At 69.1% G+C, this 57671-nt stretch carries 48 protein-coding genes and 1 pseudogene; 23 read left to right on the forward strand and 26 right to left on the reverse strand.

The features are described 5' to 3' along the window. A partial coding sequence (locus HMPREF0058_RS00820) for a diacylglycerol/lipid kinase family protein (RefSeq protein WP_006547744.1) occupies nt 1-877 on the forward strand: 877 nt, incomplete at its 5' end. 4 nt (nt 878-881) lie between these two features. Here HMPREF0058_RS00820 and pheA read toward each other — a convergent pair. Beyond that, nucleotides 882-1844, reverse strand: coding sequence for a prephenate dehydratase (pheA, locus tag HMPREF0058_RS00825; protein WP_034235274.1), 963 nt, complete (start codon nt 1842-1844; stop codon nt 882-884). A gap of 294 nt (nt 1845-2138) precedes the next feature. Here pheA and HMPREF0058_RS00830 point away from each other — a divergent pair, with 294 nt between their 5' ends. After that, a complete protein-coding gene (locus HMPREF0058_RS00830) occupies nt 2139-4478 on the forward strand; it encodes a hypothetical protein (protein WP_141560440.1) in 2340 nt (779 codons plus the stop codon). On the opposite strand, the gene HMPREF0058_RS00835 is transcribed toward HMPREF0058_RS00830, so the two are convergent. From HMPREF0058_RS00835 to HMPREF0058_RS00860, 6 genes are all read right to left on the reverse strand, one after another. Continuing rightward, nucleotides 4475-5359 carry a glycosyltransferase family 2 protein gene (locus HMPREF0058_RS00835; protein ID WP_006547747.1) on the reverse strand — a complete coding sequence of 295 codons (885 nt, stop codon included), beginning with the start codon at nt 5357-5359 and terminating at the stop codon, nt 4475-4477. The two genes, HMPREF0058_RS00830 and HMPREF0058_RS00835, sit on opposite strands and share 4 nt — an antisense overlap. Before the next feature lie 162 nt (nt 5360-5521). Beyond that, nucleotides 5522-6367, reverse strand: a complete 846-nt coding sequence (locus HMPREF0058_RS00840; RefSeq protein ID WP_006547748.1) for an MFS transporter — start codon at nt 6365-6367, stop codon at nt 5522-5524. Nucleotides 6368-6775: 408 nt separating this feature from the next. Continuing rightward, nucleotides 6776-7459, reverse strand: coding sequence for a sugar O-acetyltransferase (locus tag HMPREF0058_RS00845; protein ID WP_006547749.1), 684 nt, complete (start codon nt 7457-7459; stop codon nt 6776-6778). 955 nt (nt 7460-8414) lie between these two features. Continuing rightward, nucleotides 8415-9278: an SMP-30/gluconolactonase/LRE family protein gene (locus HMPREF0058_RS00850; RefSeq protein WP_006547750.1), complete on the reverse strand. Its 864-nt coding sequence runs from the start codon at nt 9276-9278 to the stop codon at nt 8415-8417. Between the two features lie 89 nt (nt 9279-9367). Beyond that, a complete protein-coding gene (locus HMPREF0058_RS00855; protein WP_006547751.1) occupies nt 9368-10237 on the reverse strand; it encodes a DUF5926 family protein in 870 nt (289 codons plus the stop codon). Nucleotides 10238-10302: 65 nt separating this feature from the next. Next, nucleotides 10303-10701 (reverse strand): RidA family protein, encoded by a 399-nt coding sequence (locus HMPREF0058_RS00860; RefSeq protein ID WP_006547752.1) that lies wholly within the window; start codon nt 10699-10701, stop codon nt 10303-10305. Between the two features lie 477 nt (nt 10702-11178). Between HMPREF0058_RS00860 and pgm the strand changes: the two genes are divergently transcribed. The 3 genes from pgm (at nt 11179) to HMPREF0058_RS00875 (ending at nt 14919) form a co-directional block, all read left to right on the forward strand. After that, on the forward strand, nt 11179-12858 hold the full coding sequence (gene pgm, locus HMPREF0058_RS00865) for a phosphoglucomutase (alpha-D-glucose-1,6-bisphosphate-dependent) (RefSeq protein WP_006547753.1): 1680 nt from the start codon (nt 11179-11181) through the stop codon (nt 12856-12858). 174 nt (nt 12859-13032) lie between these two features. Then, nucleotides 13033-13581 carry a hypothetical protein gene (locus HMPREF0058_RS00870; RefSeq protein WP_040319463.1) on the forward strand — a complete coding sequence of 183 codons (549 nt, stop codon included), beginning with the start codon at nt 13033-13035 and terminating at the stop codon, nt 13579-13581. A 234-nt stretch (nt 13582-13815) separates the two neighbouring features. Further along, on the forward strand, nt 13816-14919 hold the full coding sequence (locus tag HMPREF0058_RS00875; RefSeq protein WP_006547755.1) for a YwiC-like family protein: 1104 nt from the start codon (nt 13816-13818) through the stop codon (nt 14917-14919). Between the two features lie 50 nt (nt 14920-14969). Here HMPREF0058_RS00875 and hisC read toward each other — a convergent pair whose 3' ends face one another. The 4 genes from hisC to HMPREF0058_RS00895 all read right to left on the reverse strand — a co-directional run bounded on the left by hisC (nt 14970) and on the right by HMPREF0058_RS00895 (nt 19018). Beyond that, on the reverse strand, nt 14970-16091 hold the full coding sequence (hisC, locus tag HMPREF0058_RS00880) for a histidinol-phosphate transaminase (protein WP_006547756.1): 1122 nt from the start codon (nt 16089-16091) through the stop codon (nt 14970-14972). Between the two features lie 42 nt (nt 16092-16133). After that, on the reverse strand, nt 16134-17981 hold the full coding sequence (locus HMPREF0058_RS00885; RefSeq protein WP_141560441.1) for a hypothetical protein: 1848 nt from the start codon (nt 17979-17981) through the stop codon (nt 16134-16136). Then, nucleotides 17978-18202 carry a hypothetical protein gene (locus HMPREF0058_RS00890; RefSeq protein ID WP_006547758.1) on the reverse strand — a complete coding sequence of 75 codons (225 nt, stop codon included), beginning with the start codon at nt 18200-18202 and terminating at the stop codon, nt 17978-17980. Before HMPREF0058_RS00890 ends, HMPREF0058_RS00885 begins: the two co-directional genes overlap by 4 nt. A gap of 135 nt (nt 18203-18337) precedes the next feature. Beyond that, complete coding sequence (locus HMPREF0058_RS00895; protein WP_006547759.1) at nt 18338-19018, reverse strand: hypothetical protein; 681 nt, start codon at nt 19016-19018, stop codon at nt 18338-18340. Nucleotides 19019-19132: 114 nt separating this feature from the next. Here HMPREF0058_RS00895 and HMPREF0058_RS00900 point away from each other — a divergent pair, with 114 nt between their 5' ends. The 3 genes from HMPREF0058_RS00900 to purB all read left to right on the forward strand — a co-directional run bounded on the left by HMPREF0058_RS00900 (nt 19133) and on the right by purB (nt 22662). Further along, nucleotides 19133-19540, forward strand: coding sequence for a phage holin family protein (locus HMPREF0058_RS00900; protein ID WP_006547760.1), 408 nt, complete (start codon nt 19133-19135; stop codon nt 19538-19540). A 53-nt stretch (nt 19541-19593) separates the two neighbouring features. Beyond that, nucleotides 19594-20910: a C1 family peptidase gene (locus HMPREF0058_RS00905; RefSeq protein ID WP_024035783.1), complete on the forward strand. Its 1317-nt coding sequence runs from the start codon at nt 19594-19596 to the stop codon at nt 20908-20910. Between the two features lie 324 nt (nt 20911-21234). Beyond that, on the forward strand, nt 21235-22662 hold the full coding sequence (purB, locus tag HMPREF0058_RS00910; RefSeq protein WP_006547762.1) for an adenylosuccinate lyase: 1428 nt from the start codon (nt 21235-21237) through the stop codon (nt 22660-22662). 82 nt (nt 22663-22744) lie between these two features. Here the strand turns inward: purB and HMPREF0058_RS00915 are convergent, their stop codons facing one another. Further along, nucleotides 22745-23554 (reverse strand): hypothetical protein, encoded by an 810-nt coding sequence (locus tag HMPREF0058_RS00915; RefSeq protein WP_006547763.1) that lies wholly within the window; start codon nt 23552-23554, stop codon nt 22745-22747. A 139-nt stretch (nt 23555-23693) separates the two neighbouring features. Between HMPREF0058_RS00915 and HMPREF0058_RS00920 the strand changes: the two genes are divergently transcribed. The 4 genes from HMPREF0058_RS00920 to HMPREF0058_RS00935 all read left to right on the forward strand — a co-directional run bounded on the left by HMPREF0058_RS00920 (nt 23694) and on the right by HMPREF0058_RS00935 (nt 29900). Further along, nucleotides 23694-23975: a metal-sensitive transcriptional regulator gene (locus tag HMPREF0058_RS00920; RefSeq protein WP_006547764.1), complete on the forward strand. Its 282-nt coding sequence runs from the start codon at nt 23694-23696 to the stop codon at nt 23973-23975. 43 nt (nt 23976-24018) lie between these two features. After that, nucleotides 24019-24282 (forward strand): heavy-metal-associated domain-containing protein, encoded by a 264-nt coding sequence (locus tag HMPREF0058_RS00925; RefSeq protein WP_006547765.1) that lies wholly within the window; start codon nt 24019-24021, stop codon nt 24280-24282. Between the two features lie 168 nt (nt 24283-24450). Continuing rightward, nucleotides 24451-27036, forward strand: a complete 2586-nt coding sequence (locus HMPREF0058_RS00930) for a heavy metal translocating P-type ATPase (protein WP_006547766.1) — start codon at nt 24451-24453, stop codon at nt 27034-27036. A gap of 119 nt (nt 27037-27155) precedes the next feature. After that, nucleotides 27156-29900, forward strand: coding sequence for a lysylphosphatidylglycerol synthase transmembrane domain-containing protein (locus HMPREF0058_RS00935; RefSeq protein ID WP_006547767.1), 2745 nt, complete (start codon nt 27156-27158; stop codon nt 29898-29900). A gap of 474 nt (nt 29901-30374) precedes the next feature. Here HMPREF0058_RS00935 and HMPREF0058_RS00940 read toward each other — a convergent pair whose 3' ends face one another. Beyond that, entirely contained in the window at nt 30375-31304 is a 930-nt protein-coding gene (locus HMPREF0058_RS00940) for an inositol monophosphatase family protein (RefSeq protein ID WP_006547768.1), read from the reverse strand. Nucleotides 31305-31429: 125 nt separating this feature from the next. On the opposite strand from HMPREF0058_RS00940, the gene tdh reads away from it, so the two are divergent. Further along, nucleotides 31430-32500, forward strand: coding sequence for an L-threonine 3-dehydrogenase (gene tdh, locus HMPREF0058_RS00945; RefSeq protein ID WP_034236148.1), 1071 nt, complete (start codon nt 31430-31432; stop codon nt 32498-32500). A 12-nt stretch (nt 32501-32512) separates the two neighbouring features. Then, the gene (locus HMPREF0058_RS00950; RefSeq protein WP_006547770.1) at nt 32513-33712 is read left to right on the forward strand and encodes a glycine C-acetyltransferase; all 1200 of its coding nucleotides are present in this window, start codon (nt 32513-32515) and stop codon (nt 33710-33712) included. A 28-nt stretch (nt 33713-33740) separates the two neighbouring features. Here the strand turns inward: HMPREF0058_RS00950 and HMPREF0058_RS00955 are convergent, their stop codons facing one another. Further along, on the reverse strand, nt 33741-35126 hold the full coding sequence (locus tag HMPREF0058_RS00955) for an amino acid permease (RefSeq protein WP_034236152.1): 1386 nt from the start codon (nt 35124-35126) through the stop codon (nt 33741-33743). Between the two features lie 56 nt (nt 35127-35182). Here HMPREF0058_RS00955 and HMPREF0058_RS00960 point away from each other — a divergent pair, with 56 nt between their 5' ends. The 9 genes and pseudogenes from HMPREF0058_RS00960 to HMPREF0058_RS01000 all read left to right on the forward strand — a co-directional run bounded on the left by HMPREF0058_RS00960 (nt 35183) and on the right by HMPREF0058_RS01000 (nt 44154). Then, nucleotides 35183-36757 carry a DUF2079 domain-containing protein gene (locus HMPREF0058_RS00960; protein ID WP_050765625.1) on the forward strand — a complete coding sequence of 525 codons (1575 nt, stop codon included), beginning with the start codon at nt 35183-35185 and terminating at the stop codon, nt 36755-36757. Continuing rightward, the gene (locus tag HMPREF0058_RS00965) at nt 36705-37199 is read left to right on the forward strand and encodes a fluoride efflux transporter FluC (RefSeq protein ID WP_081449125.1); all 495 of its coding nucleotides are present in this window, start codon (nt 36705-36707) and stop codon (nt 37197-37199) included. Before HMPREF0058_RS00960 ends, HMPREF0058_RS00965 begins: the two co-directional genes overlap by 53 nt. Continuing rightward, nucleotides 37196-37645: a fluoride efflux transporter FluC gene (locus HMPREF0058_RS00970; protein ID WP_006547774.1), complete on the forward strand. Its 450-nt coding sequence runs from the start codon at nt 37196-37198 to the stop codon at nt 37643-37645. Before HMPREF0058_RS00965 ends, HMPREF0058_RS00970 begins: the two co-directional genes overlap by 4 nt. 170 nt (nt 37646-37815) lie before the next feature. Further along, a complete protein-coding gene (locus HMPREF0058_RS00975; protein WP_244902069.1) occupies nt 37816-38241 on the forward strand; it encodes a beta/alpha barrel domain-containing protein in 426 nt (141 codons plus the stop codon). Next, nucleotides 38238-38606, forward strand: a complete 369-nt coding sequence (locus tag HMPREF0058_RS13080; protein WP_006547776.1) for a carbohydrate kinase family protein — start codon at nt 38238-38240, stop codon at nt 38604-38606. Before HMPREF0058_RS00975 ends, HMPREF0058_RS13080 begins: the two co-directional genes overlap by 4 nt. 42 nt (nt 38607-38648) lie before the next feature. Beyond that, nucleotides 38649-39257 carry a PfkB family carbohydrate kinase gene (locus tag HMPREF0058_RS13085; RefSeq protein ID WP_006547777.1) on the forward strand — a complete coding sequence of 203 codons (609 nt, stop codon included), beginning with the start codon at nt 38649-38651 and terminating at the stop codon, nt 39255-39257. Between the two features lie 788 nt (nt 39258-40045). Further along, a complete protein-coding gene (locus tag HMPREF0058_RS00985) occupies nt 40046-41479 on the forward strand; it encodes an MFS transporter (RefSeq protein ID WP_006547778.1) in 1434 nt (477 codons plus the stop codon). Nucleotides 41480-41520: 41 nt separating this feature from the next. Next, complete coding sequence (locus HMPREF0058_RS00990; RefSeq protein WP_006547779.1) at nt 41521-42519, forward strand: nucleoside hydrolase; 999 nt, start codon at nt 41521-41523, stop codon at nt 42517-42519. Nucleotides 42520-42543: 24 nt separating this feature from the next. Further along, nucleotides 42544-44154: pseudogene (locus HMPREF0058_RS01000) on the forward strand (carboxylesterase/lipase family protein). Between the two features lie 434 nt (nt 44155-44588). On the opposite strand, the gene HMPREF0058_RS01005 reads toward HMPREF0058_RS01000, so the two are convergent. The 12 genes from HMPREF0058_RS01005 to HMPREF0058_RS01060 form a co-directional block, all read right to left on the reverse strand. Next, the gene (locus HMPREF0058_RS01005) at nt 44589-45524 is read right to left on the reverse strand and encodes a transketolase family protein (protein WP_006547782.1); all 936 of its coding nucleotides are present in this window, start codon (nt 45522-45524) and stop codon (nt 44589-44591) included. Continuing rightward, complete coding sequence (locus HMPREF0058_RS01010) at nt 45521-46399, reverse strand: transketolase (RefSeq protein WP_006547783.1); 879 nt, start codon at nt 46397-46399, stop codon at nt 45521-45523. The genes HMPREF0058_RS01005 and HMPREF0058_RS01010 overlap by 4 nt, the downstream gene beginning before the upstream one ends. A 25-nt stretch (nt 46400-46424) precedes the next feature. Next, complete coding sequence (locus HMPREF0058_RS01015; RefSeq protein ID WP_006547784.1) at nt 46425-47408, reverse strand: sugar phosphate isomerase/epimerase family protein; 984 nt, start codon at nt 47406-47408, stop codon at nt 46425-46427. Between the two features lie 133 nt (nt 47409-47541). Continuing rightward, nucleotides 47542-49002: an FGGY-family carbohydrate kinase gene (locus HMPREF0058_RS01020; protein ID WP_040319465.1), complete on the reverse strand. Its 1461-nt coding sequence runs from the start codon at nt 49000-49002 to the stop codon at nt 47542-47544. Between the two features lie 14 nt (nt 49003-49016). Beyond that, nucleotides 49017-49913, reverse strand: a complete 897-nt coding sequence (locus HMPREF0058_RS01025) for a carbohydrate ABC transporter permease (RefSeq protein ID WP_006547786.1) — start codon at nt 49911-49913, stop codon at nt 49017-49019. After that, nucleotides 49906-50832 (reverse strand): carbohydrate ABC transporter permease, encoded by a 927-nt coding sequence (locus HMPREF0058_RS01030; RefSeq protein ID WP_006547787.1) that lies wholly within the window; start codon nt 50830-50832, stop codon nt 49906-49908. Before HMPREF0058_RS01030 ends, HMPREF0058_RS01025 begins: the two co-directional genes overlap by 8 nt. A gap of 68 nt (nt 50833-50900) precedes the next feature. Further along, the gene (locus tag HMPREF0058_RS01035; protein WP_006547788.1) at nt 50901-52172 is read right to left on the reverse strand and encodes an ABC transporter substrate-binding protein; all 1272 of its coding nucleotides are present in this window, start codon (nt 52170-52172) and stop codon (nt 50901-50903) included. A gap of 129 nt (nt 52173-52301) precedes the next feature. Further along, entirely contained in the window at nt 52302-53309 is a 1008-nt protein-coding gene (locus HMPREF0058_RS01040; RefSeq protein ID WP_006547789.1) for a nucleoside hydrolase, read from the reverse strand. Between the two features lie 110 nt (nt 53310-53419). Beyond that, complete coding sequence (locus HMPREF0058_RS01045; protein ID WP_169305800.1) at nt 53420-54406, reverse strand: LacI family DNA-binding transcriptional regulator; 987 nt, start codon at nt 54404-54406, stop codon at nt 53420-53422. A 47-nt stretch (nt 54407-54453) separates the two neighbouring features. Further along, nucleotides 54454-55413, reverse strand: coding sequence for a sugar-binding transcriptional regulator (locus HMPREF0058_RS01050; RefSeq protein ID WP_006547791.1), 960 nt, complete (start codon nt 55411-55413; stop codon nt 54454-54456). 139 nt (nt 55414-55552) lie between these two features. After that, nucleotides 55553-56737, reverse strand: a complete 1185-nt coding sequence (locus tag HMPREF0058_RS01055) for an AI-2E family transporter (RefSeq protein WP_006547792.1) — start codon at nt 56735-56737, stop codon at nt 55553-55555. Nucleotides 56738-56824: 87 nt separating this feature from the next. After that, nucleotides 56825-57610, reverse strand: coding sequence for an ABC transporter permease (locus tag HMPREF0058_RS01060; RefSeq protein WP_006547793.1), 786 nt, complete (start codon nt 57608-57610; stop codon nt 56825-56827). Nucleotides 57611-57671 lie beyond the last annotated feature (61 nt).

The raw sequence follows: 57671 nt of genomic DNA on the forward strand, positions 1-57671 counted from the left end.
CGGCGGGGACGGCACCGTGCGCGCCGTGGCCGCCGGGCTGGCCGGTACCTCCACCGAGCTTGGGATCCTGCCGCTGGGCACCGCCAACCTCGCCGCCCGCAACCTGGGCCTGCCCGTGGGCGATCCGGAGGCGCTCATCACCACCGCAGTGACGGGAACTGCCCACCCCGTGGACCTCGCCTGGGTCTCCATCGACCCCGACGACCCCGTCTCCAGCAAGGACCGCCCCGCCCCCACACAGAGCTGGGCTCGCCCCACCCTCGGCTCGGAGCACGCCTGCCTCGTGGTCACCGGTATCGGTTTTGACGCAGGACTCGTCGCCTCGACCCGGCCCGGGCTCAAGGCCCGCATCAAGTGGGGCGCCTATGCCCTGGCCGCCTTCGAGAACCTCTGGTCCCCGCGCCTTGACATGCTGCTCAGCCTAGACGAGCGCAGCGGTCAGGAGGACTGTCCTGCCGGGCCTCGCGGTGGCCGCCGCCCCTCTCAGGTCCGGCGTCACCACGGCGTGAGCCGCGAGCGCCACCTGGAGCGCCTGACCGCACGCTGCCTGCTCATCAGCAATGGCGGTCGCCTTCCCGCGGGGATCACCCTGCTGCCGCAGGCCACGATGGACGACGGCCTCCTCGACGTCGCCGCTATCGACACCGTCGGCGGGCTGGCCGGCTGGACCTCGCTCGCCCGCCAGGTGCTGCCCCCCTTCGCCGCCCGCTACTCCGATCCTCGCCGTGCACTCGGGCGCGTGGTCCTGCGCCGGGGCCGCGACGTCGTCGTCCGACTGGCTCGCCCGGCGATGGTGGAGGTCGACGGCGAGCTCCTGCCTCCCACGCGCTGGGTCCGCGTGCGCCTGGAGCCCGGAGCCGTCCTCGTCCGCCGCTAGCCGCTCAGACGGTGCGTCCCTCCAGCACGTCCGCCACCCAGGCGCGCGCCACCACGAAGTCCTTGTCACTCGTGCCCGCCGGAACCACGATGGGACGGGCGTCCAGGCGGGGGTAGGAGCCCAGGAAGCGCACCTGCGGGCAGGTGCGGTGCAGGCCGATGAGGGCGGCCTGGACGCGCTCTTCACGAATGTGCCCCTCCACGTCGATGGAGAAGCGGTAGCGTCCGAGCGAGTCACCCACCGGACGAGACTCGATGCGCGAGAGGTTGATCCCACGCGCTGAGAACTGCTCCAGCATGTCCAGCAGCGCGCCGGAGCGGTTGTGGGGCAGCTGGACCTGGAGCGTCGTCTTGTCCGCACCGGTCGGCTCGCTCACCCGCCCGGGACGGGTGACCTTGACGAAGCGGGTGACCGCGCCCGGGTTGTCCGCCACCCCTCCGGCCAGCACCGTCAGCCCGTACTGCTCGGCGGCGAGCGGGTTGCACAGCACAGCCTGGTAGTCCAGGTTCCCCAGCCCCTGCGGCCCGGCTGCCGCCAGAGCCTTGGCCGGGGCCGAGGTCGAGGTCCCGGCCACGTACACGGCCTGCGGCAGGTGGGTGTGCACCCAGCCGCGGCACTGCGCCCAGGCGTGGGGATGGGTGGAGATGCCACGCACCTCCTCCAGCCGCGTCCCCTCCAGACCTGCCAGGACAAAGGTGATAGGCACAGCGACCTCAGCCGCGATGACCAAGGGGGACCCCGCCACGAGGTTGTCCAACGTCGCGTTAACCCCGCCCTCGACGCTGTTCTCAATGGGCACCACAGCCGCGTCCACCGTGCGGTCGCGCACGTGGTCCAGCGCGGTGGGCACGTCCTGGCACGGGTCCAGAGTGATCTGCTGCGGAGCCACCTGCCTCAGGGCCATCTCGCAGAAGGTGCCGGTGGGGCCCAGGAAGGACCAGGTCGCAGCGGTCGTCGAGGTCGTCATAGCGTGAAGGGTATCGAGCATGAGGCCCCAGGCCGTGACAGGTTTGCAGGGTGAGCAGCCCAGCAGCAGGTTCCTTCCCCCAGCACTGGGGCGGCGCCGTCGTCCACAAGCGTCCTTGACCCACCTGGCTGGTTCCGCACATCCCTCGCTTGAGGTGCTTAACAGTCGATCTCCACTATTGCCACAACCGAACCGACTGTTAGCGGCCTGAAGCGACGTTCCTGGTGAGCGCACGCGGAGACGGACCCGGCCGTGCTCCGGGCCTGGAGGTGGGGCGCCCCTATGCTGTCTGGCGTGAGTCCGCATCAGTCACCACGACAACGCTTTGCCCGCAGCGTGGTCTACGCGATCGTGCTCCTGACCGTCATCGGCATGGTGGTGGCGATGGCGGGGTCCGCCTTCGGCCAGGAACGCCGACGCACCCCCGTGGTGGTCCTGGCCACCACCGCCCTGAGCTGGGCCTCCGTCTCCCAGGGCGAGGACAAGGCCTCCCAGGACCTGCTGAGCCTGGCCGCCTCAGGTTCCCCGGCGAATCTCGTGCCCCGCACGGCAGGCACCTGCGAGGCGGACGCCTGGCTGTCGCTCGGGGCGGGTGCTCGCACGCGCGCCACCGAGCCCGGCTCACCGTGCTCATGGCCCTCCGGCTGGGACCAGGCGGCACACGCCTCCGGCGAGGCCGGATACGCCGCTGAGCCCGGGGCCCTGGCAGACGCCCTGTCCTCAGCCGGACTCACCACGGCCGCCGTCGGGCCCGGCGCCGAGCTCGCCCTGACGACCTCCTCCGGCCAGTCCCCGCACTCGGCCGGCTCCCTCACCGAGCTCGGTGAGCTGGCCGAACTCACCATCGTGGACGCCACCCGCCACGGCGCCGAGGCTGCCAGGCAGACCCTGGCGGAGGACCTGGAGTCCCTGGCCGCCTCAGGGGCTCAGGCTCGCGTCGTCGTCGTCTCCCTGACGGGGCCCGGATCTGGGCCTCAGGCACTCGTGCTGTCCTCCGGCTCGACCGGCCTGGACCGCGAGGACGGCGTCCTGACCAGCCCCTCCACCCACCAGGCCGGGCTCGTCCAGCTCACCGACCTCGCCCCCACGTTCCTGTCAGCCCTGGGCGTGGCCGTCCCCACCTCCATGAGTGGCCAGGCGCTGAGCCTGCCGGCCGGCGCCACGGATCTTGGGGCGCTGACGCGCTCGGAGGGCGCCGACGTGCCACAGACCGTCAGCCAGCTCACCGACGACGCCCTGCGCGCCAAGGCCTCGCAGATGACGACGCTACCCGCTGGGCTAACGATCATCGGCGCCGCGGCCGCCCTCGTCCTCGTCGCCGCCTGCACGCTGCGAGGGCCCGCTGGCCGCAAGCACCTGCACGGGGTCGGGGTGGCAGCCACCGTGGTCGGCGCCCTGCCGATGGGAGCCTGGATGGGCATGGCGGTCCCCTGGTGGCGAGTCGGCGCCGACGGCGACCAGCCCAGCTGGGTCGTGGTGCCGACGGCCATACTGACGATGGTCCTCACGGCGATGGTCGGCGTCGGCGTCCTGCACGGGCTAGGCAGCGTCGTCATCTCCGTACGGGACAGGCTCCTGACGGCTCGTCCGCGTCCCCCACGCGCCCCGCGCACGCCGCGAGAGCCAGGGCACGGCCCCGGTCCCCTGGGGGTCCACGGCCTACGCCTGCCTCCCTCTAGCCGCGTGCCCACCCCGCTGTTCTTCACCGCCTACGTCCTGACGGCCTGCGTGGCCGCGCTCATCCTCTCCGACTCCGCGGCGGGCGCGCGCCTGGGCTTCAACGGGATGCTGGGGATGGATGCCGTCGTCGCCGGGCGCTTTTACGGGATGTCAAACACGGCCTTCGCCTTGGCCGCGGCCGCCCTCGTCATCGCTGTGGCAGCGGGGGTCAGCCCCTTCGTCGAGGCTCAGCCCACCCACCGGCTGCGACGTACCGCGGCCTACCTCGGGGTCGGCGTGCCCGGCCTGATCGCCCTGGCGCTTGACGGACTGCCTCAGGCCGGCGCTGACGTAGGCGGTGCCATCGCGATGGCGGCGGCGCTGGCCGCACTGACGGCCGGACTCGTGGGAGGCCGCATCGGCTGGAAGCGGTGGATGACGATCGCCACCGGGGCTCTGACCGCCGCCGGGCTGTTCGGGCTGATCGACCGCTCCCTGGGCTCGCACACGCATATGGGCCAGTTCATCGGCCAGCTCCAGGACGGCACCGCCTCGACCACCATCCTGCGCAAGCTCACGGCTCTGGTGGTGCCCTTCTTCACCAGTCGGCTCGCTCTCCTGGCGCTGGTGGTCGGGGTGATCGCCCTGGTCGGCGCGGGGTGGTGGCTGAGGCGCGAGGTCACGGCGTGGAGGCTCGGCACCAGCGCCTACGCGAGCCTGGTGCGACCTGAGGAGCAGGAAGCCGACCAGAGGCCCACCGAGGACGGCGCCGGCCAGCACGAGGGGGCCGGAACCACGGCTGCCGGCGGGCTTCCACAGTGGCTGACTCCCGCGCTCAAGGGCCTGGGCACACTGGTAGTCGTCGAGGTGGTTGTCAACGACTCCGGCTTGTCCATGGCGTGCCTGTCCCTGGCCTGCGCGGCGCCGCTTCTCGTGGCGCTCGTGGCCACTCAGCTCCAGGCCCGGGTGCGTTAGGCCTCGGGACGCGCCGGGGCGACGCCGTCGGGCTCCCCGGCCTGCAGGTCACTGCCCTGGGCCTTGGGCCCGGGCCAGGCCCGGTAGGCGTGGAAGGGGGACTGGGAGCCGATGAGCTCCTCGTCCAGGGCCTTGACGGGGATCCGGCGGCGGCGCACCTTGCGCGCCGCGATCGCTCGCAGGACATCCTTGTACTGGGCGGCACGGTGCAGCATGCCGGCGCGGTCATTGCCGGTGACGCGGTGGGTGATGTCGCAGGGGACCTCGATGACGGTCAGCCCGGCCACCAGGACGTCGATGCTCAGACCCACCTCGACACCCCAGCCCTCAGCCAGCGGGGCGGCTGCCTCATAGGCCTCGCGGCTCAGGCACCGTTGACCGGACAGCGGAGCCACCGGGGCCCAACCGGTTGCGGCAGCGATCGCCGTACGGGCGGCGCGGACCACGCGACCGCGGCCGCCGGCACCAGCCTGCTTGGGCGGGACAGCGATCGACATGTCGGCGATGCCATCGATCACGGGGGCAACAAGGTCTGCGCAGCAGGCGGCAGAGTCACCCAGGTCGGCGTCGATGAAGAGCAGAAGGCGTGAGGGGCCATCGACGTAGTCACGCATCCCCACGATCGAGGCGCCGGTCTCCATCGCCGAGGCCTTGCCACGCGTGACTGAGTGACGCACCGTGACCGCACCGGCGGCTCGGGCGTGGTCCTGGGTTCCGTCCGTGGAACCGTCATCCACGACCACCACGAGGTCAACGCGCGGAATCGCCCGGCAGGCTCGCACGGTCGCCGCGATGCGCTCGGCCTCGTCCTTCGCGGGGATGACGACGGCGACCCTCTGCTCGGCACGCTGGTCTGGATGCGCCTGCTGAGGCATCGACATAGTCACGGCACAAGAGTAACGACATCGTCCCCCTCACGGCGCGATCACAGCACGGTGAGAGGGACGACGTCTGCTCGGCGTGAGCCCCGGCGTGAGAGCCAGCTAGTCCAGGACGCTGCCCGGCGCCCCGGCCTCCACTGCGACGGCCTCAGCCTCGCGCACCTAGACCCGGGTGCGCTCGCGCGCGGTGTCCTGGCTCGTCTCCGTCTCCAGCAAGCGGGTGACCGAGGCGTTGACGCCCAGCTCGACGTCGGCCCCGGCAGCCAGCAGCGCACCGCCCCGCTCAAGACCGAGGATGAGACCCACGAAGGCAAGGGTAAGCAGGACAACCTGCCCCCAGGACAGGGCGATCTTCTCCGTGGGGCGAGCCTGCTGGATCGAGCGGGCTCCGACCACGAAGGAGGCCAGGATGAGAGGCAGGGTGATGGCGAAAACCACTCGCCAGCTCGCCACCTCTCCGATGACGCCGCCCACGATCGGACCGACGGCCGGGGCCACGCCCAGAGTCAGGCCTCCGACTCCCATGAGCGCCCCAAACTTGGTGCGAGGTGCCTGGGTGAGGATGATCGTGAACATGAGCGGCGTGATGATGCCGGTGCCCACGCCCTGAAGAAGACGCCCTGCCAGCAGCACCGGGAAAGTGGGGGCGGCCAGGGCGATGACGGAGCCGGCCGCCACGGCGGCGACGGCCGCGAAGAACAGGGACCTGGCCGTGAAACGGCGCTGGAGGTAGCTCGACAGCGGCATGATGATCGCGACCACCAGGAGGTAGCCACTGGTGAGCCACTGCACCTGCGAGGTCCCCACCCCGAAGGCCTCCATGAGGGCCGGGAAGAGGACGGAGACGACGGTCTCTAGGAACAGGCCGAGGAAGGCCAGGACAGCCGTGGCAAAGATGGAGCCGGCCAGGGCCGGGCTGACTGTCTCAGCGTCGCGGGGGTCAGGCAGGACGAAGACATCCTGCGCTCCAGGCACGTCGCTGGCTGGGCGGGAGGAGGCGTGGGACACGCGGGGAACCTTTCAGTGACACACCGACCAGCGCTTGCCCGCGCGAGAGCGTCACACCCACCGCGCGTCATACGTCGGTGTGTGATCGCTGGACGTGACCGTAGCCGGAACATCCACAGCCTCGTAAGCGAGGACTTCTGCGGGATGGTCAATAGCGGTGCCGCCCAGGTCACTCGAGGACACCGCGAGGGGCGAGGGCGCGTCTGCCTATCGAGCGTCAGAGGACTTCTGTCCCGTCTGACCAATGCAAGAAACGACAGAAAAAGATGACAGTCCTCTGTGAACGCTCATTCACCTGACATCGCCTCAGCGATCAGAGAGGGTTGTGGAAAGGAGCCCGTCAATGACGCCGGGTTCCACCTTCCCGTCCCTGAGAGGTATCCCTACCGCCACCCGAGACACCATGTCTCACAGGCTGCGCGGCGGCTTGTAGGCAGTCTCCTCCCCCGGGGTGATGGTGCGGATGACGCGGGCTGGTAGACCGCCAACCACCGTCATTGGCGGCACGTTCGAGCTGACCACCGCGCCAGCCGCGATGACCGACCCGTAGCCGATGTGCACACCGGGCAGGATGGTGGTGTTCGCGCCCACCCATACATCGTCCTCGATGGTGACGACGGCAGAGAACTGCGCGCCCGTGCTGCGAAGCTCAGGGTCAATCGGGTGACCGGCCGTGGCTACCGTGACATGGGGACCGAAGAGGACACGTTTGCCAATATGGATAGCGGCGTCGTCGATCAGCGTGGTGCCGGTATTGAACCAGCACCCCTCCCCGATGGTGGTGTGGGAGCCGTACGCGCAATAGATCGGCGTCTCCAGCCAGGCTCCGTCCCCGAAGGAGGCGAAGAGCTCACGGGCAAGAGCCGCGCGCCCTTCAGGGTCGCGGATCGAGGTGGCGTTGTAACGCTCGACCAGCTCCTTGCCCCGATTACGTTCCTCCTCCAGGGCCTCCCGGCCGGGGCCGAAGTCCGTGTAGAGCTCGCCGGTGTCCAGCCTTCGCCGAGTCTCGGTCTCATTAAAGACGTAGGGGTTGTGGATCTCGTGTGCGGCGCCGGTCGCTGCGGTGGGGCCGACAGATGTGGTCTCGTCCATGAGGAGATCTTGCCAAAGAGCACCGACACAAACCCCGGATGCCACCAGGAGCCACCCACCGACGGACACGTCAGCAGGAACATGGAGGCATTTCCCAGGCTTTGGAGGGGTGTTCCTTCAGGGTGGGCGGGTTACATGGTCACTGCCGCCGGACGGAACGGGTCGCGAGGGTTGGGGAGCCTGATGACCGACCCGCCTCCGAGACAGCCACGGGTCTTAGGGAGCCCGAAGCCGTCGCTCCGGCGAGGGAGTGGTTCCCGGGCGGGGTTTGGGAAGCCCGCCGACAGGTCGGGCCACTCGTTGACGAAGGCCCTCGGGCCCGGGAGAGACAACCCGGGAACCGGGGGCTTCGTCATGCCCCGGATCCCGTAGGCCCCCGCGTCCCGCATGCCCCCGTACAGCCTTCACTCACCCCGCACGCCCCGTCGCTTTAGGCCGGTAACAGTCGGTTCGGTTGCGGCGGGCATGGGATCCGACTGTTGAGGGCCTAAGGCGATGGGGCGAGGGTGGATCCAGACTGTCGCTTTAGGCCGCGAACAGTCGATTCGGTTGTGGCAAGCGTGGGAGCCGACTGTTAAAGACCTAAAGCGACGGGGAAAGGAAGCCGACAACACCCCTCACAAAAGGCGTGTACCGCCGTCAGCCCCGGCCGCTTCGCGGTTCCTAGAGACTTTCCAGGCAACCACCCCGTGTTCCTTCAGGATGACCGGGTTATATACGAGTCACCGCCGGACGGAACGGGTCGCGAGGGTTGGGGAGCCTGACGACCGATCCGCCTCCGAGACAGCCACAGGTCTTAGGGAGCCCAAGGCAGTCGCTCCGGCGAAGGAGGACGCTCCCCCGGAGTTGGGATGCCGGGTGCGGAGCCCTCACGAGGCTTGGGCCCGTGGGTCCGGGAGAGACAACCCGGCCCACGGGCCAAGTCACGTCGTCAGACTCATCACAAGCCGTGAGCTCACCCCTTGAAGGCCAGCGGCTCCAGACCCTGTACTCCAGGCTCCACGGCGTAGACGCTGCCGGAGGCCGGCTCGACGTCGTCAGGCAGGTTCTCGCGCGAGGTCGTGATGTACAGCGTGCCCAGGTCGGGACCACCGAAGGTACAGGCCGTCACCTTCGACACCGGCACCTCGATCACCTCACTGAGTCGACCGTCCTCGTCAAAGCGCCACACAGCGCTGCCCCGGTGCATGGCGACCCACACCCCACCCTCAGCGTCCACGGTCAGCCCGTCCGGGTGCCCCTGCTCAGCCGGGATCTCCACGAAGGTGCGAGGCTCGACCAGCCCGGCCTCGGCGTCGTAGTCAAAGACGGTCACCCGCCCGGTGGGGGTGTCGATCCAGTAACCGCGCGAACCGTCCGGGCTGAAGCCCAGGCCGTTGGCGATCGTGGCTCCGCCCCAGGCAGGCACCGGCTCGCCGGCGCCGTCCCAGCGATAGACCGCGGCAGCCCCCTCCACGCGCTCGTAGGACATGGTCCCGATCCAGAAGCGCCCGTCAGGGTCGCATCCGCCCTCATTCGTGCGGATCGTCGGGTCGGAGTACAGCTCAACGGCCTGCGTCAGGTCGCTCAGGTCCTCGGCGCGCCCGACGGCGATCCCCCGCTCCGTGGCCACAACCGCGCCCCCGTCCACACGCGGGCGGATGACGCTGGCGACCTTCGAGGGCACGTCCAGACGGCGGTAACCGCCCTCGGCGGCCTCGTCCAGCTCGATGACGCTGCCGGCCAGCATGTCGACAAAGCGCAGCCGGCCCGTCGCCGGCCACCACACCGGTCCCTCGCCGTGGTAGGAGACCGAGTCCGTGATGCGCTGTGCCTTCATGGCTCCACCGTACCCGCAGGCAACGACGCCGTCGCGTGCGCACGATCAGCACACGCGACGGCGTCGCTCACGAGGTCCGGCGCCTCGGCTCAGAGGTTGACCTGGCGCGAGATGATGCCGGCCTTGGCCCGGCGAGCCGCCGCGTCCAGCGGCCCCTGGGCAGCCAGCGCCGCCTCCAGCCGCGCGGCCATCTCCTGCATCGGGGCGGTGAGCTCCTCAGCCTCGGTCCCCGGAACCAGCTCCCACACGGGGATGGCCAGGCCACAGGCACGGAAGGCGCCGATGAAGCGGGCCCCTTCCTCCAGGTCGGACTCGCGCGCGGCGTGCACGCGGGCGAAGGCGTTGAAGAACTCGTCCTCGTCCTCCCCACGCACCCAGCGCACGAACTCCTTGCCACCCATGCGGAACCAGTAGGCGTGCTCCACGCCCGGCACCGCCTTGGCCTGGGCGATCTCGCCCTTGGCCTCCTCCAGCTGGCGCTGGGCCTGCGGGTCCTTGGCGGCCTCGGCGTCGAGCCAGAAGTCGAAGGTCTCGCGCACGCTGACCTGCGGGGCGAAGTTCAGGTCCACGATGTCCTGCAGGCGCTCACCCGGCTCAGGCAACCCGTTGACGGCCAACCCGTGCCCCTCCTCCAGGTCCAGGGCCTCCAGGAGGGCAGCGGCCACGTCACGGCTGGCGTCACCCGAGTGAAGGGTCGTCTGCAGCGCCACCAGGACCTCGCCGTCGGCACGCTTGAGCGCCTGAGCGAGCTCGGGCAGGAGGGTGACCAGCTGGACCGTGCGTCCGCCGTGGGCCTCGTTGAGCTTCACGGTGGCGGTCGCCGCCGGGAGGATCTGCATCATGGCGACGAGGTCCTCTTCGCCGGGCAGCCCCTCGAAGGGACGGGCGACGTAAGCGATCTTCTGCTTCTTGGGCGTTGCGTCGGCGGCCTTGCGCGCCTGGCGCTTCTTCTTCGACATAGCGTCAGGGTAACGGTCTGGCCCGGCCTGTCCCGGCCGACGCGGCGGTCCCGGCCAACAGACGGTCAGGGACGCACGGCGACGGCCTCGATCTCCACCCCGGCGCCCTTGGGCAGGGCCGCCACCTGGAAGGCCGCGCGCGCCGGCAGCACCGGCCCGGTGAAGAAGCGGGAGTAGACCTCGTTGACCGGGACGAAGTCATTGATGTCAGCCAGCAGCACGGTGGTCTTGACGACGTGCTCGTAGCCCAGTCCCGCGGCCGCGAGGATCTCACCGACGCTGGTGAGCACGCGCTCGGCCTGAGCCTGGATGTCCCCGTCCACCAGCGTCCCGGTAGCGGGGTCGAGCGGGATCTGGCCGGAGACGTAGACGGTGGAGCCGGCGCCCTCACCAGTCGAGACAGCCTGGGAATACGGGCCGACGGCGGCCGGAGCCTTGGGCGTGGAGATGGCGGTTGCGGTCATGGGCAGTCCTTCCGACGGGCGGACACCAGCGCACCGCCCCACTACTGTGACAGCACCACGATAGGCGCGTGACCCAGGAGGACCGCCGTGCGACGCCCCGCCATCCCGTCACCTGAGACCCTCGCCAGACGCGCCGCCGCCAGCACCACCCCGGCAGACCGGCGGACCTCTCCCTGTTCCTGTCCGGCGCCCAGGAGCGTGAGGTGCTCGACGCCGTAGCTCAGCCCGAGCCGGCGACGGCCGGCTCACGCAGGCCGAGGTGTGGCTGGCCGAGCGGCCCAACCGTCTGGCAGCCTTCCTCGCCTTCGCCGCTGACCTTGTGTCCGCCGCTCCCTAAGGAGCCGCTGAGCGCCGCGGGTGGCTGTCAGGCCGAAGTACCCGGCCAGCCGGCGGTTTTCCTCCCTAGGCTGAGCCGCCGTCGTCCATCTTTCGGGACAATGAGCGGACAGCGCTGATCGGGCGTGCCACACTCGACGCATGCACCCACGAGCTGGACAACCTGCACGTCCCGAAGACCTGATCGACGTCGATGAGGTCGTCAACGCCTACTACGACCTCGTCCCGGACCCTGCTGTGCCTGAGCAGCGCGTGGTCTTCGGCACCTCCGGTCACCGCGGCTCCTCCCTGGACACCGCTTTCAACGAGGCCCACATCATCGCCACCACGGCCGCCATCGTGGAGTACCGCCGCACCCAGGGCACCGACGGCGTGCTCTACATCGGCCGAGACACCCACGCCCTGTCTGAGCCGGCCTGGCGCACCGCGATCGAGGTGCTCACCGGCGCGGGCGTGACCACCGCCGTCGACGCCCGCGGCGCCTACACACCCACTCCAGCCGTCTCGCACTCGATCCTGCTGGCTAACGGCGCCGGCACCGAGTCCGGCGTGCGCACCAGCGGCCCGGGCCTGGCCGACGGCATCGTCGTCACCCCGTCCCACAATCCCCCGCGCGACGGCGGCTTCAAGTACAACCCCCCGCACGGCGGGCCGGCCGACTCTGACGCGACCAGCTGGATCGCCGCCCGAGCCAATGAGCTGCTCGCTGACGGATGGGACCGCGTCAAGCGCGTGCCCATCGCCGAGGCACTGGACTCCAACTACGTCATCAAGCACGACTACCTGGAGTCCTACGTCGCGGACCTGGAGAACGTCATTGACGTTGAGGCGATCCGCGAGGCGGGCGTGCGTATCGGCGCCGACCCGCTGGGCGGGGCCTCGGTGGACTACTGGGGCGCGATCGCCGAGCGCTACGGCCTGGACCTCACGGTGGTCAACCCCACCGTGGACCCTGCCTGGAGCTTCATGACCCTGGACTGGGACGGCAAGATCCGTATGGACTGCTCCTCCCCCAACGCCATGGCCTCCCTGCGCGCCGTCATGACGCCGGACGCTGACGGCAAGACGCCTTACGACGTCGCCACCGGCAATGACGCGGACTCCGACCGCCACGGCATCGTCACCCCCGACGGCCTGATGAACCCCAACCACTACCTGGCCGTGGCGATCGAGTACCTCTTCACTCACCGTCCCCAGTGGCCTGCCACGGCGGCCGTGGGCAAGACCCTGGTCTCCTCCAGCCTCATTGACCGCGTCGTGGCCGCGATGGGACGCACGCTGGTCGAGGTGCCGGTGGGCTTCAAGCACTTCGTTCCCGGCCTCATCGACGGCTCGGTGGGCTTCGGTGGCGAGGAGAGCGCGGGAGCCTCCTTCCTGCGCAAGAACGGCACGGTGTGGTCCACGGACAAGGACGGCATCATCCTGGCGCTGCTGGCCAGCGAGATCATTGCCGTCACAGGCAAGACCCCCTCGCAGCTGCACGAGGAGCAGGTGGAGCGCTTCGGCGCCTCGGCCTACGCACGTATCGACGCCGCAGCCACCAAGGCTGAGAAGGCTAAGCTCGCTGCCCTGTCCCCCGAGGACGTTACGGCCACCGAGCTGGCCGGCGAGCCCATCGTGGACCGGCTGGTACGGGCGCCTGGCAATGACGCTCCGATCGGCGGTCTCAAGGTGACCACCGAGAACGCCTGGTTCGCGGCGCGTCCCTCTGGCACTGAGGACGTCTACAAGATCTACGCCGAGTCCTTCAAGGGGGCCGAGCACCTGGCTCAGGTCCAGGAGAAGGCCAAGAAGGTCGTGGCTGCGGCGCTGGCCGGCTGAGCCGGCGTAGGCCCTTCCCTCACTTGCGTCGTTTCAGGCCCTGAACAGTCGATTCCCATGCGCACAGCAGCGCAATCGACTGTTCAGGGCCTGAAACGACGCAGTTGACATTCCCCCCCCCCATCTAGGGCGTCAGAGATCATATTTCCCTGTTCTCTCACACCTGGAGATCCCATGAAGCGCACTGTCGCAGCCTCATTCGCTGCCATCGCCCTCGCCGCCTCCCTGACTGCCTGCGGCTCCGGCTCCGACTCGACCACAACCGCTGAGTCGACGGCGGCCGAGGCCACTGCCGTTGCCACCACCGAGCAGACGCAGGAGGCCACGGACACCGACCAGGCCGAGGGCACGCCCGTCCACGTGACCACCGTCGCCAGTGTCACGGCCCCCGAGGGCTTCACCGACGTCGGCGCCCAGAGCGGCGAGGGCGCGATCGGCTTCGTCAGCGCTGACGGCATGCGCACGATCGTCATCTCGGCCCAGACCAGCAGCGAGGACGTGGAGGCCGCCGTGGCCGCCCTGTTCGCCACCGGTGGCATGGTCGGCCAGACCCAGGTGCAAAGCGGCGCCACCACCGCCTTCGCCGAGACCGGCTCGGTCACGGTGGACGGCGAGACCGGAGCGAGCTACTCCAGCACCTCCTCTGACGAGAGCACCGGGATGTCCGCGGCCACCCGTGGCGCCTACGTCAGCCACAACGGCACGCTGGTCTTCATCGGTTAGACCGTCCTCAACCTCTCCGGCGCGGCCGAGGTGAGCGAGGCGGACTTCCAGACGCTCCTGAGCTCGATCACCTGGAAGTGACGCACCTCTGACCACTGGTCAGACCACCTGAGGGACACGTCCTGAACCTCAGCAGCATGACGAGGTGGGGAGCCGTGCGTGGCATGGCTCCCCACCTCGCTGTCTCGGCCCACGCTCACCGATGCCTGGCCCAGGCCCAGTTAGGGTAATTCCATGACTCAGCAGCGTCCTTCCCGGCCCCATGAGTACGACGGCGCCGCCAGCCCGGAGCCCGAGGAGATCGTGGCTGACGAGCAGCCCGCTGAGCAGGCCGAGGACGGACGCCGTCCCTCCCCCATTCCCTCCCACCAGTCCCGTCCCGGGCCGGAGGACGACATCATGCTGGCCACGGGCCGCCCGCGCGGAGCCGGTGAGCCCACCCCCGTGCGCGAGCGGGTCGAGGCCGCCAAGGAACGCCAGGAGCAGATCCGTCGCCAGCCCGGCCGCAAGGCCTGGATCCCCAACCAGCACGGCGCCTGGTCGATGCTGGTCCTACCGCCGCTGGTCGGCTGGGTGGTCGGCGGCGTGAGCTGGAAGAACCTTCTGCTCCTGCCTGCCTGGTGGAGCGCGTACCTGACCTACTGGGCGTGGTCGCAGTGGCTGCGGACCCGCTCGCCGCGCCGTCGCGCTCTCATCCTCGTCCCGCTTCTCGCCTACACGGCCGCCACTGCCATGCTCGGGCTCATCACCCTGGCCGCGGCTCCCTACCTGCTGCAGTTCGCGGTCCCCCTGGCGCCGCTGTTCGCCATCGCGTTGTGGGAGGTGTGGTCCGGGCGCGAGCGCTCGCTGCTGTCAGGACTGTCGACGACGGCGGCCGCCAGCATCATGGCCGCCGTCACCTACTCGCTGGCAGTGGGTGGCGCAGGCGGTTTCCTGGGCACCGGCGCCACCAGCTCGCCACTGCCTGGGTCCAGCCCCAACGGCGAACTCGTGGGGTGGTCATGGATGTGGGTCGTCACGGCACTGACGGCCGCCTACTTCTGCGGCACGGTTCCGTATATCAAGGCCATGATCCGCGAGCGATTCAACAACCGGCTGCTGGCTGGCACAGTGGCCTGGCACGCCGCAGTCGCGCTGCTCACGCTCGTAGGAGCGGGCACCGGATACCTGCCGTGGGCCCACGCGGCGCTGTGGGTGCTGCTTGCGGTGCGGTCCTTCGCCATGGTCCGCTGGCAGTGGAGCCTCGTGCGGCGCACGCACAAGGGCCTGCGGCCAGGCACGATGGGAGTCGTCGAACTGGCCTTCTGCCTCGCCTTCCTCATCACGATCGCGAGCTAAGGACCCTCAGCTCTCCCTGAGCGAGCGTGAGGGTTCTGTAGCACCGCCCGTTAGCCCCGCGGGCCGTCCCAGCTCCTGGCGGCTGCCAGAACCCGGTCGTTGTCCTCAGGCAAGCCGATGCTCACGCGCACGCCCTCACCAGCAAAGGGCCGCACCAGGATCCCCGCGGCCTTGAAGTGCTCGGCGAGCTGCGCCGTCGCCTCGGCAACCCCGAGCCAGAAGAAGTTGCCCTGCGCCTGGGGCACAACCCATCCATCCTCGCGCAGCGCCGCTACCACACGGTCACGCTCAGCGGCCACCAGGCCTGCTCGCCGGGCAGTCTCGGCCAGCGCCTTCGGCTCCAGGGCGGCGATCGCCGCAGCCTGCGCAGGCAGGTTGACGCCGAAAGGCGTGGCCACGCTGCGCACCGCGCTCGCGATGTCCGGCTGCGCCACGAGGTATCCCACGCGCATGCCAGCCAGTGCGTGCGCCTTGGAGAAGGTCCTGGAGACCACCAGGTTCGGGTAAGCCTCCAGCAGCTCCATCGCGTCGCCCACCGCCGGGTCGGTGACGAAGTCGAGATAGGCCTCGTCCACCAGCACCAGGACGCTGGCAGGCACGCCGTCAAGCAGGGCGCACAGCTCGCGACGCGTGAGCGCGGAACCTGTGGGGTTGTTCGGGGTACAGGCCATCACCACCCGGGTGCGCTTAGTCAGCGCCGCGATCATTGCGGGCACGTCATGGCGCCCGTCAGGCGTGAGCGCGACCTTGACCGCCCTCGCACCGGCGACGGCGATACAGATGGGGTAGGCCTCGAAAGAGCGCCACGGCAGGACGACGTCGTCCCCCTCGTCACACACGGTGTCCAGCAGGTGCTGGATGAGCGCCACCGAGCCGTTGCCAACGACCACCTGAGCCGGATCAACTGCGTACCGACCGGCCAGCGCCTCCACCAGGGCCTCCCCCGTCATCTCGGGGTAGCGGTTGACCGTGCTCGCGGCCGCGGTCAGCGCCTTCAGCACCGGCTCCTGGACGGGGTAGGGCAGCTCGTTGGAGGAGAGCTTGGCAACCTGCTGGCTTCCGGGGCGAGCTCCCGGAACGTATGCCGGAAGGGTGGCAACGGCCTGGCGGATGTGGACGGACGTCGTCATGCCCTGGGAGGCTGCGGGGCCGGCCGGCTGGGAAGCGCTCATGCGGGCATCCTCGCACCGACCAGCTCCGGCCCGCAGCGTCGGTCACCTACCGACCGCCGCTCCAGGCTGCTCCTGATCGGTCAGCCGCTCGACGTCGAAGACCACCTCGCTGGTCACCGCCCCCTCCTCCCCGGCGCCGGTGATACCGCGCAGCTGACGGGCCCAGTCCTCCAGCGCGGGGTCGGCAGGCATTCCCTCCAGCGCCTGGGCGTAGACGAGGGAGCCATGCGGGTAGCCCTCCAGGTTGGTGCCGGTCGTGTCGATCCGCAGCGTGAGGCGAGCCGGGCCCACGGGATTGGCCCGGGCGTCAAGGGCCGAGACGGCATCGGCACCGTTCTCGACGTGCAGGGTCCGCACCGTCTCAGGGACGGCAGCGCCGGCTACAGGCCCTCCCACGGTGAGCAGGGTGGTGACGGTGAAACGCTGCGCCACGGCCGGGTCAGCCGCCAGGTTCGAGGCCGTGATCGCGCCCTGGGAGTGCCCGTAGAGCGCCACCGGGTCCTCGGGCGCGACTCCGGCGGCCCGCATGGCGCTGACGACGGCGCTCTCCATATCCGTAGGCATGCGGGCCACCGCCTCCAGGTTGGTCAGCATGTCTTGGGGATTCGGCCCACCCATGCCCCAGTTCGTCGTCCCCGGCACGACGACGAGCCAGGATCGTGTGCCGTCAACATGGTCAGTGCGCACGAGTGAGATGACGCCTGTGGTCTGGTCAGAGTCGGACTGCTTCAGCCCGTCGGAGTAGCGCATGACGTCGCTGGGCGTCGCCAGGGGGCTCAGGCACCGCCCCTCGCTCCCCGACCAGGCGACAGCCAGGGGAGCCACGGCGGTCCCCAGCCCGAGCGGATCGCGCAGCGCCGCCGGCACGGTGAAGGGAGATCCGCCGTGGGGCGTCAGCCGCAGACCCGTGCGCTCGCCGAAGCGCCGTCGACCAGCCTCGGCCGAGCGCATCGCGAGGTAGGCCGTCACCCGCTGCATCGGGGTCAGGCTCGCGGCCGGCACGATCTGGCTACCCACCGCCAGATCCCGAGGGAGCCTGGCGGAGATGACCGGGTCCAGCCGGTCGGCAGCCTGGGACAGATATGCCTCCAGACGTGCAGCCTCCTGACTAGTACCCGCACGGACAGCCTGGGCCCCCAGGACGAGGATCGCCAGGAGATCGGTGCGCACCCACTGCGCCAGGTCCGCGTCCGACAGGACAATGAGGAGGTCAGCCAGGCCGTCCTTGACCGTTCCCTCCGGAGCCTCGTTGACCAGGTCCTGGAGCCCGTGGAACACGGTGTCATCCATGAGCTCACGCAGCCGCGGACTGGCTGCCAGCAACCGCGCCAGGCTCAGCGCCAGGCTCGTCCCGCCCCCGAGGGCCTGGACGAGCGAGACGTTGTGGAGGATCTGCACCGAGGTCTGCCAGCTCGTCGCGTTCCTGGCCTCCGCGTTCTGGTAGGCCTCGGCGCTCGCCAGCACGTCCGTGCTCAGCGTCTGGAGGAGCTCGGCGACCTGCGCCACCGATCCGGGGCCCGTGCGCAGCGCGTCCGCCGCCTGGATCGCCTGGGCGCGCTGCCACTCGGCCGCCATGGGGTCTGCCGCAAGGTCCCAGGGTGTCAGCTCATAGGCAAAGGGGTGGGAGCCAGCCTCAATCTGGGCGTGCGCCGCGCCCAGGTGCCTGGCGGCCTCGTCCAGCAGCCCGGCGCCACCCGAGAGCTGCGCGGCCAGGGTATCCAGGTCGTGTAGGTCCACGCGGAAGCCTCCCCCGAAGAGCACGGCGCGGACCTGGCCACCAGCCGGTAGGGACCAGCTCATCGCACGTGCCGCCGTGTCGTCGGGCAGCGGCGTTACGCCTGGTGCTGGATCGGCTTCCAGCCGCTGGCCCTGCACTTCTGCCGTGGTCATGACGCCACGCACTGGAGCAGGGGATCGTCGACGGCGGCCGCGGCGGTACGGGCCTGCTCCAGACGTGCAGACAGATCAGTCAGGAGCAGGCGCAGCTCATCCAGCCTCGTCTGGCAGGCCGTCGCGGCTGGACCGCTCCAGCTGGTGGGAACCGTCGTGGGCACGTGGGCGGCGGCGCTGGCAACAGCCTCCTGCGCCAGCACGAGTGAGAGAAGGTCCATGACCTGACGCTAGGCCGTACCGGCGCACGCCCGCTCGCCACCTGTGGACGGACACTCTCGGGGGTGTCACGGCACTCGCCTGTGGAGCCCGAGCGGGGTGGAACGGTGCGGCATCTCGTCTCCGAGCGCATGCGCTCAGGCGCACTCGCCCCGGTCCCTGCGTCGACCAGCCCTGATCGCTAGGAGCCCCAGGAGGTCCGTGACGATCGCCAGCGCCAGGACCCACCACCACGGATTGATCCACTGGGTGCTCAGCACCGCCAAGGTCAGGCAGACGACGGCGAGGAGGCCGGCGAGCTGAGCGGCCGGTGCCAGCCATCGCGGCGCCGTCGACGGCACCTCGCAGGCCAGGACCCCGGCCACGGCCGTGGTCATCGCGACTGCTGCCGCCAGCGCGCCCGCCTCCAGCGGGTGCTCGGAGCCTCTGAGCGCGCCCATCACCCACACCGCCAGGCCCAGGGCGCTGCACACCAGGTCCGCCACGAGCACGAGCATGGTGGTGTACGCCCCCGCCCGCAACGGGGCCGGCGAGTCAGCCTGCCCCAGCCGACGGCGGGCGCCGCCGCAACGCAACGCGTAGGCATATCCCACCAACGCCAGGAGGATGGCCTGCGGGAGTCCGAGCCCGAGCGGATCGGCGTCCCAGATGAGCGCGAGCAGGACGAGAGCCATCACCAGGTAGACCAGCTCGCCCAGGAGGACGGGACGTGCGCGTTCAGCCACCGGCACCAGGTCATTGATCCACTGGGGGACCTCGATCTCCTCACCTGCCGGAGCAGCCTGGGAAGAGCCGTCCTTGGGCGCGGGATCGTTCATGGGAGCAGTCTCGCACCTGCCCGGTGCGGCTGACGAGCAGCCTGCTAGGGGTGGCGCCGACGCCGTCGGCATGCTCCTCAGCGTTTCCCAAGGCGTCGATGGGACACTGCCCTCATGGAACTCGTGGCACGCACCCTGGGAAACGCAGCCGGCCTGTGGCTGGCGGTGGCAGTCGTCGGGGGCCTGAGCGTCCCGGGCTCCCCCTCCACCGGCATGGCCGTGGTCAACTTCCTCGTCGTCGCTCTGGTGCTCGCGCTGGTCAATTCCGTGGTCAAGCCGGTGGCGCGATTCGTCGCCTTCCCCCTCTACATCATCACCTTCGGGCTCTTCGCCCTGGTGGTGAACGGCCTCATGCTCGTCCTGACCTCCCACGTGACGGACTGGCTTGCACGTGTGGTCAGCTCTGGCGCGCCGCTGGGCCTGCACGTGGCCGGCTTCGGCTCGGCGGTCCTGGGCTCGGTCATCGTCTCGATCGCCTCGGCCATTATGGTGGGCCTGCTAGGCCCGCACGAGGAGCGCTGAGCCAGCGCCGACCACAACAGATTCGTGTCACAGGCCAGGTCTAACCTGGCTCCATGAGCACACCTGTCAGCCCCACTTGGGTCGCCGAGCGCAACGCTGCCTTCCGATCAGACCGTGCCGCCCGCGTGGTCGGCAACGCCGTCGCCACCACGGACGTCGAGAAGCTGAGCCTGGACCGCGAGATCCTGACCTCCATCGACTCCTCCGTCTCGGACCTCATCCCGGACGCCTCGATCACGGACCAGAAGCACTCCGGCCGCTGCTGGGCCTTCGCCGGGCTCAACGTGCTGCGCGCCGCGGTGATCAAGGAGCTGAACCTGGAGTCCTTCGAGTTCAGCCAGTCCTTCGTCTACTTCCATGACAAGTTGGAGAAGGCCAACACCTTCCTCACCCACGCCGTGGCTGACGCCCAGGCCGGTGCGGACCTCATGGACCGCTGTGTGACCGCTTCCTTTGAGGCCCCCATCGGGGACGGCGGTTACTGGCCCGAGCTGGCACGCCTGGTCGCGAAGTACGGTGCGGTGCCGCACTACGCCATGCCGGACTCCTTCTCCGCCACCTCCTCGGACGCGATGAACAGCTCCCTGGCCACCGTCCTGCGTCGCGGGGGACTGCGCCTGCGTGCGGCTGTGGCAGCCGGAGAGGACACCGAGCCCATCCATCAGGCCGTCATGGCTGACGTGCACCGGGTGCTGTCCATCCACCTGGGTACCCCGCCCGAGCGCTTTGTGTGGCAGTACCGGGACAAGGACAAGGCCTTCCACCGCGTCGGAGAGATGACGCCGCAGGAGTTCGGGGCCCGTTACGCGGCTGGCGTCATGGACTTCGTGGTCCTGGCCCATGACCCGCGCCCGGAGACCACGCTCCACCACCGCTACGGGATCGAGCGCACGGACCTCATGATCGGCCAGCCCACCCAGGAGCACGTCACCGCCACCCTGGAGGAGATCAAGGCCGCGTGCATCGCCGCGATCCAAGCGGGTACGCCGGTGTGGTTCGCCTGCGACGTCGCCAAGCAGCGAGACAAGGAGACTGGAACCTGGGACGCTGCCCTGCATGACTACGAGGGCCTGTACGGCGTCGACCTGACCATGACCAAGGCTGAGCGCCTGGTCAGCCGCGAGTCCATGCTCACCCACGCCATGTGCCTGACCGGCGTTGACCTGGTCGACGGCGCCCCTCGCCGTTGGCGCGTGGAGAACTCCTGGGGTGACAAGCTCGGGGAGAAGGGCTTCTGGACCATGAACGACTCCTGGTTTGACGAGTACGTCTACGAGGCCGTCGTCCCCACGGTCGGGCTGCCGGAGGAGATCACCACCGCGCTCACGGGCGAGGTGACTGTCCTGCCCCACTGGGACCCGATGCTCTGAGCCGCAGCCAGCACCCGGGCCGGCTGGCAGCACAGGACCCGGCTGCTGGCGGCGGCTGGCCGCTGGCACTCCCACCCACGCCACGGGGTGCGACCTGATGACCAGGTCGCACCCCGCCGTCGTTCACGAGGCAGTTCCTCATGCACAGTCATGAACACTCATGGACAGTCATCGACACTTCTCACCTGCAATGTGTAGATGATTGTCGATGATGAAGATCTCGCCTTGACATGAGCGTCCCACATGGCACGACGCAGGCTGTCACGTCACCTATGCGCGTCGGCCGTAGGGCCGATACAGCCCAGGCCTGGCACAATCAGCCCCATGGTCGACCTGTCCTCGCTCACCCCGCCCATTGCCCTCGGCCCGCTCGACGGCCGCTATCGCTCCGTGACCGCGCCACTGACCAACTACCTGTCCGAGGCTGCCCTCAACCGGGCGCGTCTGCAGGTTGAGGTCGAGTGGCTCATCCACCTCACCGAGGGCCACGTCCTTCCTGGCGCCCCGGTCCTGTCCGCAGCCGAGAAGGCCTACCTGCGCGACGTCGTCGCCTCCTTCGGTGCCGACGAGATCGCTGAGCTCGCCGAGATCGAGGCAGTCACCCGCCACGACGTTAAGGCCGTGGAGTACCTGCTCAAGCGCCGCCTGGACGCAGCGCCCGCCGCGCTGGGTGAGGACACCGTCCTGCCCACGGTCCACGAGATCGTCCACATCTTCTGCACCTCCGAGGACATCAACAACCTGTCCTACGCGCTGACGATCCGCGACGCCGTCCAGGACGTCTGGCTGCCGGCTGCCCGCGGACTCGTAGAGGACCTCACCGCGCTGGCTCATGACAATGCCGACGCCGCGATGCTCTCGCGCACCCACGGACAGGCTGCCACGCCCACCACGCTCGGCAAGGAGATGGCGGTCCTGGCCTGGCGCCTGTCCCGTCAGGTGCGTCGCGTCGAGGCCACCGAGTACCTGGGCAAGATCAACGGCGCCACGGGCACCTACGGAGCGCACGTGGTCTCCGTGCCTGGTGCGGACTGGGAGGCTGTCTCGCGCAGCTTCGTCGAGGGCCTGGGCCTGACCTGGAACCCCCTGACCACCCAGATCGAGTCCCACGACTGGCAGGCCGAGCTCTACTCCGACGTCGCCCGCTTCAACCGGATTGCCCACAACCTGGCCACCGACGTGTGGACCTACATCTCGCTGGGCTACTTCCACCAGCGGCTGAGCGCTCAGGGCTCCACGGGCTCGTCCACGATGCCGCACAAGGTCAACCCCATCCGCTTCGAGAACGGCGAGGCGAACCTGGAGATCTCCTGCTCGCTGCTGGACACCCTGGCCGCTACGCTGGTGACCTCACGCCTGCAGCGCGACCTCACCGACTCCACGACCCAGCGCAACATCGGCGTCGCCTTTGGCCACTCGCTGCTCGCACTGGACAACATCCGCCGCGGCCTGGCCGGGCTGGACGTGGACCGCTCCCGCCTGGCGGAGGACCTCGACGCCACCTGGGAGGTGCTGGGCGAGCCCGTCCAGCAGGCTATGCGCGCCGCCTCCGTGGCCGGGGCTACCGGCATGGCCGATCCCTACGAGCGCCTCAAGGAGCTCACGCGCGGCAAGAAGGTCACGCCTGAGGCCATGCGCGAGTTCATCGCCGGGCTCGGGATGCCGGCCGACGTCGAGGCTCGCCTTCTCGCTCTCACGCCCGCCTCCTACACGGGGCTGGCAGAGCAGCTGGTCTCCCACCTGGAGGGCTAGCCCGCTCCTCATCGGGCGTGTGCGCCTGCGACCGGGTGAAGGACTGATCGCTCTTCACCCGGTCGCAGGCGCACACTCGGCGCTAGATGCAGCCGCGCAGCACGATAAAACCGAGGATCACCAGCGCCCAGAACCAGTTGCGGAAGGCGCGCGCGTCCTTCTCCCGCTCCGCGGCCTCACGAGCCTCTTCCTCGGCAGCCTTGCGCGCTTCCTCGGCCTCACGCTGAGCACGGCGTGCCCTCCGCGCCGCGGCAGCCCGGACCTCCGCGGGGTCGTAACCAGGAGGCGTCGCGCTCCCAGCCCCGGGGGCGTAGCCACTGCCCGCCGTCGCCTTGAGCCGCCCCTGCTGCTGCCGACGTTGACGCCGCTGCTCCTCCACTTGCGCACGCCAGTAGGCGCGCTCCTGCTGCGACAGCTCCCCGGCGGGCCTCGTCCGCACAGCCGCGCCATCGCCCAACGCCGTCTGACGCGAGCTCGCACGCCCCGCAGCTGCGGCTGGCGCCCCAGGCTGCTGGCGAGCCGGCACCGCCGTCGTCCCCGCCAGCCTCCGACTCCTCGCACCACGACGCGACTGGCTCGCTGGCGCAGCCTCCCCGCGGGATCGGGGTGCACCTGGCATGAGGCCGTAGGACGACGTCGAGCCGCTCGCCTCCACCGCAGAAGGGGCGGCGCCAGGAGCGGCATCCAGGACCGAGGCGTCAAACATGAAGGGACCCGGCAGCGGGTCTCCCAGGACCGAGCCAAAGGGTGCGTCATCCACGGTGGGCAGCGAGGGCTCCCAGCCCAACGGCGCCCAGGACAGGGCCGCGTCCTGCTCGTCCGCCTGTCCGGCCACAAAAGTCGCTGAAGAAGCAGGGGTGGTCTCGGGCGCGGCCCCGCGCGTGGCAGCCATGGCCCCAGCATCCCACCCCTGCCGTGATCTCGCGAGCATCCCGCCCTCCAGATACCCCCTCGGAGTACTTGACACCCCTACCCCCTAGGGGTATGTTCGTGGTTGTCAGCAAGGAGCTCACCCACGTCGGAGGCAGACAGTGGCCGGATACACGGGCACCAAAGAGGACTACCTCAAGCGGCTGCGCCGCATCGAGGGGCAGGTCCGCGGCATCTCCCGCATGGTGGAGGAGGACACCTACTGCATCGACGTCCTCACGCAGATCTCGGCCGCTACCAAGGCCCTGCAGGCTGTCAGCCTCGGACTGCTGGAGGACCACATGAGCCACTGCGTCATCCACGCTGCCCAGTCCTCTGACAAGGAGGGGCAGGCCAAGATCCGTGAGGCCTCTGACGCCATCGCCCGCCTCGTGCGGTCCTGACACCCACAACCACCCCAGCAAGCACGCACCCAAGGAGCACATCATGTCCGCCTTCACCCCCACCGGCATCGACCGCACCACCACCCTCAAGCTCTCGGGCCTGACCTGCGGCCACTGCGTCGCCCACGTCACCGAGGAGCTGGAGGCCCTGGAGGGCGTCAAGAACGTCTCCGTCATCCTCAACAAGGGCGGACAGTCCGTGGCCACCGTCGTCTCCGACGTCGTTCTGGACGACGACGCCCTCAAGGAGGCCGTGGACGAGGCCGGCTCCTACACCGTCGACGCCATCGAGCGTGACGAGGCCTAAGACCTCACGCACCACCCAGGGGCCTGGCTACGCCACCTCACCTGGGCCAACTACCGGAGGCTCACCCCTCCCACCACCCGACACCTGACGGCGGCGGACACCCGTCCGCCGCCGTCAGCCTGCCCGCCGGGCACCTGCCGTACGCACCTGCAACCAGGACCTCATCACATGACTCAGCCACTGACCCCACTCGCCGAGACCACCACCGCCCCGCTCGGCACCGTCGACCTCGCCGTGGGCGGCATGACCTGCGCCTCCTGCGTTGCTCGGGTGGAGAAGAAGCTGGGCAAGCTCGACGGCGTCCAGGCCACGGTCAACCTCGCCACCGAGTCCGCTCACGTCGTCCTGACCAAGGAGGTCTCCGACGACGAGCTGGTCGCCGCCGTCGCCCGCGCCGGCTACACGGCCCAGGTCACCAGCCGCCAGGAGGCTGCCGAACCGACCTCGGTCACGGACGTCAGCCCCACCTCGCCTGCCGACGCCGACCTCCGCGCCTCCGCAGGCACCCCCACCACCACAGGCTTCTCCTCCAGCACTGCCCCGGCCTCGGCGTCTCCAGTCGCCCAGGCTCAGGCCGAGCCCTCCAGCGCAGCCTCGACCGCCACGGCGCCACGCATCGGCGCCTCGCAGATCGCTCGGGCCGCTGACCTGAAGAAGCGGCTCATCGTCAGCCTCGTGCTGTCAGTGCCCGTCATGGCCTTGTCCATGGCTCCTGCCCTCCAGTTCACCGGCTGGCAGTGGGCGGTTGCCGCCATGGCGCTGCCCGTGGCGACCTGGGGTGCCTGGCCCTTCCACAAAGCCGCCTTCCAGGCCCTTCGCCACGGCGCCTTCACCATGGACACCCTCGTCTCCCTCGGCGTCATCGCCGCTACTGGCTGGAGCCTGTGGGCCCTGATCTGGGGCGGCGCCGGAGAGCTGGGCATGAGGATGGAGATGGAGCTCCTGCCTCGCTCGGCCGGGCACATGGCACACATGTACTTCGAGTCCGCCGCCTGGGTCACCACCTTCCTGCTGCTGGGTCGGTGGGCTGAGGCCCGCGCCAAGTACCGCTCCGGCGACGCGCTGCGCTCATTGCTGGACCTGGGCGCCAAGGAGGTCACCCGCGTCACCCTGACCTCACCAGCAGGCTCCACCGACGCCGTCGACGTCCTGGACGACTCTGGCACCCCACGCCCGGACGCTGTGCGCAGCCAAGCCGCCATCGCCGTCGACGAGCTGCGCGCCGGGGACCTGTTCTCCGTGCGCCCGGGCGAGAAGATCGCGACCGACGGCGTCGTGATCGAGGGACGCTCGGCCGTGGACGCCTCCATGCTCACCGGCGAGTCCGTGCCCGTCGAGGTCGGCGTGGGCGATGAGGTCACCGGGGCCACCGTCAACACCTCCGGCGTGCTGCTCGTGCGAGCCACCCGCGTGGGTGAGGGCACCACGCTCGCGCGGATCGGTGCCATGGTGACCGCCGCCCAGGCCGGCAAGGCTCCGGTCCAGCGGCTGGCGGACAAGATCTCCGGTGTCTTCGTCCCGGTGGTCATCGCCCTGGCCCTGGGCACGGTGCTGACCTGGCTCGCCCTCGGCCACCCGCTGCAGCAGGCCTTCATGGCCGGGGTCTCCGTCCTCGTCATCGCTTGCCCCTGCGCCCTGGGCCTGGCCACGCCGACGGCGATCCTCGTGGGCTCAGGCCGCGCCGCCCAGCTGGGCGTGGTCCTCAAGGGCCCGGAGGTCCTGGAGTCCACCCGCACCCTGGACACGATCGTCCTGGACAAGACCGGCACCGTCACCCAGGGCCGCATGAGCCTGGACAACGAGGCGGATCTCGCCGCCCTGGCCGGCACCCCTGCCCAGGCCCTTGCCCTGGCCGGAGCGGTCGAGGCGGCCTCCGAGCACCCCGTGGCCGCGGCGATCGCCCGGTCGGCGACGGCGCAGCTGGGCTCCCTGCCCCCGGTCACCGACTTCTCCAACCACTCCGGCCGCGGCGTGACCGGCACCGTGACGCTGGAGGGAACCTCCTACGCCGTCGCCGTCGGCCGGCCGGCATGGCTCGCCGAGCAGGGGCTGGAGCTTCCCGCCCGGGCGAGCGACGCCGTCGCCTCCTTCCAGGACTCCGGGGCCACCGCCGTCGTCCTGCACGCCAGGCCGCTGGCACCTCAGGCCGAGGCCGACGGAGCGAGCCTCACCGCGCAGCCCGTCATGGCGGTCTTCGCCGTGCGCGACACGCTGCGCCCCTCCTCAGCCGAGGCCATCGCCCAGCTGCGCAACCTCGGCGTGCGACCGGTGCTGCTAACCGGGGACAACGCCCGGGCAGCCGCCCACGTGGCGGCGCAGGTCGGCATCCCGCAGGAGGACGTGCGCGCCGAGGTCCTGCCCGGGGACAAGCGCGACGTCGTCGCCCAGCTCCAGGCTGAGGGGCACAACGTGGCCATGGTCGGCGATGGCGTCAACGACGCCGCCGCCCTCGCCCAGGCTGGCACCCAGGGACTGGGCTTCGCGATGGGCACCGGCACGGACGTGGCGATCGAGGCCGCGGACGTCACGCTCGTTCGTGCGGACCTGCTGGCAGCCGTGGACGCGATCCGGGTGGCGCGTCGGACGCTGGAGATCATCAAGCAGAACCTGTTCTGGGCTTTTGCCTACAACGTCGCCGCGATCCCGCTGGCGGCCGCCGGGCTGCTCAACCCCATGATCGCCGGCGCCGCCATGGCCGCCTCCAGCGTCATCGTGGTGACCAACTCCCTGCGGCTGCGCCGGGCGGGGCGCTAGCAGCCAGCGGCCCAGCCAGCGCAGCGGGCACTGCTACCACGCACGGAGTACCCGTACCCGGCGCCATATCCTCCTGAAGGTCGATCTCGCGCCGGGTACCTGCCCGTAAAATCACGCCCATGACCGACGCCGTCCCCGGGCCTGACAGGCAGCCCGCAGACTCTGACGCCCCGGCGACCTCGCCGGTCGGCATCCCGCGCATCGGTATCGCCCCCGTGGCCGAGCCAGTACCCCCGCGTACCCCGGTCATCCGCTCACGCACCCTCCTAGTGGACTCCGCTCCTACCCGGCTGCGCCGCGCCGAGGACCTCCTGGACCTCAGCCTCAGCCTCCTAGGGGCGTTGAGCATGATCATCCTGGCGGCCTATGCCCACGAGACGACCACGGGCGTCACCCAGGACGTCCAGAACGCTCTGGCTGTGGTGCTCCGACAGATTCTCGTCTTCCCCCTCCAGGCCATTGAGGGCCTGGTGACCTTCCTCGTCCCACTGGCTGTCCTGCTCGAGCGCGTCCTGCGCCGCTCGTGGCGCAGCGCCGGCCAGGCCGCGGTGGGCGCGGTCGCCGGCTGGGGGGTCGGTCTGCTGGCCTACACCCTGCTGGAGACCTGGGGGCCGGACTCGGTCATCGCCGGTCTGACCGTCTCTGGCTCCGGATCGGCCCAGCTGGGCGTCTCCGCCACCTTCGCCGCGCTGGCCGGGCTGCTCACGGGTGCCGGTGAGCGCCGCTCGACCCCAGCCGCCCGCTACGGCTGGGTGGCGGTGTGGCTCGTCGTCGGCCTAGCAGTGCTGCGCAGCGCCTTGACCCTGCCTGGCGCGCTCCTGTCCGTGCTCCTGGGCCGGGCCATCGGTCTCGCCGTGCGCTACGCCTTTGGGGTCGATGACCGGCGTGCCCACGGCGTGGCGCTCGTGCGGGCCCTGCGGCGCGCCGGGGTCGACGCCGTGCGAGTGGTCCGCATGGACTCCGCTCCCCAGGCCTCGGCCTGGACCGTCACGACCGACGCCCCGCTGGGCTACACCGAGCAGGTGCGTGAGACCCCCTTGGCCGCTCCCGAGTCCCTTGAGGAGGAGCAGGCCGAAGACGAGGCACTCGAGCAGCTCACCCCACAGGCTCCCTCCCAGGAGGGCGGTGACGCCAACACGATCATGCCTGCCGACGACGTCGACCTGTCCGCCGTCATGGCCCAGGCACACTCCGCCGCGTTGAGCGAGGGCCGTCCCTCCATCCACCGCCTTTACGCGGTCTGGGACACCGCTGGGGTGCGCCGCGACGTCACGGTGCTCGACGCCGACCGACAGGTTGCCGGATTCCTCGCCACGGTCTGGGACCGGCTGCGAGTCAAGGGCTTGTCCCCCAGCCGCGACATGTCCGTGCGCCCAGCCGCAGAGCACGCGGCTCTCATGGCGCTGGAGGCCTCCCGGGCCGGCGTGCGCACCCCCGCACTCTTCGGCCTGGCCGAGGCGAGCGAGTCGATGCTGCTGGTAACCGAGCACGTCGTAGGCGCCCGCTCTTTTGACGAGGTCGACCCTTCCAGCCTGTCAGATTCGGTGCTGGAGCAGCTGTGGGACCAGGTGCGCCGCGGTCACGCCGCAGGCCTGGCTCACCGCGAGCTCGCCGCCTCCAGTGTTGTGCTCGACGCCGAGGACCAGATCTGGCTGCTGGACTGGGACTCTGGAGAGACGATCTCCAACGAGCTGTCCCGCCGCGTGGACCTCGCCCAGACCCTGGCACTCGTCGCGACGACGGTGGGGGTGGAGCGTGCTATCAGGACGGCCTCGCGCACGCTGTCCACGGAACAGCTCGCTTCCATCGCTCCCATGCTGCAACGGGTTGTCCTGCCCTCCTCCACACGCGAGGCGATGGGCCGGCGAGGCACCGTGCTCCAGGAGCTGCGCGACGCCCTGGTCGAGCTGACTCCCACCGCGCACGCTGAAGCCGCCAAGGTCACCCGCTTCTCCTGGCGGACCGTCATCATGGCCGTCATCGGCCTGGTGGCCCTGTGGACGCTGCTGGCCCGGATGAACTTCGAGCAGATCAGCCAGGCGGTGGCCGAGGCCAACGTCTGGTGGATCATCGGGGCACTCGTCTTCTCCCTGGCCACCTACCTGGGGGCAGGCCTGAGCCTGGTGGCCTTCTCCCCGGTGCGTCTGAGTGTGTGGCGCTCCACCGAGGTGCACCTGGCCTCCTCGGTGGTCTCCCTCGTGGCACCGGCCGGCGTGGGAGGTGCGGCGATCAACCTGCGTTTCCTTGCCCGCAAGGGCGTGCCGACCGCCACCGGCGTGGCCACGGTGGCACTGGTCCAGGTGGTCCAGTTCGTCGTCACCGTGGTCCTGCTCGTGGTGCTGGCAGCCACCACCGGTCAGTCCACCGGGCTCACGCTGCCCTCGGGCTGGGTCATGCTGGCCGCCGTGGTCCTGGTGGGGCTGGTCGCGGTCTCCTTGTTCATCCCGAAGGTGCGCACCTTCCTCTGGGCCAAGATCGAGCCGACCTACCGTCAGGTGTGGCCGCGGCTGGTCTGGGTACTGTCCAACCCTGGCCGCCTGGCGCTGGGCATCGGAGGCACGCTCCTGCTGAGCGTCAGCTACATCCTGGCCTTCGGGGCCAGCCTGTGGGCCTTCGGTTACACCCTGTCCTTCTCGGTCCTGGCCATCACCTATCTCGCTTCCAATACGGTCGGCTCCGTGGTTCCCTCTCCTGGCGGTATCGGCCCTGTTGAGATCGCACTGACCGCTGGACTGGTGACCGCCGGGGTGCCCAGCGGTGTGGCGCTGTCCACGGCGATCGTCTACCGCCTGGTCACCTTCTGGATCCCGATCCCGGTGGGTTGGCTGAGTCTGCAGCGCCTGCAGAAGAAGGGTGACCTCTAGGTCCTCCTCGGGAGAGAGTCGGCGCGTAGGGCCGGGCCCCCTGGCTTCCGACGTAGTGGTGCCGCGAAGTTGGCGGCAGGCGGCGTCACCGCAGTGTCACGGCACGGGCGCGCGGCAGTGTGGTGGCGCGGTGTCGCAGTGTCGTGGTGTGGCAGCTCGACGGCGTGCATGGGCAATGGTCGCTACCCTCCCGCCATCGCCGCTACTCCTTGGTGTCGCTCGCTACCCCGCAGCACGCGCTACCGGGTAGCGACCAACACCAAGGAGTAGCGACAGGCACAACGGGGTAGCGAAAGGCAGGAGACGGTAGCGACCGGCACCATGGGATAGCGGCGAAAGCGGAGGATGGCGCACACAAGCGTGGTCGACCAACACCACGAGATAGCGACACTCAGAACGAGGTAGCGGCAGGCGCTATGTGGTCGCCATCAACGCCGAGAACAAGCGCTGCCGGCGCGGACGACCCTCCGGCGCTCAACCTTCGATAAGGCGCCGCGCCATCGTGGCGTGCGCGCTCGCCGGCCCAGCCAGTACCGAGCCTGCCTCCCGCACGTCCAGACTCGCGCCGTCCATACGAGTGACAACGGCGCCAGCCTCCTGGCACAACAGCACTCCCGCCGCCACATCCCAGGTCTGCAGACGCGTATGCACCAGGCACCCCGCCCGCCCGGCCGCCACCTCGGCCAGCTCCAGCGCCGCCGCACCGTACACGCGCAGTCCCCGCGAGCTCTCGATGATCTCCGGCAGGTGTCGCAGGGCCGCCATGGCATGCAGATGAGCGATGACGACGCCGTCAGCCAGCTCGCTGTCCTCAACCACCATCGGTCGAGCTCCAGGCACAAGGTGAGCCACTACCGAGGCAGGCTCCGCCCCGTGGCTGACTGCGCCGTCGCCGGATGCCCCAGGCACTGCCGATTCACCGGACATGTGGGATGCACCGTCGTCGCTTCCCACCGAGGCAGCCGTCTCAGGCGGGCAGCAGCAAGCGTCGCCCTCCCGCAGCCCAAGCCGCCCCTCCCAGGCGCCACGTCCCGCGAGCGCCACGTAGAGCCGGTCGTCCACCGGGTCGGCGACGATGCCGAGCACCGGCCGTCCATCCTCAACCAGGGCAAGCGAGATCGCCCAGCCCCGGTGAACAGCCACGTAGTTGAGGGTGCCGTCGATGGGGTCGAGCACCCACACCCGCCCGGCCCAGGAGCCCGCCGCGTGCGCCTCCTCGCCCACGAACGCGTAGCCGGTGGGGGCGAGCATCTCCGCGATGAGCGCCTCGACCCCACGGTCAACCTGCGTGACGACGTCGTTGCGGTTGCGCTTGGTGTCAATCCGCAGGCTCTCGCCCGGGTCCAGTGCCAGGCGCGCCCCCGCACGCACCGCCTCAAGCCCCTGAGCCAACAGCTCGTCCATGATCGCTTCCTCTCACGTCGGTGAAGTGGCCTCGACCTCAGTAGCCTAGGACCTGGGCGCGCGCTACCCGCGCACCGCCCCACCACGGCGCGATGAGGCGCCCCGCACAGCATGAGGAGATCCCGATGCGCGCACTCCGCAAGCCGGCCCCCGGGCCGGGCCTTGAGCTCCAGGAGATCCCAGAGCCCAGTCCTGGGTTCCGTGAGGTCAAGATCCGCGTGCTGCGCACCGGGCTGTGCGGCACCGACCTCCATCTGGCCGGGTGGGACGAGTTCGCTGCCGCCCAGCTCAACCCGCCCATGACGCTGGGCCACGAGTTCTATGGGGAGATCGTTGAGATCGGTCGAGGAACCGCCACGGACGCCACCACCGCCGACGATGACACCGACTACCTCTCCATCGGCCAGCGCGTGAGCGTGGAGGGTCACATCACCTGCGGCCGGTGCCGCAACTGCCGGGCGGGACGCCGCCACCTGTGCATCCGTACCAACTCCATCGGCGTCAACCGCGACGGCGCCTTCGCCGATTACGTCGTGGTGCCGGCGCGCAACGTCTGGCCGCAGGCCGATGAGATCGACCCGGACCTAGGAGCGCTGTTCGATCCCTTCGGCAACGCCGTCCACACCGCCCTGCAGTTCCCGCTGGCCGCAGAGGACGTGCTGGTCACCGGCGCGGGCCCGATCGGCGTCATGTGCGCGGCGATCGCCCGCCACTGCGGGGCACGCAACGTCGTCATCACCGACCTGTCCGACTACCGGCTGTCCCTGGCGGCCAAGGTCGGGGCAGTCACGGTCAACACCGCCCAGCAGGACCTGCGCGAGGTCATGACGAGCCTGGGAATGACTGAGGGCTTCGACGTTGGCCTGGAGCTGTCCGGCGCTCCGGCCGCGACCCGCCAGATGATTGAGGTCTGCAACCACGGCGCGAAGATCGCGATGCTCGGACTTCCCAAGGCCGGCTACGAGGTGGACTGGAACCAGGTCATCACCCACATGCTCACCATCCAGGGCGTCTACGGTCGCGAGATGTATGACACCTGGTACAAGGGAAGCTTCATGCTGGGCTCCTCTCGCGAGCTGCGTGACCAGATCCGCGGCATCATCACCCACCGTTTCGCACCCGAGGAGTGGAGCCAGGCCTTTGAGGCCGCTCGCTCTGGGCAGTGCGGCAAGGTCATCATCAACTGGGAAGACTGACAGGAGCTGAGCGTGTTCACCTTCAAGGACGAGATCATCCAGGAGCTGGCCGGCATCGAGGAGGCTGGCCTGACCAAGCGCGAGCGCATCATCACCTCCGCCCAGGGCAGCGAGGTGGAGACCGAGTCCGGGCCGGCGCTGAACTTCTGCGCCAACAACTACCTGGGGCTGGCCGATGACTCGCGCGTGCGCGAGGCCGCCCAGGATGCCCTGGAGCAATGGGGATTCGGGATGAGCTCGGTGCGCTTCATCTGCGGCACCCAGTCCCCCCACCGCGAGCTGGAGCGCGAGCTGGCCGACTGGCTGGGCACGGACGATGCCATCCTCTTCTCCAGCTGCTTTGACGCCAACGGGGCCATCTTCGACGTGCTGCTGCGCGCCGGGGACGCGATCATCTCTGACGCCCTCAACCACGCCTCGATCATCGACGGCGTGCGCCTGTGCAAGGCCACGCGCTACCGCTACGCCAACGGGGACGTGGCAGACCTGCGCCGCCAGCTGGAGGCGGCCCGAGAGGCCGGGTCTGAGCGGATCATGATCGTGACCGACGGCGTGTTCTCCATGGACGGCTGCTACGCACCCCTGTCTGAGATCGTGGAGGCCGCCGAGGAGTTCGGCGCGCTGGTCATGGTGGACGACTCCCACGCCACCGGCTTCGTCGGCGCCACGGGTGCCGGCACGCCCGAGCTGCTGGGCGTGCAGGTGGACGTCCTGTCCGGCACCCTCGGCAAGGCACTGGGCGGGGCCAGCGGTGGCTATATCGCTGGGCCGCAGGAGATCGTTGACGTCCTGCGACAGCGCGCCCGGCCGTACCTGTTCTCCAACACGGTCGCGCCGGCCGTGGTGGGTGGCAGCCTGCGGGCGGTGCGCATCGCCCGGCACGCCGACGAGTCCCGAGCTGCGCTGGCCCGCAACGCCGAGCTCTTCCGCTCCCTGATGGCGCAGGCCGGCTTCGATCTCCTACCCGGCTCCCACGCGATCGTGCCCGTCATGTTCCCGGGAGAGGATGGTGCCCGCCTGGCGGCTCAGATCGCCGACCGGATGCTGGAGCTGGGCGTGTACGTCATCGCCTTCTCCTACCCGGTGGTGCCCAAGGGCAAGGCCCGGATCCGGGTCCAGCTCTCCGCCGCCCACAGCGAGGCAGACGTGCGCCGGTGCGTGGAGGCCTTTGTCCAGGCGCGCGCCGACATCGCGCAGCAGCTCTCCCGGTAGTAGCTCGCCCGGCAGCCCGCGCAGCAGCTCACTCGGTCCGGGCGCGCGCCAGGCGGCGTCCCCGCAGCCACCAGGCCGCGCCCAGGGCCACGAGCCACAACGGCGAGACCGCCACCGCCATCCGGGTGTCCTGCGCCAGCGTCAGCGTCCAGGTGACGAAGGCGAAGAACACCAGGCTGCCCCAGGCCGCCACCCGCCCGCCGGGCACCGTGAAGGCGCTGGCCGCGTGCCGCTCGGGGTAGATCCGGCGGTACCGCAGGTAGGAGACCACGATGACGCACCACACGAGGATGAACAGCACGCTCGCCACCGTGGTCACCAGGGTGAAGGCGTCCATGATGGAACCGGACAGGTAGAGCAGCGGGATCGCGCACAGCAGCCCGGCGCAGGTCACCAGCAGGGAGGCGCCCGGCACGCTGCGAGCTGTCAGCCTGCGGAAGACCGACGGCGCCTGGTCAGCCATCGCCAGGCCGAACAGCATCCGGGAGGTGGAGTAGATACCCGAGTTGGCGCTGGAGGCCGCGGCCGTGAGCACCACGAAGTTGACCACGCTGGCGGCCACCCCGAGCCCGGCCAGGGAGAACATGGCCACGAAGGGGCTGTCTTCCGGCGAGACCTCCCGCCAGGGGGTCACCGCCATGATGGCCGCGAGCGCGCCGAGGTAGAACAGGACGATCCGCAGCGGGATCGCGTTGATGGCCTTGGGCAAGGTGACGTGAGGGTCCTTGGCCTCGGCGGCGGCCGTACCGATCAGCTCAGTGCCCACGAAGGCGAAGACGGCGATCTGAAAGGCCCCGGCAAAGCCGTGGAAGCCGTGGGGGAACAGCCCGCCGTCGTTCCACAAGTTGGCCACATCAGCCCGGGCTCCGTTAGGCGCCTGGAATCCGATCGCCACCATGTAGATCCCCACCGCCACTAGGGCGATGATGGCCACGATCTTGATGATGGAGAACCAGAACTCAATCTCACCAAAGGCCTTGACCGTGGCCAGGTTGAGCCCGAGCAGCACGACGACGGCGACCACCGGCGGGATCCACAGCGGCAAGGTGGGCCACCAGAAGCGCACGTAGCCGGTAATGACCACCACCTCGGCCACCGCCGTCACCAGCCAGCAGAAGTAGTAGGTCCACCCGGTCATATACCCGGCCCAGGGCCCGATGAGGTCGTGGGCGACGTCCGCGAAGGAGCGGTACTCCAGGTTGGAGAGCATGACCTCGCCCAGTGCCCGCATCACGAGGAACAGCACGGCGCCGATGATGGCGTAGACCAGAAGCACCCCTGGGCCAGCCAGGGAGATCGTCTTGCCTGAGCCCATGAACAGGCCCGTGCCGATAGCCCCACCGATCGCGATGAGCTGGACGTGACGGTTCGTCAGGCGTCGCTGGAGCTGGGCCTCATCCTGCTGCTCATCCATGGCATCTCCTTGGGGCTGGGTCCCGGGCATTTTAGTCCCCCGCTAGGCTCTGACCGATGTGTGCATCTGCAACCCGCTTCCCTGCGCGTGGGCGCCACCTTCCGGCGGCTGCCGTGACAGTGGTCGGCGCAGCCGTCTTCATCGCGCTGTCCGTCGGGCAGTGGCGCTCCTACCGGGTCCCCAGCTGGGACCTGGCGATCTTCTCCCAGCTGGCCAAGGACTACGCCCATCTTCAGGCCCCGATCGTGCCGATCAAGGGCGAGGGCTTCAACCTCCTCGGCGATCACTTCCATCCCATCCTCGTCCTGCTGGCCCCCGCCTGGTGGATCGCGCCCAGCCCTCTGACGCTGCTCATCGTCCAGGACCTGCTCCTGGCTGTGTCCGCCTGGCCGCTAACCCGCCTGGCCACCCGCTGCCTCGGCGCGGTCGGCGGCACGGTGCTCGGCCTGGTCTACGTCCTGTCCTGGGGCCTGCAGACGGCGGTGGCGGCCCAGTTCCACGAGATCGCCTTCGCCGTGCCGCTGCTGGCCTGGGCCTCGGCCGCCTTTGCCGAAGGCCGCTGGTGGGCGGTGGCAGGGTGGTCCGCACCCCTGGTCCTGGTCAAGGAGGACCTGGGGCTCACGGTCCTCATGATCGGGCTTGCCATCGCCTGGCGAGGGCGCCACAGCGGTCCCGCCGGCGCTCCCGCTCGCGCCCGGCTGCGGCTGGCAGGCCGGGTCATGGAACCGACGACGGCGCAGCTGGGCCTCGGCCTGGCCGTCTTCGGGGTGGTGGCCTTCTTGGTGACGGTGGGCCTCATCCTGCCCGCGCTGTCCCCGACGGGCACCTGGGAGTACGGGCTGAGCGGCAACACCTCGGACGGCTCAGCCTCCTCCGCCCCTGCCACGGCGCACCTGCTGCTGCGCGCGCTGTGGCCACCGGTCAAGCTCGTCACCGTGCTCCTGCTCGTCATGACGGCGGGCGTGATCGGCCTGGCCTCCCCATGGATGGCGGTCATGGTGCCCACGCTCGCCTGGCGCTTCCTGTCCACCAAGAGCACCTACTGGGACTGGTCGCAGTGGCACTACAACGCCGTCCTCATGCCGATTGCGCTGGGAGCGCTGCTGGAGGTACTCCTCCGCTTGCGCCGCCGGCACGCCCAGGCAGCCGACGACGTCGCCCGTCCCCGCCCGAAGACTCTCCGACGGCGCACGGCCTCCAGCTTGTCTCTGTGGCACCCCTGCGTCCCCACCTGGCTCCGGGCCACGGCCGTGGTCGCCGTCGTCATCCCCGCGGTCACCGCCCTGTGGATCGCGCCTGCCCTCCCGCTGGCCCAGATGACCGAGCCGGGCTGGGGCCAGGTACCGGCACGCGCAGCCTCGGCGCAGGAGATCGTCAGCCTCATTCCCCGTGGTGCCACGGTCGAGAGCGACCTGGGCCTGCTGCCCTACCTCGTGCCGCAGCACACCGTCTACTGGGTGGGCACCGCCCAAGGGGTCACCCCGGACTACGTCGTCGTCGATCCGCTCTCGGGCAGCTGGGGTGCGATAGCCCCCCAGGATGCGGCCGCGTGGGCGCAGGAGCAGACTGGGACCCGCTATGAGCTCATCTTCGACCGCGACGACTACCAGGTCGCCAAGCGCGTGGGTTAGGCAGCACCAGGCGCCGCTTGCCGTCTTCGCAGGCGGGGCGCTGGGCACATTGGTCCGCGCCGGGCTGGCCCGCCTGTGGCCTCATACCGCCGGAGAGCTGCCGACGGCGACCCTAGCGGTCAACCTCGTCGGTGCCCTCGCGCTCGGCTTCCTCCTGGGCCGCCTCGCCCTGGCCCCTGACACTGGGTGGCGGCGCACGCTGCGCCTCGGGCTCGGGACGGGCTTCATGGGCGGACTGACGACCTACTCCACCTTCATCGTGGAGGTCGAGCACCTGGCCGGCGGCGCCGACCTGCTCGGCGCGGCGACCTACCTAGCCGGCTCGCTGGTGGCCGGGGTCGCGCTGGCCGCCGTCGGCCTGTGGCTGGCCGGGCTCGGTGCACGACGTCGCACGGCTCTCCCCACGCTTGGCGAGCCGACTGGGCAAGGAGGTCAGTCATGACCGCGGCGACCTGGCTCCTGCTCGCGCTGGCAGGCGGGCTGGGTGCGGTCACGCGCTTCAAGGTTGACTCACGCGTGGGCGCCGTCGTCGCGGCGCGACGTCAGCGAAGGCGCACGGCTGATGCATCCTCAGCCGCCGTCACAGGCGCGGGCCGCCGCCTGCTCGTCGCGGTTCCCCTGGGCACGGTCGTGGTCAACGTCAGCGCCTGTCTGCTGCTCGGCCTCCTGACCGGCGCCAGCGGCGCACTCGCGCCCACGCTCGTCACGATCCTGGGAACCGGCTTCCTTGGCGGCTACTCCACCTTCTCCACCGCCTGCGTGGAGGCTGCGCGGCTCATGCTCTCCGGCCGGCCGTGGGCCGGGTTCCTTCACGCTGTCACCATGGCGGGCACGAGCCTGCTGGCCGCGGTGGGAGGTCTCGCCCTCGGTGCCGCGCTCGCGGCCTAGGACGCTGGCCTCTCTCGCCTGCTCCCCCAATCGGCAACATAGTGCAACCCAGCCGGGCCCCTCATGCCCGCTCCTAGCCTGGATCCAGCCCCGCGCCGCAGCCTGCGTCTTGACGTAGGTGCCGCTGCGGCGCCATCGACGTCGCCTGACACAGGCAAAGGAGATCGCCCGTGTCACTACAAGACCTCTTGTCCGCCAACCCTGTTGTCCCCGTCGTCGTCGACTCCGCCCAGGAGGGCATGGGCGTGGGCCGGGCCCTGGTGGCTGGCGTCATATCCCTGCCCGCCTGCACGGACGGCTCGTGGATCATGGCCGCTCTGGCTCTGGGCCTGGACACCGTCAAGTTCTTCCCCGCCGAGGCCAGTGGCGGGATCGCCACGATCAAGGCGCTGTCCGCCGCCTTCCCCGGACTGCGCTTCATGCCTACCGGCGGCGTGAGCGCGGCCAACCTGGCGGACTACCTCTGCGTCCCGGTCGTCGCCGCCTGCGGTGGGTCCTGGATGGTCAAGAAGGACCTGGTCAAGGCCGGCGCGTGGGAGGAGATCACCCGGCTGTCCGCCGAGGCTGTTGCCATCGCGAAGGAGTGTGGCCGATGAGCGCCCCCGTCACTGTCCGCCCCGCCCAGGAGTGCCGTTACGACGTCGTCTCGCTCGGCGAGGTCATGCTGCGTCTGGACCCCGGCGAGGGACGCGTGCGCACCGCACGCCGCTTCGAGGCCTGGGAAGGAGGCGGCGAGTACAACGTCGCGCGCGGGCTGTCACGCTGCTTCGGCCTGCGCGCCGGTGTGGTCACCGCACTGGCTGACAACGAGGTAGGCCACCTCATCGAGAATCTCATCCTGGGCGGCGGCGTGGCCCCGATGATCCACTGGGCCTCCTATGACGGCATCGGCCGCAGCGTGCGCAACGGCCTGAACTTCACCGAGCGCGGCTTCGGCGTGCGCGGCGCCGTCGGCGTCTAGGACCGCGGCCACACCGCGATCTCCCAGCTGCGTCCGCAGGACGTGGACTGGGAGGACCTCTTCGGTCGGCAGGGTGTGCGCTGGCTGCACACCGGAGGCATCTTCGCGGCGCTGTCTGAGCAGGCCGCCGAGGTGGCTCAGGCCGCCATGCAGGCCGCGCACGAGCACGGCACGATCGTCTCCTACGACCTGAACTACCGCCCCTCGCTGTGGAAGGGGATCGGTGGGATCGAGCGTGCCCAGGAGGTCAACCGTGCCCTGGCCCGCTACGTCGACGTCATGATCGGCAACGAGGAGGACTTCACCGCCTCCCTCGGCTTCGAGGTCGAGGGCGTGGACGCGAACCTGTCCAAGCTGGACACCTCCGCCTTCGAGGCGATGATCGAGCAGGTGACCAGCGAGTTCACGAACTTCAAGGTCGCCGCCACGACGCTGCGTCAGGTGCGTACCGCCACCGTCAACGACTGGGCGGCCATCGCCTGGTCTCGCGAGGGCGGATTCGTCCACTCCACCCAGCGCCCCGGTCTGGAGATCCTGGACCGTGTGGGAGGCGGCGACTCCTTCGCTTCCGGCCTCATCTATGGCCTGATGGAGCTGGGGGACCTGCTCAGGCCGTCGAGTACGGCGCTGCCCACGGCGCGATGGCCATGACGACTCCGGGTGACACGACCATGGCGACCAAGGCTGAGGTCGAGCGCCTGGTGGCCGGCGGAGGCGCCCGAGTCCAGCGCTGAGACCTGCGCTCCTCGGGGCGGTGGCACCACTGGCGTGCCACCGCCCCGTCTTTGTGGTGCTGGTGGGAAGGGAAGAAAGGGCGGGTGAAAGGGCACGGTCAGTCGCCTGCAGTCCTCCCTCTCCCTCTCCCTCCCGCTCCCTGCCTCCCATCCACTCCTCCCCCACCCCCGCTCCTCCCTCCCACCCACACCTTCCCCCACTCTCCCCCCACTCCCGTCGGTTTAGGCCGGGAACAGTCGCTTCGGTTGCGGCAAGCACGGAGATCGACGGTCCAAGGCCTAAACCGATCAGGCGCCGGCAGACCTGAGCCATCGCTTTAGGCCGGGAACAGTCGCTTCCGTTGCGGCAAGCACGGAGATCGACGGTCCAAGGCCTAAACCGACGGATTCATGGGACCGGTGAGGTGGGCATAGCGGGTTAAGGACCTCAAGCGACGGGACGACGGCACCTGATGGCCCCGGCAACATCACCCCGGCAGCACCACCCCGGCGCCACCTCGGCGCCACCTCGGCGCCACCCAGGCAGCGTTGCCTGCCACCATGGACCCTTCGGCGCCCAACAACCAACACTGTGACCGAATGCACGAACCATCCTGGAATGCCCTCGCCCAGCGGTCATTGACGAACGCTCACAAAGCTGCTTCAATCGTTGTCGAATAAAAATGACCGGACGGTTAATCCGCCCGCACGGCCAAAGGAGGCCTCATGGCTAGCACCGCCGCAGCAGATCCCCGGCTGGAAGAGCCGACTCGTCCTGGCACCTCCGCCAAGTACCTGGGTGGACGCCCCTTTATCCAGTACGTCATCTCCTTCATCATCTCCTCCCTCTTCCTCTTCGCCTGCTACGCGGCGATGGCCGGCATCCTCCTGCCGAACTCGGTCCAGACCATCGAGTTCCAGCACTACTTCGACGGCACCACCGTCCAGTCCGTCAACGACGTCCAGCAGCTCACCCAGCTGCGCCAGGCTGTGGACGCCGGGACCGCGACTGCCACCGGCGAGGAGCAGCACCTGCTGGACCTCCTGGCTCAGTACGAGGGCGCCCGAGCCAAGTCGATCTCCCTCATGATGTCGATCGGCTCGCTGTTCACCCTCTTCGCCCAGCCCGTCATCGGCGTCATCTCTGACCGGTGGCGCTCGAAGTTCGGCCGCCGCGCTATGTGGATCGTCATGGGCGCCATCGGCGGAGCGGTCTTCATGGTCGGCCTGCGCTACTCCTCGACCATCGCGATGCTCACGCTCTTCTGGACCGTGGGTCAGGTCTCCCTCAACATCATGCAGGCCCCGCTGTCCACCACCGTGGCGGACCGCGTCCCCCAGGACAAAGTGGGCCTGGTCTCCGGCCTGTCCGGCATCGGCATGATGCTGGGCTTCACCGGCGGCAGCATCATCGCCGGCATCCTGTTCAACACTCTTGGCCTGGACACCTACTTCGTCTTCGCCCTGGGCGTGGTCATCGGTGCGCTCCTGTTCGTTACCTTTGCCAAGGACCGCTCCTCCAAGGACCTGGAGGTGGAGAAGTTCGACTGGATCTCCTTCTTCAAGGGCTACACCATCCCGCTGCGCGACCACGACTTCCGCTGGACCTGGATCGCCCGCTTCTTCATGTTCTTCGGCTACACCGCCATCTCGAACTTCGTCCTCTACATCCTCCAGTCCCACCTTCAGCCGGCCCTGTCTGCCTCTGAGGCCAACACGACCTTCGCCACGCTGTCCTCGGCCGCTCTGCCCGGCCAGCTGCTCATGATGCTCGTGGCCGGCCGCTGGTCGGACAAGGTGGGTCGCCGCAAGCCCTTCGTCATCGGCTCCTCGATCGTCATCGCGGCCCTCATGGCCCTGCCGCTGCTCTTCCCGAGCCTGCCGATCTTCTACGTCTTCTACATCGGCATGGCTGCTGCCTACGGCATGTACATGGCCGTGGACACCGCCCTGTTCATTGACGTCCTGCCCGACCCTGAGGCCGCGGGCCGCGACCTTGGCGTGGCCAACGTGGCCACCAACATCGGTCAGATGCTTGCCCCGGTGGTGGCTGGCCAGGTCGTGGCCATCACTGCCGGCTACGACGCCCTGTTCATCATGAGCGTCGTCTCCGTGGTCATCGCCGCCCTCGCCATCATCCCGGTGCGCAAGATCAAGTGACGACGGCGCCGCCAGGCACCGGAGGGAAAGGCTGACACACCATGACAGCAGCACGCTGGACCTACGGCACGACGCCGTGGCTCGGCCAGGACCACCCGCTCGCGGGCGTGCCGGGCCGCACCCGGGTCATCATCGACAACGACTTCGCCGGGGACCCGGACGACCTCTTCCAGCTCGCCCACCACCTGCTGGTGGAGGGGACGCAGGTGTGCGGCGTCGTCGTCTCCCGCCTGCGTGAGGACGACGGCTGGAACCGTACCGGCCACTCGATCCAGGCCGGGCGCGAGAAGGTCGAGCACCTGCTTGAGCTCATGGGCGTGGACGGGGTCAATTTCTACGAGGGCGACGACCGCGGCTTCGCCGATCACGACGGGCCGACGGCGGCCTCGCGCTTCATCGTCGAGGAGGCCATGCGTGAGGACGACCGGCCGCTCTACCTCGTGGCCGGCGGATCCTTGGGCGACGTCGCTCGCGCCTACAAGGCCGAGCCGGCAATCGCCGACCGTCTCACGCTCATCTGGATCGGCGGGTCCGAGCACGCGGGCCTGGCCTACGTGCCGGCCGGCGCGAGCACGCTGGAGTACAACATGGCGCTGGACGTACCTGCCGCTATGTACGTCTTCAATGACACCGACGCCCGCGTGTGGCAGATGCCGCGCAACGTCTACCGCTCCAGCCTGGTGCCGATGTCCGTCATCCGCCGCGGCTGCCAGCGGGCCGGCAGGCTGGGCGCCTTCCTGCTGTCCCAGCTCGAGGAGGTCCAACGCATGATTCTGCCCTTCGCAGGTCATGCCGGGGCCACCTACGTGCTCGGCGACCAGCCGCTGGTGCTTCTATCCAGCCTCCAGACCACCTTCGAGCCGGACGCCGCCTCCTCGGCCTATGACGTCATCCCCCGAGTGGCGCTGGCTGAGGACGGCACGTACCGCTACCCCGAGGGCACTCGGCCCATGCGCCGCTACACGCAGGTGGACAACACCATGCTGTTCGCGGACATGTTCGCCTCCTTCGAGGCCTTCAGCCAGTGGCAGGAAGGCTGAGGCGTCCCGGTATACAACTCCACAATCGTCACGACGAGCTACGGACCCGTCCGCGGCCGGATCGAGGCTGAGGGCGTCGTCTCCTTCAAGGGCATGCGCTACGGCGCGGACACCTCGGCCTACCGCTTCCTTCCGCCCCAGCCTCCGACGCCGTGGAACGACGTCGTCAACGCCTTTGAGTTCGGACCGACCTGTGCGCAGGACCACCCGGACCGCAGCGTGGACCGCGCCGCCAATCCATGGCTGCAGATGATGGGGCTGACGGACAACCTCCCTGAGTCCGAAGACTGCCTGACGATCAACGTCTGAACCCCCGGCACGGCGGCGCAGGCTGCCGCTGCCGGGGACCCGGCACCCTCACGACCGGTTCTCATGTGGGTCCACTCTGGGGGCTACTCGGACAACTCCGGTTCCTCACCCTCCACCAACGGCGCTCGGATCGCTGCCGAGCAGGACCTCGTCGTCGTCTCCTTCAACCACCGCCTCGGCGTGCTGGGCTACACCCAGGTCGTCGACCCGGTCGTCTTCCCGGACTCCCCCTACGCCTCCAGCGGCAACGTCGGCCAGCTCGACATCATCGCCGCCCTGGAGTGGGTCCGGGACAACATCGCCGCCTTCGGAGGAGACCCGCAGCAGGTCACGCTCGCCGGCCAGTCCGGTGGCGCCATGAAGATCTCCGTGCTGCTGGCGATGCCGGCGGCTCAGCCGCTCTTCCGTGCGGCGATCCTGCAGTCCGGCACGACGACGCGCGTGGCCGAGCCCGACGAGGCACTCGCCGTACGCGACTCGCTGCTCACGCGCCTGGGGCTGGATCGCGACGAGCCCGAGCGCCTGGCCACCACTGACCTGGCCGAGCTCATGCGCGCCTACCGGGATACCTCCGCCGGTCCGACCGTTTTCGGGCCGGTTCGCGACGGCGTGACCTTGCCCTTCCAGCCTTTCGACGACCAGGCCGTGGCCCTGTCCGGGGACAAGCCACTCATCATCGGCGACATGGACACCGAGGCTGCCTTGTTCCTCTCCCGTAGCCGCGAGGACCTGCTCGCCGCAGGGGCCGACGGCGTCGCTGCACGCCTGGCGTCCGCCGTGGGACACGAGGTGGCTGGCCGGCTGCTTGCTGGCGTCCGCGCCCGGATGGGCGAGCTGGACGGCTACGAGCTGGCGGTGCAGCTCTCCTCGGACGGGTGGTTCGCAGGCCCCGCCCACGCAGCCTGCCTGCGTCGGACACGTGGAGCCTCGGCGCCGACCTGGCGCTACCGCAACGCGTTGAGGACCCCGGCAGAGGACGGGATCCTCATGTCGCCCCACGAGCTCGACGTCGCCCTGACCTTCGGCAACATCGAGACCGCCACGGGGCTCAATGGGGATACGCCTGCGGCTCACGAGGTCTCGCGCCTCCTGCGCTCGACCTGGGCGGCCTTCGTGCGCACCGGGTGCCCGGACAACAAGATCCTTGGCTCCTCAGTCCCCTCCTGGCCCGCCTACGCCGCCGAGGGACGCCAGGTGCTCGTCATTGACGCCCCCGCCCACGTGGAGGCCAACGTTGATGGTGAGGCGCTCGACGTCGCCGCAGAGCTGGCTCAGGAGCACATCGACTGGTTCACGGCCCTGCTGCGCGACCCGGCTGAGGACTGAGATCGAGGAGGCTCGCGCCCCTCGGTCCACCTGACCCCGCCCCGCCGGCTCCGCCAATCCGTCGCCTTAGGCCCTCAACCCGCCACACCCACCTGGCCGGATCCACCAATCCGCCTGCACCCGTCGCTTGAGGCCTTTAACAGTCGATCCCCATCCCCGCCACAACCAAACCGACTGTTCCCAACCTAAAGCGACGGAGGTAGGGGGAGCGCGGAGGCGATCAACGTCAGAACCGACGGTCCAGGGCCTCAACCGACGAAGGCAGGGGCCGACGATCTGAGCCAACCCGCCGTCCCAGGCCTGACCGGCCATCCCCACGTCCCTCCGCCCCCACGATGCGAGGGCGCCCCGCACACGTGGTGCGAGGCGCCCTCGTCGTCTTGGCCAAGCCACCCAGCCCAGCCAGCCGGCCCAGCCAGACCAAGTCTTCGGCGTCAGGACCTCAGCTCATGGGCAGCAGCGACGATGCCGTCGGCGCTGATGCCCCAGTGGTCCATGAGCCAGGCCTCGGAGCCCGTGGGGGCCCACTGGTCCGGTACACCGATCCGCTTGACCGGCACCGGGCACTTCTCGCTGGTCAGCTCGGCGACGGCGCCGCCCAGACCACCGTTGACCGTGCCCTCCTCGACCGTGATGATCCGGCCGGTCTCACGAGCGGCAGCCAGCACAGCCTCCTCGTCCAGAGGCTTGACCACAGGCATGGACAGCAGCCGGGCGTGCACACCCTTGGCCTCCAGGCGGTCAGCCGCCTCCAGCGCCCGGTGCACGGTCACGCCGTTGGCGATGATCGTCAGGTCCTCACCCTCGCGCAGCACCGTGGCCTTGGGGGTGAAGGCGTAGTCCTCACCGTGGATGGCAGGCACCTTCATCCGCGAGATACGGATGTAGGCGGGGCCGTCCAGCTCGGAGTAGGCCCAGCGGATCGCACCCTCGGTCTCGGCCGGGTCAGCCGGGACGATCACGGTCATGCCGGGGAAGGACCGCATGATGGTGACGTCCTCGGCGCTGTGGTGGGTCGAGCCGAGTGCGCCGTAGGCCAGTCCCGGGGACTGGGCGCACAGCAGCATGTGGCGGTGGGAGTAGCCGGCGTCGATCTTGACCTGCTCGGTCGCACGGGCGGAGAGGAAGGACCCGGCGCAGGAGACCACAGGGATCTTCCCGCCGTTCTCCAGGCCCGCTGCCACACCCACCTGGTTCTGCTCGGCAATGCCGACGTTGATGAGGCGGGTGGGGAACTCGTCGCGGAAGCCGCCGAGGTTAGACGAGCCCACCGAGTCGTTGACGACGACGACGAGACGGTCGTCCTGGCGGGCGATGTCCGCCAGCGTCTGGGCGTAAGCCTTGCGGCAGTCGTACAGGTTCTCGCTCACTTGAGGGCCTCCAGCTCTGCTAGCGCCGCCTCGGCCTGCTCGGGGCTGGGCAGCTTGTGGTGCCACGGCACGTTGTCACTCATGAAGGAGATCGGGTGCCCCTTGTGGGAGTGGGCGATGACGAAGGTCGGCTTGCCAGCCTCGACCGGAGCAGCCTCAAAGGCGTCGAGGAGCTGGTCGAAGTCGTGGGCGTCGACGTCGACCACGTGGGCGCCGAAGGCACGCGCCTTCTCATCCAGCGGAGTCAGGTCGTTGGTGTCCTCCGTCGTCGCCCCCTGCTGGAGGTGGTTGCGGTCCGCCACGACCACGAGGTTGTCCAGCTTGAACTGGGCCGCTGCCATGAGCGCCTCCCAGTTCGAGCCTTCCTGCAGCTCGCCGTCGCCGGTCAGGACGAAGACGCGCCGGGGCGAGCCGTCGATCTTGGCGGCAATGGCGTCGCCGACGCCGATGGGCAGACCGTGACCGAGCGGACCGGTATTAGCCTCAACGCCACGCACCTTCGTGCGCGCGGGGTGGCCGTTGAGCCGGGAGTCGGGCTGGACGAAGGTGTCCAGCTCGGCCGGGTCCAGCAGGCCAGCAGCGGCGAAGACGGTGTACAGGGCGTTGGCCGCGTGTCCCTTGGACAGGACCACACGATCGTGGTCCGGGTCGTCGAGATTGTCCGCAGTGACGTTGGCAGTGTGCAGGTACAGGGTGGTCAGCACGTCGATGATGGAGAACTCCCCACCGATGTGTCCCTGACCCGCCCGCATGACGGTAGCCAGGTCCTTCATCCGGATGCGGCGCGCCGCCTCCTTCAAGTGGGCCACCACTTCCTCGCGGCTGGCGCCAGGACGCGTGCGTCCGATGACGGGTAGATCGACCGTGACGGTCATGTCAGCTCCTCGGGTGCGCAGGCGCTCAGGCCATGCAGGTCAGCAGGGCGTCCTGGACCACACGCTGGGCGGCCAGCGGGTCCTGACGGCGCTGGGCGTCGGCCAGGGCCTCCTCGTCGAGGCGGTCGAGGGCCTTGTGCAGGGCCTTGAGGAAGCGGATGGAGGTGCGGGCGTTGTCGACGACGTCCTCGCGGAAGGGGAACTGGTCGAGCTGCCACACACCCTCCCAGCCGTTCTTCTTCAAGGTGTAGAAGAACTCGAAGACCTCGGTGATGTGGACGGTGCCCACGACCATGTCGTCGTCCCAGCCGCGGTAGTTGTCATTGACGTCCATGCCCCACAGCAGGCCGTGGTCAATGAGCAGCTGGGCGGACTCGGCCGGGGACTCCCCACCGAAGAGGGCGTGGCCGAAGTCGAGCAGGACACCGACGTTGTCCACGCCCATCTCCTGGATGCCCAGGACCGTCTTGGCCGCCGAGGACCAGAACATGTGGGTGCGAGGCTCACGCGGCTTGTACTCGATGACGAACTTGAGGTCGGGGTTGGCCTGGGCCAGATCCCGCATTCCCTCGACCGCCAGGCGGTTGAGCTCCTTGTAGTCGACCTGGAAGGGGTAGTCGAAGCCGTCCTGGCCGGGCCAGATCTTGACGTAGCGGGCGCCGAGCTCGCGCACGGCGTCGGCCGCGCCCTGCATGATGACGCGGGCGGACTCGCGCTTGGCCGGGTCGGGGTTGGTGAAGGCGCCGAGCTGGTGCTCGCGCAGGTAGATGTCCGGGGTGACGCCGATGGCCTTCAGGCCCGTGCGCTCCAGCGCCTCCTTGACGTCCTGGGTGCTCAGGCCGGCGGTCCAGGGGAAGTTGAGGTCGACGTAGGAGATGTCACCGACCTGGGCGGCCAGCTCGATCTGCTCGATGGTGGAGCGCGGCTCGCCGTAGCCGTCGATGGCGTAGCGGTCCACGTAGGTGGCGAAGTTCCACAGGCCTGCGCCGAAGACTGGTTCGTTGCTCATGTTTATTCAACTCCGATCGTTGATTCACTCAGATGGTATGCGCCGGGATGCCGGTCCGCAAGGGCTCAAGGCCTGCGGCTCGGACTGGATCGCGCCCCGGCGAGGCGCGTGGGTCAGAAAAGGCTCGCGGCGCTCACCCGGCCGGGGTCATCCGCGAGCGGGACAGGGCCTTACCCCACTGCGAGCGAGCCGCCGCCCGTGCGGCAGGCTCCATCAACGGCTCGTAGCGACGCCCGCCGTCGGACTCCAGATCCGGCAGCGGCCAGCCCAGGCGGGTGAAGCCCATGAGCGCCGCCCCCAGCGCCGAGACCTCCGCGTTGGAGGAGACGACGACGCTGCGGCCCAGCAGGTCCGCCTGGCACTGCATGAGCAGGCGCGAGGCCGTAGCCCCGCCGTCGGCATGCAGAACCTCCAGGTCCTCACTGCCCAGGGCCTCCAGGACGTCCGCGATCTGGTGGGTCACCGCCTCCAGCGCCGCCCGCGCCACGTGACCGCGCTCGGTCCCCGCGGTGACGCCCGAGACCAGGCCGACGGCCTGACGGTCCCACCACGGCGCACCAAGCCCCGTGAAGGCCGGCACCAGGGTCACGCCCCCGCTGTCCGGGACCGTGGCAGCCAGCTCGTCAAGCTCGCGCCCCGGGGCCACGCCCAGCAGGCGCGCCGTCCAGTCCATCGCCGTGCCCGAGGCGACGATATTGCCCTCGTGACCGTACATCGGCTCTTCGGTGAGCCAGGCCAGGGTGGTCGAGACCCCGGGGCGCACCGAGCGGTCCACGCCCGAGGGCACCATGACCGACGATCCCGTGCCGTAGGTGGCCTTGCCCTCCTGGGGAGAGCGGCAGCCGTGCCCGAAGAGCGCGGCGTGGGAGTCACCGAGCACGCCCACGATCGGTACGCCGTCGGGCAGGAGGTCGAGTCCGCGTGTGCGGCCGAAGTCCGCGTTGGAGGCCAGCACCCGCGGCAGCACGCTGCGGTCGACGCCGAAGAGGTCGCACATCTGCTCTGACCAGTCCAACGTGGCCAGGTCCAGCAGCAGCGTGCGCGAGGCGTTGCCAGCCTCGATGACGTAGGAGTCCTGCCCGGTCAGCCGCGCCACGATCCAGGAGTCCACCGTGCCAATGCGGGCGCGGTCCGCCTGGCCCGCCGCCGAGACGCGATCGAGCAGGTAGCGTATCTTGGGCGCGGAGAACATCGGGTCGAGGCTGAGGCCGGTGGTCTCAGCGACGGCGAACTCCCGCTCCGGCGAGCGCAGCCAGTCACAGAACTCCGCGGTGCGCGAGTCCTGCCAGCCCAGCACCGGCGCCAGGGCCTGGCCCGTCTGCGCGTCCCAGCACACCACCGACTCACGCTGGTTGGAGATCGTGATGCCCGACGGCATCCCCGCGACTCCGGCCAGGCAGTCACGGATCGCCTGGGCCTGGGCCGCCCAGATCGCCTCGGCGTCCTGCTCGACCCATCCGGGCTGGGGATAGCCCACGGGCACCGGCGCCGAGCCGGCGGACAGGATCGTCCCGTCCGGGGCGACCGCGAAGGCCTTGGCATTGGTGGTCCCCTCATCCAGGGCCAGAACGTAGGGCGCGGGCGAGGCAGTCATCATGAGGTCCTTTCTCAGCCCTTCACCGCGCCGGTGAAGGCACCGGAGACAAAGTATCGCTGGAAGAGCAGGTAGACGATGAGCACCGGGATCGCCGTCATGATGATGAAGGCGTTGAGCGGTCCGTACTCCGTACCGTGCTGGGAGGAGAAGTTCTGAACCGCCAGCGGAATCGTGGACATCATGTTGGACTGCAGGATCGTGGACGCCATCGCGTACTCGTTCCATGTCGCCACGAAGTCAAGGACGAAGAGCGCCGCCAGGGTCGGCTTGACGAGAGGAAGGCAGATCTGCCAGAAGATGCGGAAAGTCGAGGCTCCGTCCAGGCGGGCCGACTCCTCGACCGAGTCCGGGATCGCCCGGAACGACCCGTACATCATGAAGATCTGATAGGGCACGCCAAAGGCCAGGTACGGGATGATGAGGCCGATGTAGGTGTCCAGCATGTTTGCCTTGAGCAGGAGCTGGAACATCGGGCCCAGGGCCACCTGGATGGGCACCATCGAGCCGACGGCAAAGAAGGCCACGATGAGCTTGGCCCGCTTCATCCGGATCCGCGCCAGCGCATAGGCAGCCAGCGCCGCGAGGAAGAGGCCGAGCGGAACCTTGATGACCGCCACGAGCAGTGAGTTAGTACCAGTGATCCACAGGTCGCCGGTCTGTGCGGCGCTGGCGTAGTTCTCCCACAGCCACGAGGCCGGCAGGCCCAGCGTCGAGCCGTTGGCGAGGTCACCCTGGCTCTTGAAGGAGGTGAGCACCATGACGAAGAAGGGCACGAGCCAGAACAGCGCCGTGATGAGCAGGGCGATCCACAACCCAACAATCACCCAGTCCCGCTGCGGCCGGTTCTTGACCGGAGCCTTGTGGCTCGCGGTCGGAGCAGCTGAGGCAAGAGCCACCATCTCAGTCATCCCCCTTCATCGACCATGCGAGGTAGGGGACCACCAGGCACAGAGACAGAATGAGCAGCACAGTGGCTACCGCGCCACCAGCGCCAAAGTTGTGGTTGGAGAAGGACTGCTGGTAGGACCACAGCGCCAGCACCTGGCTGGACTGGGCCGGCCCTCCTCCGGTCATGCCGACGACGAGGTCGTAGACCTTGAGAGAGTTGATGATGGTCAGGATGATGACCACCGTCGTCGTCGGGCGCAGCGCTGGCCAGGTCACGTTGCGGAAGACCTGCCAGCGCCCAGCCCCGTCCACCTTGGCCGCGTCCACCAGCTCAGCAGGTACTGCCTGCAGGCCGGCGAGGAAGAGGACGAGGTTGAATCCCACGCCTTGCCAGATCGAGGCGATGAAGATTGAGTACAGCGCCGTCTTGGGGTCCCCCAGCCACTCGTGGGTGAAGGAGCCGAGCCCGATCGCATCGAGGACCTGGTTGATGACACCGAGGGTCGGGTTGTAGATCCAGCGCCAGATGGCCGCCACCGTGATGGAGGCGAAGACGCTGGGGATATAGAAGATCGAGCGGAAGACGTTGCGTCCCCAAATGCGCTGGTTGAGAGCCAGTGCCATGAGCAGGGACAGGACCATGGGGATGGCAATGGACAGCACCACCCAGATCATGGAGTTCTTCAGCGCGGTCCAGAAGACCGTGTCCTGGGTCAGGAGGTAGCGGTAGTTCTTCAGACCCACGAACTCCTGGGGGTCCGCGGCGTAGCCGGACCAGGAGAAGAAGGACAGGCGCACCGAGTCCAGCATCGGGTAGATGAGGAAGATGCCGTAGAGGAGGACCGCAGGAGCCAGGTAGGGAAGGGAGCGCAGGACACGGTGCTCAGACCGCGCGCGTGCCTTGCGCGGCGCCAGTGTGCTGACATCAGCTGTTGCCATAGCAGACCTTTCGCTCATGAAGGGCAGCGCTGGGGGAGGAGGACGACGTCCTCCTCCCCCGCTGACTGTCAGGCGTTGGCGTCGATGAACTTCTGCATGGCCGGACCGGCCTCCTCCGGCGTCATCTCGCCGATAAGGACGGCGTTCTGGATGCGCCAGTACTCCGTGGTCTCATTGAGGGACAGGGCCTGGTCGAAGTTGTTGTACATCTGGGTAGCCGAGGACATGATCGGCTCCCACAGGGCGTCGAGCGGGTTGGCGTCACCGACCGGCACGTCCTTGTTGACGCTGATTGCCGCCCAGGTGCCACCGCTGGCCTTCATCTGCTCCGGTGCCGTGATGAAGTCGAGGAACTTCGCAGCCGCGTCAGCCTTCGTGGTGTTGGCATTGACGTAGAAGCCCTCACCGAAGCCATAGAGGCGGCCGGTGGCGGTGGGGAAGGGGAAGATACCAACCTCGGCCGGGTCCATGTCATGGTCAACAATCTGGGCGTCGAACCAGGTCCCCTCCAGGGCCATAGCGGCCTTGCCACCCCAGAACAGGAGGCTAGAGTCATCGTTGGAGATGGACATGTAGCCCTCATTGAAGTAGGTGTCCGCCCAGCGCTTGAGCTCGGTGAAGGCCTCGGTGACGCCGGCCTCGGTGTCCCAGCCCTTCTTGTCCGTGACCAGCGTCGTCGCGACGTCGGCACCGCAGTACTTCTCAATGAGGGAGTCGAGCAGTCGCATGACGTGCCAGTTCACCGTGCCACCGAACTCGATCGGTGTGATGCCGGCGGCCACCAGCTTGTCGCAGGCCTCGACGAGCTCCTCATAGGTCGTGGGCTCCGAGGTGATGCCGGCCTGGGCGAAGAGGGTCTTGTTGTAGTAGAGCGCCTGGGCCTGAAGGGTCCACGGCACACCGTTGTAACCGCCGTACTGGGTGATGCCCGCCAGGGACGCAGAGGTGAAGCGCTCCTCCCAGCCGTACTGCTTGTAGTAGTCGGTGAGGTCCAGGCTCATCTTTGCGTCAACAAGCTCGCCACCCAGACCCGGCCCCTCCCAGTACCAGTAGATATCCGGCCCCGCGTTGGTACCGGAGACCTGACGCATGGCCTCCTTGAGGTCATCAGTGGAGTGGGTCTGGTAGGAGACCGTGTAGCCCTCGTTGGCGTCCTGGAAGGCCTTGATGAGACGGTCAAAGTCGCTCTTCTGGGAGTCCTGGAGCGCACCAACCCACACAGTCAGAGCCTTGGTGTCACCACTGGAGGCGCCTCCTCCCTGGCGGCCGCAGGCAGACAGGATGCCGGCGGCGAGCGCTGCGGAGCCGAGGCCGAGGGCGTGGCGGCGTGTCATCTTCATAGGAGTCTCCGTTCTAGTTGGGCACGGCTTCCTTGCCGTGGGGGGAAAACATGGGTCAGGACAGGGGAAGGCGCCCGCCCGAGCGGGCCTGCGGCCACCGGCGTGCACTCGCCGGTGGCCGGACGAGGATCACGAACGCTGCCAGGCAGCGAACTCCGACAGCTTGGAGTAGAGGTCCTCGAACATGAGCCGGGTGTCAACCTGGCGGTAGACCCGGATCGGACGCCCATCGGGCCGGTGGATGTAGGAGCCGTCCCCAGCAATGGAGGGGCAGGGACGCACCTCATGGAAGGACGAGGACGTATCCGGCTGGAACTGAGACATCAGTGCGGTGGCGAGGACGAGCGGCTGGTCGCCGATCACGTAGGTCTCAGCCGCCAGCAAGCCGTGCTCAGCCATGCGCGCACGCACGTCCACGATCGAGTCGTAGAGGTAACGCCCGACGGCTCCGGCGCTGCGCACGCGCAGCCGCATCTCCGCGTCCGAGATGAGGCACTGACGGTAGATGTCCCGAGTGAACTGCCAGATCGCCAGATCGGGAGCATCGAAGAGAACCTGCGCTGCGGCAACGTCAATCCGCAGGTTATACTCCGGGGCGTCCTCGATCTGCGGAGGAGCGCTGACGGTGCCCGGATGCTCAGCACCGCCGATCCACACGAGGGTCAGCCGCTGCGCAATACGCGGCTCAATCAGGTAGGCCGAAGCCAAGTCCGTCAGCCCACCCCCTGCGGCGTAGTAGAGCGGGAGGTCAGTGTCCTCGCGCATCGCCTCGGCGATAATCCGCTCGACAGCGGCCGAGGGAGCAGCGGTCGCCCGGTCCGAAAGCGGCACCTCCGAACCACGCACCACAAGCCCCTCGTGCTCAAGGCCCATGACCTCGCAGACCTCATTGGCCAGGCGCTCGGCGTTGGTCGCCGTGTGGTCACTGGGATCCATGGGGTCACCCGGGCGCAGGTGAGAGGCAACGATGAAGGGGATCTCCACGGTAGGGCTGAGCAGGTGGTGCACCAGCTGATAGAAGTCATCGGGATCGCCGGAGAAGTCGTTGTCGATGATGACGCGGGCACGAGCCACCGTCTTCTCGATCCCAGCCCACGGAGCAGATCCGAGCCGCCACGTCTTAACACTGTCCACCATTGGACCTCCGAACGGATAATCATTCCACCCTGAATGAGGACGTGTTAAGCGTAACGCACACATCCGACCGTGCACAAGCACCAGTTGACCAACACCCCCTGTAGCGGGGTTCAGAAACCCTCCGTCGACTCCCGCAGCATGATCTCGCCAGGAACGAGCCACTGCCCCGTCGAGGCAGGTTCACCAGCAGCACGGGTGACAGCAGTGCGGATCGCCGTCTCGCCGATCTTCTCGAAGTCGATATGCGCCGTCGTCAACGGCGGCTCAAAGAAACGCGCCTGGGGGCGGTCGTCGAAGCCAGCGATGACGTAGTCGCGCGGTGCCACCACGCCCCGAGCGCGCATCACACTCATGAAGCCGAGCGCCAGATCGTCATTGCCCGCAAAGACCGCCGTGAAGGAGCTCGGGTCCACAGTCTCAGCCACCCTGGCCGCCGAGACCGCGTCCCATTCCTCGCACTCAACGACCGGCAGCGGCTCGAGCCCCGCCTCCTTCAGAGCGGTCTCGTAGGCACGACGCCGCCCCCTGGCCTGGATGCGGTCACTCGGTCCCGCGACATGAAGAATCCTCGTGTGCCCCAGAGCGATGAGGTGCTCCACCAGGCGCAGAGAGAAGCCGTAAGAGTATGACCCCACCGGATCGCGTTCAGAGTCCGTGAACTCGCTGAGTACCACCACGGGCACCAGGCCTCCCACATGGTCGACCATGCGCATCAGGCCCTCGTACGGCGAGGCGACCACCACGGCGTCCACCCGGTTGGCGATCATGGCGTCAATCTCGGCCACCGCCTCGTCCCACAACGCGGTGCTGCCCTGCGGGTCAGGCTCCATATGGGACATGAGCACACGCTGCCCCAGTTCGCGCGCCACCCGGTAGATCCCGGTCATGATTGAGGAGTTTCCGTAGTTGAGCGGCCCGAACAGGCACACGCCGATGGAGTCCGTGCGATCACGACGCAGCTGGACCGGCAGCCGGTTGGGCACGTAACCCAGCGTCCGCACCGCCTCCTCGATCCGGGCCCTGGCCTGCTCGGAGACGTAGCCGTCATTGAAGTAGCGCGAGACCGTCTGCGCGGACACGCCGGCGCGGCGGCCCACATCCATCATGCTCGCCCGACGGCGCCCCCTCGCCCCGGCCAGTGCCCTCACCCCTCCAGCAGGCTGCGGGCCGTGTGGACGTCCGTGATGAGGACGTTGACCCAGCCGCCCAGGAGCGCGCCCCGGATCGCAGCGTGCTTGCGCTCGCCGCCCGCCGCCGCCACACGGCGCGGGATCGCCCGGATCTGGTCAGCGTCGGCCCCCACGAGCCGACGGTCGTAGTCGGAGTGCACCACATGGCCCTCAGCGTCGAAGAAGCGCAGGCACACGTCCCCCACCGCACCGGCCGCGCCCAGCTCGTCAGTGTCCTGCGCCGTCGTCATATTGCCCGACTCGCGCAGCAGTGGCGAGGGCTCCAGGCTGCCGATCCCCACCAGCGCGATCGTCACCTGCGGAAGCAGCTCCATGACCCGCTGGACGGCCGGATCGTCAGCCAGCTGCTCCGCGGCCGAGGACGACCCAAGGATCGCAGGGGAGGGAAAGAAGACCGCCTCGGCACCGGTGTCACGCGCCAGGAGGTCGATCAGCCGGGTGGCCTTGACCTGGACCTTGGGGTGGCCCACGCCGCCGAAGAGCTGAACCACCTGGGAGGCCACTGGCACGCGGAAGGCTGCGAGCTGCTCCACCGCCGCCAGCCAGGTCGCACTCCAGGAGGACAGGCCGATCACGTCCCCACCCGTCAAGGTGGTCTCCAGGTAGGTCGCCGCCGCCGAGGCCAGGGAAGCACCAACCTCCGCCTCCCCCTCACCGGAGTCGACGACGATGCACTCGGCCAGTCCGTAGCGCTCCTCCACGGCCTCTTCCAGCACCGTGTAGGTCCCCTCCGGCGCCGTGACAACGGTGCGTACAACACCCTCGGCAACAGCGCGCTTGAGCAGGCGGGACACGCGAGGCTGCGAGACATGGAGCTCGGAGGCGATATCGGTCTGCCTCATCCCCAGCTCGTGGTACATCCTGGCGATACGCACCATGAGGCGCAGCTGGGCAGCATCAGTGCGAGCAGACATCAGGATCGGTCCTTCCACAGCTGGTCCCCCGCCACGGGGAGCGTCCTCATGCTAGGCGGAACGGCAGCCAGCGATGACGGACAGGGCTCTGCGCCACGTTATAGCCGACTTCCCCCTGAGCGCCAAGCGTGGCCACGCGCTACCGCTCACCCTCCGCCTGCTCAACAACCTCGAGGCCGTGCTTCGGGTCTTCCTCGCCCACGCCGTCGCCGTCCAGGTCCAGCTTGTCCAGGGTCTGGACGTCCATGGTCTCCGGCGCCGGTACTGGGTTGTCCCCCGCAGACAAGAAGATGCTCACCCAGCGCGCCCGCGGATCAGAGTCAATGAGCATCGCCTTGACGAAGAGCGTCAGCGGCACCGCCAGGATCGTGCCCAGTGCGCCAATGACCTGGGACCAGAACATCAGGGACAGGAAGGTGGTCGTGGTGTTCAGGCCGACGGCGTCGCCCGTGAACTTAGGCTGGATGAGGGTCTGGATCACGAAGTTCAGCACCACGTAGGCCACGATCACCCACAGCGCCGTCCACGGTCCGGAGTCCACCAGGGCCAGCAGCGCCGGCGGGATGAGGCCCACGAAGAAGCCGATATTGGGGATGTAGTTCGTGATGAAGGACAGCACGCCCCAGGTCACCGCCATCGGCACACCCAGCACGCCCAGCGCAATGACGTCGAGCACCGCCACGATGAGACCGAAGACAGTCGAGACCAGCCAGTAGGAGCGCACCGAGCGGGCAAAGTCCGCCAGCGCCGTCGAGATCTCGGGCTTCAGGCGCAGGAGGGCCTCAGCACGCACCTCGATACGCGACATGTCGAACATGAGGAAGACGATGGTCAGCGCCATGATCATCAAGAGGCTTCCGAAGGAGGTCAGCTGTCCCAGCAGCCCCTGTGCCAGGGAGACCACCCGGGAGGTATCGATCATGGAGGAGACCTGGTCGAACAGCGTGGACTGGTCCACACCCAGCTTGGTGAGCAGGCCCTCTGCGTCCTCCCAGATCGCCTCGAACTTCGAGGAGTAGCCGGGCAGAGTCTCGACCAGCTGGGCCACTGCCACGCCCAGGGCTGCGAACAGCGCCAGGACGAAGGTGTAGACGATCACGATCGCAGCCACCGCTGATACCGGACGCGGCACGTGGTGACGCGAGGCCCAGGCCACCAGCGGCCTGACCGTGATGACGAGCGTGAGAGCGAAGAAGGCGGGGCCCAGCAGGTCTTGAAGGAAGTAGACGCCGGCTCCGCCGATCACCAGGAGGGCGACCGTCAGCGCGATCGTCTCGCCCTGGGTGCGGCTGGTACGTGGAGGAACGGCAGGGGAAGCGCTCATGTACCCGATCCTCCCATGCCGCGCCCGCGGTGACCGGCAGGAACCACCGTCACACCGGCGCGCCGCCCTCCCCACGCCGCGTTCCCGTCACCGCGGCGTCGTCGAGGCGCCTGCCGACGCCGTCGCTCGCGTCTGCGTCCACGGCTCCAGCGGGATGACCGGGCTGGCTGAGGCAGCGCGCGCCACGGTCAGCGCCGTGATGGACTGGGTCAGCATGATGCCGATCAGCACCACCAGCTGGAACTGCGCCGCCTGGACGGGACTGGCTCCCCCGAACAGCGCCCCGACGAAGGCACCGGGCAAGGTCACCATCCCCGTCGAGGCCGTCTGGTCGATCGTCGGCACCAACGTCTCGCGCACCGCCGTCCGCGCCACCTCGGCATAGGCCTGCGAGGGACGGGCTCCCAGCGCCATCCACCCCTGGATCTCATCCGCCCGCTCACGCACTGACCGCAGGAACATCCGCCCAGCCAAGATGGCCGCGCTCATCGAGTTGCCGATGATGACGCCCGCCACACTGACGAGGTAGCGCGTCTCCCACGCCACCAGATGCAGTCCCAGCACGAGCAGCACGGTCACGCTCGCCCCAGCAGCGATCCCCACGACCGCCGCCCTGCGACCACCAGGCAGCTCCCGCAGCCGTCGCCCGGAGGTCAGCGACGCCGTCGTCAGCATGAGTGCGATGAAGGCCAGAACGGTCCAGGGCACAGTGAGCACCCCGTGCAGCACAGTGGCGACGACGGCGAGCTGGACGACCGCCCGTAAGGCCGCCACGGCCGGGGCCCACCCCGTGGCCAGGCCCGCCCAGCGGTGGATCACCATCGTCAACGCCGTCAGGACTGCGAGACCTGCGCCAAACCACACCAGCTCCACGGCGCTTATCGTCCCACTCCCTGGGCCGGCTAGACGCAGCGGCCAGCCCAGGTCACGGGCC

Source organism: Actinomyces urogenitalis DSM 15434 (assembly GCF_000159035.1).
Lineage (GTDB): Bacteria > Actinomycetota > Actinomycetes > Actinomycetales > Actinomycetaceae > Actinomyces > Actinomyces urogenitalis.

Excerpts from the sequence above, each read along its gene's own strand:
- pheA (WP_034235274.1), bottom strand. The coding sequence starts at position 1,844 with ATGACGACCTCGACGACCGCTGCGACCTGGTCCTTCCTGGGCCCCACC.
- HMPREF0058_RS00835 (WP_006547747.1), bottom strand. The coding sequence starts at position 5,359 with ATGTCGATGCCTCAGCAGGCGCATCCAGACCAGCGTGCCGAGCAGAGG.
- HMPREF0058_RS00845 (WP_006547749.1), bottom strand. The coding sequence starts at position 7,459 with ATGGACGAGACCACATCTGTCGGCCCCACCGCAGCGACCGGCGCCGCA.
- HMPREF0058_RS00850 (WP_006547750.1), bottom strand. The coding sequence starts at position 9,278 with ATGAAGGCACAGCGCATCACGGACTCGGTCTCCTACCACGGCGAGGGA.
- HMPREF0058_RS00855 (WP_006547751.1), bottom strand. The coding sequence starts at position 10,237 with ATGTCGAAGAAGAAGCGCCAGGCGCGCAAGGCCGCCGACGCAACGCCC.
- HMPREF0058_RS00860 (WP_006547752.1), bottom strand. The coding sequence starts at position 10,701 with ATGACCGCAACCGCCATCTCCACGCCCAAGGCTCCGGCCGCCGTCGGC.
- pgm (WP_006547753.1), top strand. The coding sequence starts at position 11,179 with ATGCACCCACGAGCTGGACAACCTGCACGTCCCGAAGACCTGATCGAC.
- HMPREF0058_RS00870 (WP_040319463.1), top strand. The coding sequence starts at position 13,033 with ATGAAGCGCACTGTCGCAGCCTCATTCGCTGCCATCGCCCTCGCCGCC.
- HMPREF0058_RS00875 (WP_006547755.1), top strand. The coding sequence starts at position 13,816 with ATGACTCAGCAGCGTCCTTCCCGGCCCCATGAGTACGACGGCGCCGCC.
- hisC (WP_006547756.1), bottom strand. The coding sequence starts at position 16,091 with ATGAGCGCTTCCCAGCCGGCCGGCCCCGCAGCCTCCCAGGGCATGACG.
- HMPREF0058_RS00885 (WP_141560441.1), bottom strand. The coding sequence starts at position 17,981 with ATGACCACGGCAGAAGTGCAGGGCCAGCGGCTGGAAGCCGATCCAGCA.
- HMPREF0058_RS00890 (WP_006547758.1), bottom strand. The coding sequence starts at position 18,202 with ATGGACCTTCTCTCACTCGTGCTGGCGCAGGAGGCTGTTGCCAGCGCC.
- HMPREF0058_RS00895 (WP_006547759.1), bottom strand. The coding sequence starts at position 19,018 with ATGAACGATCCCGCGCCCAAGGACGGCTCTTCCCAGGCTGCTCCGGCA.
- HMPREF0058_RS00900 (WP_006547760.1), top strand. The coding sequence starts at position 19,133 with ATGGAACTCGTGGCACGCACCCTGGGAAACGCAGCCGGCCTGTGGCTG.
- HMPREF0058_RS00905 (WP_024035783.1), top strand. The coding sequence starts at position 19,594 with ATGAGCACACCTGTCAGCCCCACTTGGGTCGCCGAGCGCAACGCTGCC.
- purB (WP_006547762.1), top strand. The coding sequence starts at position 21,235 with ATGGTCGACCTGTCCTCGCTCACCCCGCCCATTGCCCTCGGCCCGCTC.
- HMPREF0058_RS00915 (WP_006547763.1), bottom strand. The coding sequence starts at position 23,554 with ATGGCTGCCACGCGCGGGGCCGCGCCCGAGACCACCCCTGCTTCTTCA.
- HMPREF0058_RS00925 (WP_006547765.1), top strand. The coding sequence starts at position 24,019 with ATGTCCGCCTTCACCCCCACCGGCATCGACCGCACCACCACCCTCAAG.
- HMPREF0058_RS00930 (WP_006547766.1), top strand. The coding sequence starts at position 24,451 with ATGACTCAGCCACTGACCCCACTCGCCGAGACCACCACCGCCCCGCTC.
- HMPREF0058_RS00935 (WP_006547767.1), top strand. The coding sequence starts at position 27,156 with ATGACCGACGCCGTCCCCGGGCCTGACAGGCAGCCCGCAGACTCTGAC.
- HMPREF0058_RS00940 (WP_006547768.1), bottom strand. The coding sequence starts at position 31,304 with ATGGACGAGCTGTTGGCTCAGGGGCTTGAGGCGGTGCGTGCGGGGGCG.
- tdh (WP_034236148.1), top strand. The coding sequence starts at position 31,430 with ATGCGCGCACTCCGCAAGCCGGCCCCCGGGCCGGGCCTTGAGCTCCAG.
- HMPREF0058_RS00955 (WP_034236152.1), bottom strand. The coding sequence starts at position 35,126 with ATGGATGAGCAGCAGGATGAGGCCCAGCTCCAGCGACGCCTGACGAAC.
- HMPREF0058_RS00960 (WP_050765625.1), top strand. The coding sequence starts at position 35,183 with ATGTGTGCATCTGCAACCCGCTTCCCTGCGCGTGGGCGCCACCTTCCG.
- HMPREF0058_RS00965 (WP_081449125.1), top strand. The coding sequence starts at position 36,705 with ATGAGCTCATCTTCGACCGCGACGACTACCAGGTCGCCAAGCGCGTGG.
- HMPREF0058_RS00970 (WP_006547774.1), top strand. The coding sequence starts at position 37,196 with ATGACCGCGGCGACCTGGCTCCTGCTCGCGCTGGCAGGCGGGCTGGGT.
- HMPREF0058_RS13080 (WP_006547776.1), top strand. The coding sequence starts at position 38,238 with ATGAGCGCCCCCGTCACTGTCCGCCCCGCCCAGGAGTGCCGTTACGAC.
- HMPREF0058_RS00985 (WP_006547778.1), top strand. The coding sequence starts at position 40,046 with ATGGCTAGCACCGCCGCAGCAGATCCCCGGCTGGAAGAGCCGACTCGT.
- HMPREF0058_RS00990 (WP_006547779.1), top strand. The coding sequence starts at position 41,521 with ATGACAGCAGCACGCTGGACCTACGGCACGACGCCGTGGCTCGGCCAG.
- HMPREF0058_RS01010 (WP_006547783.1), bottom strand. The coding sequence starts at position 46,399 with ATGACCGTCACGGTCGATCTACCCGTCATCGGACGCACGCGTCCTGGC.
- HMPREF0058_RS01015 (WP_006547784.1), bottom strand. The coding sequence starts at position 47,408 with ATGAGCAACGAACCAGTCTTCGGCGCAGGCCTGTGGAACTTCGCCACC.
- HMPREF0058_RS01020 (WP_040319465.1), bottom strand. The coding sequence starts at position 49,002 with ATGACTGCCTCGCCCGCGCCCTACGTTCTGGCCCTGGATGAGGGGACC.
- HMPREF0058_RS01025 (WP_006547786.1), bottom strand. The coding sequence starts at position 49,913 with ATGACTGAGATGGTGGCTCTTGCCTCAGCTGCTCCGACCGCGAGCCAC.
- HMPREF0058_RS01030 (WP_006547787.1), bottom strand. The coding sequence starts at position 50,832 with ATGGCAACAGCTGATGTCAGCACACTGGCGCCGCGCAAGGCACGCGCG.
- HMPREF0058_RS01035 (WP_006547788.1), bottom strand. The coding sequence starts at position 52,172 with ATGAAGATGACACGCCGCCACGCCCTCGGCCTCGGCTCCGCAGCGCTC.
- HMPREF0058_RS01040 (WP_006547789.1), bottom strand. The coding sequence starts at position 53,309 with ATGGTGGACAGTGTTAAGACGTGGCGGCTCGGATCTGCTCCGTGGGCT.
- HMPREF0058_RS01050 (WP_006547791.1), bottom strand. The coding sequence starts at position 55,413 with ATGTCTGCTCGCACTGATGCTGCCCAGCTGCGCCTCATGGTGCGTATC.
- HMPREF0058_RS01055 (WP_006547792.1), bottom strand. The coding sequence starts at position 56,737 with ATGAGCGCTTCCCCTGCCGTTCCTCCACGTACCAGCCGCACCCAGGGC.